This window comes from Pseudomonas sp. P110(2024) (assembly GCF_057480795.1).
Genome location: NZ_JBLIYT010000014.1, coordinates 56,094 through 113,454, shown reverse-complemented (window position 1 = coordinate 113,454; position 57,361 = coordinate 56,094). Strand labels below are relative to the sequence as shown.

Here is a 57,361-nt window from a genome sequence, read left to right as displayed (position 1 = left end):
GCGTGCAGCACGGTGACGTCAGCCCCCAGCTCACGGAACACGCTCGGCGCGACCTTGTAGGTGGCGCCATGGGCGCAGTCCACGACGATCTTCAAGCCTTCGAAGCTGGTGCTGCTGGGCACGCTGCTCTTGCAGAACTCGATGTAGCGCCCCGCCGCGTCGTTGATGCGCGAGACCTTGCCCAGCTTGCCGGACTCGACGACATTCATCGGCTGGTCGAGCAACTCCTCGATCATCAGTTCGACTTCGTCCGGCAACTTGGTGCCGGCACCGGAGAAGAACTTGATACCGTTGTCGTCATGGGGGTTGTGCGAAGCACTGATGACGATGCCGGCTTCGGCGTGAAAAGTGCGAGTCAGGTAGGCGATGGCCGGCGTCGGCATCGGGCCGAGCAGCATCACATCGGCACCGGCGGCGGACAGGCCCGCCTCGAGCGCGGATTCGAACATGTAGCCGGAGATCCGCGTGTCCTTGCCCACCAGTACCCGGCAGTTGCCCTGCTTGCGGAAGGCCATGCCGGCGGCCCAGCCGAGTTTCAGCATGAAATCAGGGGTGATGGGGAATTGGCCGACGCGACCGCGGATACCATCGGTACCAAAGTATTTTCTGCTCATAGTGACTCCAATGTTCTTATTCGGCGCTCTGGACCGCGGCGATCATGCGCACGACATCGACGGTTTCGGCGACGTCATGTACCCGCAGGATGCTCGCGCCCTTGGTCATGGCCAGGGCGGCCAGGGCCAGACTGCCATAGAGCCGCTCACCGACCGGACGGCCCAGCGCGAGACCGATCATGCTCTTGCGCGAAACGCCCACCAGCAGCGGGCGCCCCAGGCGATAGAGCGCTTCCATGTGTTTGAAAAGGCTCAGATTGTGCTCAAGGGTCTTGGCAAAGCCGAACCCTGGATCGAGGATGATGCGCTCAGCCCCGATGCCGGCCGCCGCGCAGGCGGCCATACGCTGCTCAAGATAGCGCGTTACATCAGCTGTCACATCCTCGTACTGCGGATTGTCCTGCATGTTGCCCGGCTCGCCACGCATGTGCATCAGGCACACCGGCAGTCCGGTATCGGCCGCCGCATCGAGCGCGCCGTCACGCTCCAGGGCGCGCACATCGTTGATCAGCCCTGCACCAAGGCGGGCCGTCTCGCGCATGACCGAGGGCGTCGAGGTATCGACCGAGATGATCACGTCGAGCCGACTGCTGATCGCCTCGACAATTGGCGCCACGCGCTCCAGTTCCTCGATAGGCGAGACGGCGCGAGCCCCAGGACGGGTAGACTCCCCGCCCACGTCGATCAGGGTCGCACCGGCCGCAACCATCTCCTCGGCATGGCGCAAGGCCGCATCGCGCTGGCTGAAGCGCCCACCATCGGAGAACGAGTCTGGGGTGACATTGAGGATACCCATGACATGGGCACGGGACAAATCAAGAACCCGGTTGCCGCAAGGCAACCGGGTCGGGTACTGCGTCAAGCTCATAGATACCCTTAGTGTTGAGCCGCTGGACCGCCGATCGGCGACTCCGGACGATCATCCTGGGAAGCCTGGTTGCCGGAGGTTCCGGAATCATTGTCCCAGTCACGTGGCTCGCGCGGGGTACGGCCAGCCATGATGTCGTCGATCTGGTCGGCATCGATGGTTTCGTACTTCATCAAGGCCTCGGCCATGGCGTCGAGCTTGTCGCGGTTGTCGGTAAGGATCTGCTTGGCCGTGGCGTAGCACTGATCGATGATGCTGCGCACTTCGGAGTCGATCATCTTGGCGGTTTCGCCCGAGACGCTGGCATGCTGGCTCGCCGCGCTGCGACCGAGGAATACCTCGCCCTCCTCTTCGGCGTACATCAGCGGGCCGAGTTTCTCGGACAGGCCCCACTTGGTGACCATGTTCCGGGCGATCTGGCTGGCGCGCATGATGTCGTTGGAGGCCCCGGTGGTAACACCGTCGAAGCCCAGGGTCATCTCTTCGGCGATACGGCCACCGTACAGCGAGCAGATCTGGCTGATCAGCGCACGTTTGGACAGGCTGTAGCGGTCTTCTTCCGGCAGGAACATGGTCACGCCCAGGGCGCGGCCACGGGGAATGATCGAGACCTTGTAGACCGGGTCGTGCTCGGGAACGACGCGACCGACGATGGCGTGGCCCGCCTCGTGATACGCGGTGTTCTGCTTCTCTTTCTCGGACATGACCATGGTCTTGCGCTCGGCGCCCATCATGATCTTGTCTTTGGCCAGTTCGAACTCCTTCATCTCGACCAGGCGCTTGCTGGCACGGGCGGCGAACAGCGACGCCTCGTTGACCAGGTTGGCCAGGTCGGCACCGGAGAAGCCCGGGGTACCACGGGCAATGACCGCCGCATTGACGTTCTCGCCAACCGGGACCTTGCGCATATGCACCTTGAGGATCTGCTCACGACCGCGAATGTCCGGCAGGCCAACCACCACCTGGCGGTCGAAGCGACCGGGACGCAGCAGCGCCGGGTCGAGCACGTCAGGACGGTTGGTGGCTGCAATGACGATGATGCCATCGTTCATCTCGAAGCCGTCCATCTCGACCAGCAACTGGTTCAGGGTCTGCTCGCGCTCATCGTGACCGCCACCCATGCCGGCGCCACGATGACGACCGACAGCGTCGATCTCGTCGATGAAGATGATGCACGGCGCGTGCTTCTTGGCCTGTTCGAACATATCGCGAACACGACTGGCGCCCACGCCGACGAACATCTCGACGAAGTCGGAACCGGAAATGGTGAAGAACGGCACCTTGGCTTCACCGGCAATGGCCTTGGCCAGCAGGGTTTTACCGGTACCCGGCGGGCCGACCATCAGCACGCCGCGAGGGATACGACCACCCAGGCGCTGGAACTTGCCCGGATCGCGCAGGAATTCGACCAGTTCGCCAACCTCTTCCTTGGCCTCGTCGCAGCCGGCGACGTCAGCCAGAGTGGTTTTCACCTGGTCTTCGGACAGCAGGCGCGCCTTGCTCTTGCCGAAGCTCATTGGCCCGCCCTTGCCACCGGCACCGCCCTGCATCTGGCGCATGAAGAACATGAACACGGCGATGATCACCAGGATCGGGAAGCTCGCAACCAGCAACTGGGTCCAGATGCTCTGTTGTTCAGGTTGCTTGCCCTCGACGGTGACGTGGTTGTCGACCAGGTCTCCGATCAAGCCGTTGTCGGTAATCGCCGGGCGTACGGTCTTGAAGTTGTCGCCGTCAGTGCGCTTGCCGGTAATGATATAGCCGTCGACGGTCACCCGCTCAACCTTGCCATCCTTGACCTGCTGGATGAAGTCGGAATAGTTGAGGGTCTGCGGCTCGTTAGGGCTGGAGAAGTTGTTCATCACCGTCACCAGGACGGCGGCGATGATCAACCACAGGATCAGATTCTTTGCCATGTCGTTCAATTCGCTACCCTCTGAGGCCGGCGCACGACGCAGCCGTGCCTCGCATGATATTCATCGCCCTAACTTACTACATTACCCACGCATCCGCAGGCACCGTCTGTAACCCTTTGTGAAAGCTAGACTACACGAAGTTCGGACGATCCAGTCGGGACGGCCGATTGGAAATAACTATCGGCAACCCCGCAACACGCCTTTCATGCGCCCTTGAAACCCTTGCCCAGCAGGTACTGTTCACGGGAACGGTCTCGCGAGGAGGACGGCTTGCGCATCTGCACCTTGTCGAACTTGCTGCGCACGTCCTTGAGGTACATGTCGAAGCCTTCGCCCTGGAAGATCTTGATCAGGAAATCTCCGCCGGGCTTGAGCACACGGGTCGCAAGATCCAGGGCCAGTTCACAGAGGAACATGGCGCGCGGCATGTCCACTGCAGGCGTACCACTCATATTGGGGGCCATATCGGAAATCACAAGGTCGACGTGCGAATCGCCGACCGCCTGCAGGATTTGTTGCAGCACTTCGTCTTGGGTGAAATCGCCCTGGATGAAGGTAACGTCGGGGATCGAATCCATTTCCAGTATGTCCGAGGCGATCAGGCGGCCCTGCCCGCCAATCAGACGACTGGTTACCTGCGACCAGCCACCGGGAGCCGCACCGAGGTCGATCACGCTCATGCCCGGACGGATCAGGCGGTCTTTCTCCTGGATCTCCAGCAGCTTGTAGCTCGCGCGCGAGCGGTAGCCATCCTTCTGCGCCTGCTTGACGAAAGGATCGTTGAAATGTTCACGCAGCCAGTTTGCGCTGCTTTTGGAACGTTGTACCACGGGGCACCTCGATGATATGCGTCGTGTTTGACTGGGCGGAGCCACAGGCCCTCGGGTAAAATGCCCGTCAATTTTACAGAATCAGACGAAAAGGGTCAGATTATGCCGCTCAATAACGAGCAGAAGAAGCAATACAAGTCCATTGGTCACGACCTGAAGCCGGTCCTGATCGTTGCTGGCAACGGTTTGAATGAAGGCGTGATCGCCGAACTGGAGCGCGCCCTGGTCGACCATGAGCTGATCAAGGTCGAGATTCGCTCGGAAGATCGCGAGGAACGCGCCGAGACCATCGCCGAACTGTGCAAGGCCGGCCGCGCCGAACTGGTGCAGACCATCGGCAAGAAAGCGCTGATCTACCGCAAGAACCCACAGCCGAACAAGCAGCTGTCCAACATCCACCGTTACAAGTAACGGTAGCAGGGCTGCTGCGCAGCCCTTTCGCGACACAAGGCCGCTCCCACAGGGGACTGCACCGACCTACGGCGCAGCGCAATCCCTGCGGGAGCGGCCTTGCGTCGCGAAAGGGCCGCAAAGCGGCCCCGGCGATATTGAGTCGCTTACCGCCGCGCCCTGACCGGGACCGGCTGGGCCACCAGCACGATGCCGGAGAAGCCCAGCACCAGGAAGCAGAACATCTGCCAACGCTCGCCCACGGAGATCCCGTAGCGCAGCGTGTAGTAGCTGACGCAGGCGCCGAAGCCGAGCAGCAGCATCTGGCCGCGGAACTGCCGCCACCAGGCCGCCAGGCCATCCACCCTCGCCAGCACTGCCAACTGGGTCAACAACCCGAGCATGGCCACGCCAATCAACCAGCGGTCGATCTGCGCAGCCACGTCGTGCACCAGCAAAGGCGCCAGGCCACTGACCTTGAGCGCCGGCACCAGCCCCACGTGGAACACCCACAGGCCGCCGACCCAGAACACCTGGGCCAGCTGCCAGAGGATCCCCTCGAGGGATGGCGCCCGCAGGCGCCGGTCAGATGTGCTTGACTTCGACAATCTCGTACTCGACCGTGCCACTTGGCGTCTTGACGACGACAGTATCACCTTCTTCCTTGCCGATGATGGCGCGGGCGATCGGCGCACCGCTGGAGAGCTTGCCCTGCTTCACGTCGGCTTCGTCTTCGCCGACGATCTGGTAGGTCACCTCTTCATCGGTCTCGGTGTTCGCCAGCACCACGGTGGTGCCGAAAATCACCTTGCCGGTGTGGGCGATGGTGGTGACGTCGATCACCACCGAGTTCTGCAGACGGCCTTCGATATCGCGGATACGCGCCTCGACCATGCCCTGCTCCTCACGGGCGGCGTGGTATTCGGCGTTTTCCTTGAGATCGCCCAGCTCGCGAGCCTCGCCGATCGCCTGGCTCAGGCGTGGGCGCTCGGTTTTGCTCAGGAACAGATGCTCTTCCTCCAGGGCGCGAGCGCCCTGGACGGTCATCGGGTATTTGGTAATGCTCATGCTTTGAGTCCTGCATGCAGATCCTGCAGGCGACGAACGGTCTTTTCCGGACCGAATTTCAGCGCCTCGCAGATGGCTTCACCGGCCGCAATGGTGGTGGTGCAGTAGATCTTGTGCTGCAACGCATTGCGACGAATCGAGTAGGAGTCAGCGATCGACTGGCGACCTTCGGTGGTGTTGATGATCAGCGACACTTCGTCGTTCTTGATCATGTCGACCACGTGCGGACGCCCCTCGGTCACCTTGTTCACGCGACGCACTTTCAGGCCGGCCGCTTCGATTACCTTGGCGGTGCCGGCAGTGGCGACCACTTCGAAGCCCAGGGCGATCAGGTCGCGGGCAACGCCAGCCACTTGCGGCTTGTCGTCGTCACGCACGCTGATGAACGCGGTACCACCGGTCGGCAGCACTTCGCTGGCGCCCATCTGGGCCTTGGCGAAGGCTTCGCCGAAGCTGTCGCCGACGCCCATGACTTCACCGGTCGATTTCATCTCAGGGCCGAGGATCGGGTCAACCCCCGGGAACTTGGCGAACGGGAAGACGGCTTCCTTGACGCTGTAGAAGTTCGGGATGATTTCCTGGGTGAAGCCCAGCTCTTTCAGGGTCTTGCCGGCCATGACGCGGGCCGCGATCATCGCCAGAGAAGTGCCGATGCACTTGGAGACGAATGGCACGGTACGCGAGGCGCGTGGGTTGACCTCGATCACGTAGATCTTGTCGCCCTGCAGGGCCAGCTGCACGTTCATCAGGCCGACCACGCCCAGCTCCAGGGCCATTTTCTTGACCTGGACGCGGACTTCGTCCTGTACTTCCTTGCTCAGCGAGTAAGGCGGCAGCGAGCACGCCGAGTCGCCGGAGTGAACGCCGGCCTGCTCGATGTGTTGCATGATCGCGCCGATCACCACGTCGGTGCCGTCGCAGACCGCGTCCACGTCCATCTCGATGGCGCAGTTGAGGAAGTGGTCGAGCAGCACCGGGCTGTCGTTGGAGACCTGTACCGCTTCACGCAGGTAGCGCTTGAGCTCGTCCAGTTCGTAGACGATCTCCATGGCGCGGCCGCCCAGCACATAGGACGGGCGAACCACCAGCGGGTAACCGATCTTGCCAGCGGCAGCGATGGCTTCGTCTTCGCTGCGAACGGTGGCGTTTGGCGGCTGCAGCAGGTTCAGGCGCTGAACCATCTGCTGGAAGCGCTCACGGTCTTCGGCGCGGTCGATGGCGTCCGGGCTGGTACCGATGATCGGCACGCCGGCTTCTTCCAGGGCACGCGCCAGTTTCAGCGGGGTCTGGCCGCCGTAGTGGACGATCACGCCTTTCGGCTTCTCGACGCGGCAGACTTCCAGCACATCTTCCAGGGTCAGCGGCTCGAAGTACAGGCGGTCGGAGGTGTCGTAGTCGGTGGAGACGGTTTCCGGGTTGCAGTTGACCATGATGGTCTCGTAACCGTCTTCACGCAGCGCCAGCGCGGCGTGCACACAGCAGTAGTCGAACTCGATGCCCTGGCCGATACGGTTCGGGCCGCCACCCAGGATCATGATCTTGTCACGGGTCGACGGGTTGGCCTCGCACTCTTCCTCGTAGGTCGAGTACAGGTAGGCGGTATCGGTGGCGAACTCGGCGGCGCAGGTGTCGACGCGCTTGTACACCGGGAACACTTCCAGCTTGTGGCGGTGACGGCGCAGGTTCTTGTCGGTGATGCCGAGCAGCTTGGCCAGGCGCTGGTCCGAGAAGCCCTTGCGCTTGAGGCGCAGCATGTAGTCCTTGTCGATCGACGACAGGGCCAGGGTCTTGACCTTTTCTTCTTCCTTGATCAGGTCTTCCATCTGTACCAGGAACCACAGGTCGATGCCGGTCAGGGCAAAGATTTCCTCGATGGTCATGCCCGAACGCATCGCGTCGGCGACGTACCAGATACGCTCGGCGCCCGGCACGGTCAGCTCGCGCTTGAGGATGCTGGCCGCTTCCGGGCTGGCCAGGTCGACTTTCGGGTCGAGGCCGCAGGCACCGACTTCCAGGCCGCGCAGGGCTTTCTGCAGGGATTCCTGGAAGGTGCGGCCGATGGCCATGACTTCACCCACGGATTTCATCTGGGTGGTCAGGCGGGCGTCGGCTTTCGGGAATTTTTCGAAGGCGAAGCGTGGCAGCTTGGTGACGACGTAGTCGATCGACGGCTCGAAGGACGCCGGGGTGCGGCCACCGGTGATGTCGTTCTGCAGCTCGTCGAGGGTGTAGCCGATGGCCAGCTTGGCGGCGATCTTGGCGATCGGGAAGCCGGTGGCCTTGGAAGCCAGGGCCGAGGAACGGGAAACCCGCGGGTTCATCTCGATCACGACCATGCGGCCAGTGTTCGGGCAGATACCGAACTGCACGTTGGAGCCGCCGGTCTCGACACCGATTTCACGCAGCACCGCCAGCGAGGCGTTGCGCATGATCTGGTATTCCTTGTCGGTCAGGGTCTGTGCCGGAGCAACGGTGATCGAGTCACCGGTGTGCACGCCCATCGGGTCGAAGTTCTCGATCGAGCAGACGATGATGCAGTTGTCCTTCTTGTCGCGGACCACCTCCATCTCGTATTCCTTCCAGCCGATCAGCGATTCGTCGATCAGCAGCTCCTTGGTCGGCGACAGGTCCAGACCACGGGTGCAGATTTCTTCGAACTCTTCACGGTTGTAGGCGATACCACCGCCCGTGCCGCCCATGGTGAACGATGGGCGGATGATGCATGGGAAGCCGAGCTTCTCGAGGACCGCGTTGGCCTCTTCCATGCTGTGGGCGATACCGGAGCGCGGGCACTCCAGGCCGATGTCCTTCATCGCCTTGTCGAAGCGCGAACGGTCTTCAGCCTTGTCGATGGTGTCGGCGTTGGCGCCGATCATCTCTACGCCGAACTTCTCCAGGACGCCATGGCGCTCCAGGTCCAGGGCGCAGTTCAGCGCGGTCTGGCCACCCATGGTCGGCAGGACGGCGTCAGGGCGCTCTTTCTCGATGATCTTGGCCACCGACTGCCACTTGATCGGCTCGATGTAGGTGGCGTCGGCCATGGCCGGGTCGGTCATGATGGTGGCCGGGTTGGAGTTCACCAGGATGACGCGGAAACCTTCCTCGCGCAGGGCCTTGCAGGCCTGGGCGCCGGAGTAGTCGAATTCGCAGGCCTGGCCGATCACGATCGGGCCAGCGCCGAGAATCAGGATGCTTTTGATGTCTGTACGTTTTGGCATGGTTGTCACTCAAATCCGGGGTCAGTCGGCAAGCCGCTTTGAACAATCTGGGTCAGGCACTGCCGGGCGCGGCGCGAGCCGGCCCGGGGCCTTGAAGCAGGATGCTCAGCGGCGCTTGGCCATGGCATCGGTGAAACGATCGAACAGTGGCGCGACGTCGGTCGGGCCTGGGCTCGCTTCAGGGTGACCCTGGAAGCTGAACGCGCTCTTGTCGGTGCGCTCGATACCCTGCAGGGTACCGTCGAACAGCGACTTGTGAATGGCGCGTACGTTAGCCGGCAAGGTTGCTTCATCGACGGCAAAGCCGTGGTTCTGGCTGGTGATCATGACCACGCCGGTGTCCAGATCCTGGACCGGGTGGTTGGCACCGTGGTGGCCATGACCCATCTTCACGGTCTTGGCGCCGGAGGCCAAGGCCAGCAGTTGGTGGCCGAGGCAGATGCCGAAGACCGGAATCTCGGTCTCGAGGATTTCCTTGATCGCCTGGATGGCGTAGTCGCATGGCTCCGGATCACCAGGGCCGTTGGACAGGAACACACCATCGGGGTTGAGCGCGAGCACTTCGCTGGCCGGGGTCTGGGCAGGCACCACGGTCACGCGGCAACCACGCGCGACCAGCATGCGCAGGATGTTCAACTTGACGCCGTAGTCGAAGGCAACCACGTGGTACGGCAGGTCGGCAGCGTCGATGGTCGGGTGGCTGTCGGTCTTCAGTTCCCAGACGCTGGAACGCCACTCGTAGCGCTCCTTGGTGGAAACGACCTTGGCCAGGTCCATGCCCTTCAGGCCCGGGAAGGCACGGGCAGCGGCGATGGCCTGCTCTTCGGTGATGTTGTCACCGGCGAGGATGCAACCGTTCTGGGCGCCTTTTTCACGCAGGATACGGGTCAGGCGACGGGTATCGATACCGGCGATGGCGACAACATTGTTGGCCTTGAGGTACTCAGGCAGCGACTGGGTATTGCGCCAGTTGCTGGCCAACAGCGGCAGGTCGCGGATGACCAGGCCGGCGGACCAGACGCGGTTGGATTCGGCGTCTTCCGGGGTGGTGCCGGTATTGCCGATGTGCGGGTAGGTCAGGGTGACGATTTGCTGCGAGTAGGAAGGGTCTGTAAGGATTTCCTGGTAGCCGGTCATAGCGGTGTTGAATACCACCTCGCCAACGGTCTGACCGTCGGCACCAATGGCTTCACCGCGAAAAATACTGCCGTCGGCAAGGGCGAGTATGGCTGGCTTTGTCAAGAAGACCTCCCGTAAATCAAGCATGAAAGGGCGATCGCAGGTTGCAAAAAAGCGGAGTGACGTATGGACACGTCACCCCGCTTTTAAGTGCTGAATTCAATTCGCTGCGCGCTTTTAGTGGACACACTAAAGCTGTAGCTTACAGAAAAGTGCGTTTTGGGTCTACCGTAGATGTGTCTCTAAACCACACTAATGCGACAAGGGGCTGCCAGGCAGCCCCGCGACATCAACGCAGCTCAAGCACGTCCTGCATGTCGTACAGGCCAGGCTCACGCCCTTCCAGCCACAGCGCAGCGCGTACGGCGCCCTTGGCGAACGTCATGCGGCTGGAGGCCTTGTGGGTGATCTCCAGGCGCTCGCCTTCGGCGGCGAACAGCACGGTGTGGTCACCGACCACATCACCGGCACGTACAGTAGCGAAACCGATGGTCTTGCGATCACGGGCGCCAGTCTGGCCTTCACGGCCATAAACGGCCACTTCCTGCAAGTCGCGCCCCAACGCATTGGCAACCACTTCACCCATGCGCAGAGCGGTCCCCGACGGCGCGTCGACCTTGTGCCGGTGATGGGCTTCGATGATCTCGATATCCACATCATCGCCCAGCACCCGGGCCGCCATGTCCAGCAGCTTGAGGCTGAGGTTCACGCCCACGCTGAAGTTCGCGGCGAAGACGATCGGAATCTCCTTGCCCGCCTCCGCCAGCAACCCTTTCTCTTCCGGCGTGAAACCGGTGGTGCCGATGACCATGGCCTTGCCCGCCTTGCGGCAGAACGCCAGGTTCTTCAGGGTCACCGAAGGATGCGTGAAATCGATCAGCACATCGAACTCGTCGGCGACCTTGGCCAGGTCATCGCAGATCAGCACGCCGATACGCCCCAGGGCCGCCAGCTCACCGGCATCGGCCCCGACCAGCGAGCTGTCCGGGCGATCGATCGCCGCTGTCAGCCCGGCCTGGGGCGCCTGCTGCTGCACAGCCTCGACGAGGGTCTTGCCCATCCGCCCCGCCGCGCCCATTACCGCAATACGTCGCATAGCCTGTTCCTTCTCAGAGATCGCCGAAGAAGCGCTTCACACCCTCGAACCAGCCGCTGGCCTTGGGCGAATGGGAGCTGTCGCCTTCCAGCGAATCGCGCAGCTCTTCGAGCAGCTCGCGCTGGCGACGACTGAGGTTGACCGGCGTTTCCACCGCCACCCGGCACAGCAGGTCGCCTGCCGCGCCACCGCGCACCGGCGCCACGCCCTTGCCGCGCAAGCGGAACTGCTTGCCGGTCTGGGTGCCTTCGGGGATCTTCAGCTTCACGCGACCATCGAGGGTCGGCACTTCCAGCTCGCCACCCAGGGCGGCATCGGTATAGCTGATCGGCACTTCGCAGTAGAGGTGCTTGCCGTCGCGCTGGAAGATCGGGTGCTCGCGCACATTGACGACCACATACAGGTCACCGGTAGGACCACCATGGGCGCCCGCCTCGCCTTCGCCGGACAGGCGAATGCGATCACCGGTATCGACACCGGCCGGAACCTTGACCGACAGCGTCTTGTACTCCTCTACACGACCTTCGCCGTGGCACGAACCGCAAGGGTCGGTGATGATCTTGCCCTGGCCATGGCAACGCGGACAGGTCTGCTGCACGGCGAAGAAGCCCTGCTGCATGCGCACCTGGCCGATACCGCCGCAGGTCGGGCAGGTCGACGGTGTCGAGCCCTTCTTGGCGCCGGAGCCGTCGCACGGCTTGCAGTTGACCAGCGTGGGCACACGAATGTTGACCGTGGTGCCGCGCACCGCCTCTTCGAGGTTGAGCTCGAGGGTGTAGCGCAGGTCGCTGCCGCGCTGGGCACCACCACGACCGCCTCCGCGGCCGCCGCCGAAGAAGTCGCTGAAGACATCGCCAAAGATGTCGGAGAAGTTGGCACCACCGAAACCGGCACCGCCGCCACCCATGCTCGGGTCAACACCGGCGTGGCCATACTGGTCGTATGCCGCGCGCTTGCTGGCATCGGACAGCACCTCGTAGGCCTCGTTGGCCTCCTTGAACAGGTCTTCCGACTCCTTGTCGCCCGGGTTGCGATCCGGGTGGTACTTCATCGCCAGACGGCGGTAGGCCTTCTTGAGATCACCTTCACTGGCGCCACGCTCGACACCCAGGACCTCATAAAAATCACGCTTTGCCATAGGTCATTTGCACTCTTGGGGGCGTTCGGCATACCTCGGCGCATCGTGCGCCATGCCACCAGCACCTGCCGTCATGGGCGAATGCGCCGCGACAGATGCCGTAAATAATTCTCGTGTCCCAGACACGCCAACGCGGGAGCAAGCTCCCGCGCGGCGACATCCTACCAGTTCACCAGCAAACGACGGTGAACCGGCCGACAACATGCAGGAATTACTGCTTGTTGTTGTCTTTCACTTCTTCGAACTCGGCGTCAACCACGTCGTCGTGCTTGGCTTCCGGCTCGGCCTGCTGGGCGCCGCCCTGTGGCTGCTCGGCCTGCTGCTCGGCGTACATCTTCTGGGCAACAGGCGCCGAGACCTTGGACAGCTCCTCGACCTTGGCGTCGATGGCGGCCTTGTCGTCGCCTTTGACGGCGGCTTCCAGGGCGACCACGGCGGCCTCGATGGCGGTCTTCTCTTCAGCGGTGACCTTGTCACCGGCTTCAGCGACCATCTTGCGGGTCGAGTGAACCAGCGCGTCACCCTGGTTACGGGCGGCGGCCAGTTCTTCGAACTTGCGATCTTCCTCGGCGTTGGCCTCGGCGTCACGCACCATTTTCTCGATTTCTTCGTCGGACAGGCCGGAGTTGGCCTTGATCACGATCGACTGCGCCTTGCCGGTGGCCTTGTCCTTCGCGCCGACGTGCAGGATGCCGTTGGCGTCGATGTCGAAGGTCACTTCGATCTGCGGCACGCCGCGCGGAGCTGGCGGGATGTCGGCCAGGTCGAACTTGCCCAGCGACTTGTTCTGCGAAGCTTGCTTGCGCTCACCCTGCAGCACGTGGATGGTCACGGCGCCCTGGTTGTCATCGGCGGTCGAGAACACCTGCGACTTCTTGGTCGGGATGGTGGTGTTCTTCTCGATCAGCGCGGTCATCACGCCGCCCATGGTTTCGATACCCAGGGTCAGCGGGCTGACGTCCAGCAGCAGCACGTCCTTGACGTCACCAGCCAGAACAGCGCCCTGGATGGCGGCACCCATGGCAACGGCTTCGTCCGGGTTGACGTCCTTGCGCGCTTCTTTACCGAAGAAGTCGGCAACGGCTTTCTGCACCATCGGCATACGGGTCTGGCCACCGACCAGGATCACGTCGTCGATCTTGCTGGCGTCGATGCCGGCGTCCTTCAGGGCGATGCGGCATGGCTCGATGGTACGGTTGACCAGGTCTTCGACCAGCGACTCCAGCTTGGAGCGGGAGATCTTCACATTCAAGTGTTTCGGCCCGGTCGCATCTGCGGTGATGTACGGCAGGTTGACATCGGTCTGCTGGCTCGAGGACAGCTCGATCTTGGCCTTTTCAGCGGCTTCTTTCAGGCGCTGCAGGGCCAGGGGATCGTTCTTCAGATCCATGCCGGACTCTTTCTTGAACTCGTCGACGAGGTAGTCGATCAGGCGCATGTCGAAGTCTTCGCCACCCAGGAAGGTGTCGCCGTTGGTGGCCAGTACTTCGAACTGGTGCTCACCGTCGACTTCGGCGATTTCGATGACCGAAACGTCGAAGGTACCACCACCGAGGTCGTAAACGATGACGGTGTGGTCGCCCTTGGCCTTGTCCATGCCGTACGCCAGCGCAGCGGCGGTCGGTTCGTTGATGATGCGTTTTACGTCCAGACCGGCGATGCGACCGGCATCCTTGGTGGCCTGACGCTGGCTGTCGTTGAAGTAGGCCGGCACGGTGATGACCGCTTCGGTGACCGGCTCGCCGAGGTAATCTTCGGCAGTCTTCTTCATCTTCTTCAGGACTTCGGCGCTGATCTGCGGCGGAGCCATTTCCTTGCCGGAGGCCTCGACCCAGGCGTCACCGTTGCTGGCCTTGACGATCTTGTAAGGCACCAGCTTGATGTCTTTCTGCACGACATCTTCTTCGAAACGGCGGCCGATCAGGCGCTTCACAGCGAACAGGGTGTTGTGCGGGTTGGTGACCGCCTGGCGCTTGGCCGACTGGCCGACCAGGATTTCGCCGTCGTTTGCGTAGGCGATGATCGAAGGCGTGGTACGCGCGCCTTCAGCGTTCTCGATGACCTTGGCGGTGCCGTTTTCCAGCACGGAGACGCAGGAGTTGGTGGTCCCCAGGTCGATACCGATGATTTTACCCATGTTGATTCTCCCGAAACTTGAATTTGATAGCAGCGACTGCCTTGGCCCACTGCACTAATACTTGAAGGCTTGACACCTAGATGGGGGTGCCCGGAAAGATTTCAAGCCTTTTCATTGATCGAAGGCTGCGCAGCGCTCGGCGCCTTGCTGACCACCACCATGGCGGGGCGCAGCAGGCGGCCGTTGAGCAGGTAGCCTTTCTGGAACACGTTCAGCACGCTGTTCGGCTCGACCTCGGCGCTTTCCTGCATGGCCATCGCCTGGTGGTGCTCGGCGTTGAATGGCTGGCCGTGCGGATCGATGGCCTCGAGGTTGTAGCGCTTGAGGGTGTCCTGGAACATCTTCAGGGTCAGCTCGATGCCTTCGCGCATCGGCTTGATGGTCTCGTCGTCGGCATTGGACAGTTCCAGGCCACGCTCCAGGCTGTCGATGATCGGCAGCAGGTCGCCGGCGAACTTCTCCAGGGCGAACTTGTGGGCCTTCTCGACATCCTGCTCGGCACGGCGGCGGATGTTCTGCAGGTCGGCGGCGGCGCGCAGGGACTGGTCCTTGGCGGCGGCCAGCTGCTCCTCGAGCTCCAGGACACGGGCATCGGCATTCGCGGCGCCTGCTTCTTCGGAATTCAGGTTCTTCTCATCCAGCTGTTCGTCAGCCATTGGGTTTCTCCTCCACGATTTCTGTCGTGCGAGCCAGGCTCGCCATGTCTTGCCGGCTATATGGGGTCGGAAAAACCAGGTTCAAGGGGGAAGGTGCTTTTCCACATTCGTCGACCGGCTATTGGCAGACTCGCGAAAAGCACTGTATAAATATCCAGACACGACCTTCCGGGAGCCGCCCCATGCTGGTGCACCTGTCCATTCACAACTACGCCATCGTCGAACACCTCGACCTCGAAATCGCCCGCGGCATGTCCGTGATCACCGGCGAGACCGGGGCTGGCAAGTCGATCATGCTCGACGCCCTCGGCCTGGCCCTGGGCGACCGCGCCGACAGCGGCGTGGTGCGCCCGGGCACCGACAAGGCAGACATCCTCGCCACCTTCGACCTGATCGACATCCCCGAGGCCCACGCCTGGCTCGCCGAGCGCGACCTGGAAAGCGACGGGCCGTGCATCCTGCGCCGGGTGATTACCGCCGAGGGCCGCAGCCGAGGCTACATCAACGGCACCCCCTGCCCACTGGGCGACCTCAAGGCCCTGGGCGAACTGCTGATCGACATTCACAGCCAGCATGAACACCAGTCACTGCTCAAGACCGACACCCACCGCCGACTGGTTGACGAATACGCCGGCGCCAGCGACCTGGCCCGCCAGGTCCAACTGGCCGCCAAGCGCTGGAACCAGACACGCCAGGAGCTGGAGCGCCTGAGCAATTCCGGAGACGAGCAACGGGCGCGCCATCAACTGCTCAGCTACCAACTGGAAGAACTGGACAACCTCGGCCTTGGCGAGAACGAGCTGGAACAGCTGGAACAGGAACACAAGAACCTGACCAACGCCGAGGCGCTGTTCGGCATCTGCCGCCAGGTCATCGAGCAGTGCAGCGAAAGCGACTCGGGCAACGTGCTGAGCGCCCTGACTGTCAGCCTCAACCGGCTCACCGCAGTCGTCAACGGCCCAAAGGCGCTGGACGAGGCGGTCAACCTGATCGCCAGCGCGCAGATCCAGGTAGAGGAGGCCGTTGGCGAACTCAACCGCTTCCTCGACAACTTCGACGCCGACCCGATGCGCCTTCAGGCCTTGGAAGAGCGCCTGGACACCATCTATACCCTCGCCCGCAAACACCGTGTACACCCTACCGAGCTACCGCACCTGCAACAACGCCTGATGGAGGAGCTCGAGGGACTTAACGCCAGCGACGAGTCGGTTGAGCGCCTGGGCGAGGAGCTGGCCGCCTACGCCCAGCACTATAAAGAGAAAGCCAGCGAGCTGAGCGCGCTGCGCCAGCAGGCCGCCAAGCAACTGGCCACCGCCGTCGAGCAGGAAATCCAGCGCCTGGGCATGCCCGGCGGGCGCTTCTGCATCGAACTTACGCCCTTCGACAACGGCGACCTTTCGCCCCATGGCCTGGAGCAGATCGAACTGCTGGTCAGCGCCAACCCCGGCCAGCCACTCAAGGGCCTGGCCAAGGTCGCCTCGGGCGGTGAGCTGTCGCGTATCAGCCTGGCGATCCAGGTGATCACCGCGCAGACCTCGCGCATTCCGACCCTGGTGTTCGACGAAGTGGACGTGGGGATCGGCGGCCCGACGGCAGAGATCGTCGGCCAACTGCTTCGCCGCCTCGGCGAGCGCGGCCAGGTCCTGACCGTGACCCACCTGCCCCAGGTGGCAGCGCAGGGCCATCACCACCTGTTCGTGCACAAGGTGCGCAACAGCGACACCACGCACACCGCCGTGGCCAGCCTGGGCAAGCGCGAGCGGGTCGAGGAAGTGGCGCGGATGCTGGGTGGAATCGACCTGACCAAGGAGTCGCTGGCCCATGCGCGCAAGATGGTAGTGAGCAGCAAGGCCTGAGCCTTCGCGCTCCAGAAATCGCGCAAGACTTGAGACACCACAAAGCACAAAGGCGACCCGAAGGTCGCCTTTGTCATCAATAACGATCTAAATCGTTACTTCTTTTTACGCACATACAGAACCAGATTGTGGTCCACCAGCTCGAAGCCATGCTCGGCAACGATCTCTTTCTGGCGCTTCTCGATTTCGGCATCGAAGAATTCAATGACTTCACCGCTGTCCACGTTGACCATGTGATCGTGGTGCTTGCCATCCGCCAGCTCGAACACCGCGTGGCCGCCATCAAAGTTGTGGCGCTCCACCAGGCCCGCCGCTTCGAATTGGGTCAGTACGCGGTACACGGTCGCCAGACCGACATCCTCGCCAGCTTCCATCAGCGCCTTGTAGACATCCTCGGCACTCATGTGACGCTGCTCGGCGGAGTCGAGCATCTGAAGAATCTTGACTCGAGGCAGGGTAACCTTGAGGCCCGCTTTGCGCAATTCGCTATTTTCAACCATGGTCAGCTTTCTCGCCGATGCTGCTTCGCAGCTTCTCTTAATACGGGTATGATCGGGGTTTACGTTGTCCAGCCAAGATAGTGGAAGTCGCCCACCGATGCAAAACACCAAGCTCTTGCTAACCAGCCTCACCCTAGTGGGACTGCTCGCACTCGCCGGTTGCTCGTTTCCCGGGGTTTACAAAATCGACATCCAGCAGGGCAATGTCGTCACGCAGGACATGATAGACCAATTGCGTCCGGGAATGACCCGCCGGCAAGTAAGGTTTATCATGGGCAACCCGCTGCTGCAGGACACTTTCCACACCAACCGCTGGGACTACCTGTACAGCCTGCAGCCCGGCGGCGGCCAGCGCCAGCAAGAGCGCATGAGCATCTTCTTCAACGAGAGCGACCAACTGGTCAGCCTCTCCGGCGACTTCATGCCGGGCGTCAGCCGCGACCAGGAAATCCTCGGCGGCAGCGGCGACACCACGGTCAGCCCGGTCAAGCAGCCCAGCCAATCCGAAAAGCCGGCCAAGCCAGGCTCGCTGGAAGACACACTGCAAAAAGAAATCGACAACATCGAGACCACCCCGGTCCCGACGCCAGCACCGCTGGAAACTTCGCCGCAGTAAATGCGCCGACACTAAAAAGCCCGGATCCAGTCCGGGCTTTTTATTGCGCTGTCGAAAAGCCTGCGGATCAGACCACGAGCCCTAATCAGCCATTGATCTGCTTGGCACGCTGGCAAAACGCATCGACCATGGTATTGGCCGCCTGATTGAACAATGGCCCCAGGGTCGCCCGCACCAGGGCGCCGGCATAATCGAACGACAGGTCGAGGCTGATCTTGCAGGCCTTCTCGCCCAGCGGCTTGAACACCCACAAACCGTGCAGCTGGGTGAACGGCCCATCTTCCAGGTTCATTTCGATCGACTGGCCCGGCACCAGCACATTGCGCGTGGTGAACTGCTGGCTCATACCGCCCTTGGCCACTTCCAGCCTAGCCCGCATGTGCGTGTCGCTGGCCTCGAGCACGGTGGAAGCCGAGCACCAGGGCAGGAACTCCGGGTAGCTGGCGACATCATTGACCAGGTCGTAGAGCGCCTGGGCAGGGAACGGCAGCAGGGCGGAGCGTTGAATATGGGTAGTCATCCAGGCGTCACTTCCAATCTGGGCGGCGGCGCGTAGCAGCGCCTCGAATACGGTTCTGTGTGGCAGAACGAGGCCTGTATTGTCCGGGATTCACACAACTGGCTCAAGCGCACCTAAACCCCATAGCCGAGGACGCGGACTCTCCCTATAATGCCGCCCCTATGGCTAAGCAAAAGAAACATCCGACCGGGACCATCGCGCAGAACAAGAAGGCGCGACACGATTACTTCATCGAACACAAGTTCGAGGCCGGGCTGGTCCTGTCCGGCTGGGAAGTAAAGAGCCTGCGGGCCGGCAAGGCGCACCTGACCGACAGCTACGTGCTGCTCAAGGATGGCGAAGCCTGGCTGTTCGGCAGCCACATCACCCCGCTGACAACCGCCAGCACCCACGTCATCGCCGACCCGATCCGCACCCGCAAGCTGCTGCTGAACAAGCGCGAGCTGGAGCGCCTGGAAGCGGCCGTGGCGCAGAAGGGCTACACCTGCGTGGCGATGTCGCTGTACTGGAGCAAGCACCTGATCAAGTGCGAAATCGCGCTCGGCAAGGGCAAGAAGGAGTTCGACAAGCGCGACACCGTGCGCGAACGCGACTCCAACCGCGAGCTGCAACGCACGATGCGCAACAAGGGCAAGGAAGAATAATTCCTGCCCTGCTCGGTCACTGTAGGGGCGGCCTCGTGTCGCGATAGGACTGCGAAGCAGCCCCGACGATCTTGAGTGGTGGCCGCTCCCACAAGAACCGCGTACGCCGCCTCTCAGCGCCCGCTGCGCCGCTCCGCCCGGGCCACCCGCTGGGCCTCCTGCTGCGCCTCCTGCAGCACCTCCTGCACATACAGGATGTGCCGGCTCGACACCTCCCGCGCATCGTCCGCCCGCCCCTCGACAATCGCCAGGTACAACTCGCGATGCTGACTGATCAGCATGTCGCGGGTCTCCGTGCGCTGCTGGTACATGCCGCCGATGTTGGTCACCACGTTGCGCTTGAGCAGGTCGAACAAGCCGCGGATGGTATGCAGCAGCACAGCGTTGTGACTGGCTTCGGCAATGGCCAGGTGGAAACGCGCATCGGCCGCGCCCTCCTCCACCCGGTCCACCTCGCCGACACGGCTGTAGCAATCCTGCAGCGCATCGAACGCCGTCTTCAAACGCTCGCGATCAGGCTCGGTAGCACGCTGGGCCGCGTAGTAGGCGCATGACGCCTCCAATGTATGACGGAACTCCAGCAAGTCGCGCTGAGCCTCCGGATTGCGCTCCAACAGCTGCAACAGCGGGTCGCTGAAGGTGGAACCCAGGGCTTCGGCCACATAGTTGCCGCCACCCTGACGGCTGACCAGCAGCCCCTTTGCCACCAGCTTCTGGATGGCCTCGCGCAGTGACGGACGAGACACGCCGAACTGCTCGGCCAGGACGCGCTCGGCGGGAAGGCGCTGCCCCGAAGTCAGCGTGCCCTCGAGAATCATCCCTTCCAACCGGTCGACGATGTCGTCGGACAGGCGCCGCTGACGGACCTGATCAAAAACCATTGCTTGCTCTCCACGAACCCCGGGGATGCGAATCCGGGGGCGCCTATTCTGCGCCTATCCGGCCGGCGCCGACACCCATCAGGCGGCGATTTTCCCTGCCGCTCAGATGCCCGCTCATCGGCATCCGACCAAAGTTTTCCACAGGACAAATTGACACACCCTGCGCGGCGCTCTTAACCTAGCGCCCAGCCATTGTAAATTGGTATTACCAATTATCCAATGCCAGAGCCTTGACCAACAACAATTAGGGGCCACCCCATATGCAAACCTGGCAACAACTCTATACTCCGCTTGGTAGCCTAGGCCTGTCCGCGCTGGCGGCGGTCATCCCCATCGTATTCTTCTTCCTCGCCCTTGCCGTGTTCCGCCTCAAGGGCCACGTCGCCGGCAGCATCACCCTCGCGCTGTCGATCCTGGTGGCGATCTTCGCCTTCCAGATGCCTGTCGACATGGCCCTGGCCGCCGCGGGTTATGGCTTCCTCTACGGCCTGTGGCCGATTGCCTGGATCATCGTCGCTGCGGTATTCCTCTACAAGCTCACGGTCAAGAGCGGCCAGTTCGAGGTGATTCGCAGCTCGGTGCTGTCGATCACCGACGACCAGCGTCTGCAAGTGCTGCTGATCGGCTTCTGCTTCGGTGCCTTCCTCGAAGGCGCGGCCGGCTTCGGCGCCCCGGTGGCCATCACCGCCGCGCTGCTGGTGGGCCTGGGCTTCAACCCGCTGTACGCCGCCGGCCTGTGCCTGATCGCCAACACCGCGCCAGTGGCCTTCGGCGCCCTGGGCATCCCGATCATCGTCGCCGGGCAAGTGACCGGTATCGACGCCTTCCACATCGGCGCCATGACTGGCCGCCAGCTGCCGCTGCTGTCGCTGTTCGTGCCGTTCTGGCTGGTGTTCATGATGGACGGCGTGCGCGGCGTGAAAGAGACCTGGCCCGCCGCCCTGGTGGCCGGCCTGAGCTTCGCCGTCACCCAGTACTTCACCTCCAACTTCATCGGCCCGGAGCTGCCGGACATCACCTCTGCCCTGGCCAGCCTGATCGCCCTGACCCTGTTCCTCAAGGTCTGGCAGCCCAAGCGCTCGTTCGCCGAAGCCAAGGGCAGCGTCGGCGCCGCCGTCGTGCAATCGGGTGGCAGCCAGCCTTCGCCGTACAGCTTCGGCGAGATCTTCAAGGCCTGGTCGCCGTTCCTGATCCTGACCGTGCTAGTCACGATCTGGACCCTGAAGCCGTTCAAGGCGGCCTTCGCCCCGGGCGGCGCGATGTACAACTTCGTGTTCAACTTCGCCATCCCGCACCTCGACCAGTTGGTGATCAAGACCGCGCCGATCGTCACCGCGCCGACCGCCATGCCGGCGGTGTTCAAGCTCGACCCGATCTCCGCCACCGGCACCGCGATCTTCCTCTCGGCGCTGATCTCGATGTGGGTATTGAAGATCAACTTCAAAACTGGTCTGACCACTTTCAAGGAGACCTTCTGGGAACTGCGCTGGCCAATCCTGTCGATCGGCATGGTGCTGGCCTTCGCCTTCGTCACCAACTACTCGGGCATGTCTTCGACCATGGCTCTGGTGCTGGCCGGCACGGGCGCCGCGTTCCCGTTCTTCTCGCCGTTCCTGGGCTGGCTGGGCGTGTTCCTGACCGGTTCCGACACCTCGTCCAACGCCCTGTTCAGCTCGTTGCAGGCCACCACCGCGCACCAGATCGGGGTCAACGACACCCTGTTGGTGGCGGCCAACACCAGCGGCGGCGTGACCGGCAAGATGATCTCGCCGCAGTCGATCGCCGTGGCCTGCGCCGCCACCGGCCTGGTCGGCAAGGAATCCGACCTGTTCCGCTTCACCGTCAAGCACAGCCTGTTCTTCGCCACCATCGTCGGCCTGATCACCCTGATCCAGGCCTATTGGCTGACCGGCATGCTGGTTCATCACTAAAGTGAAAGGGCCCGGGCGCCGACCAGCGCCCGGCACCTCCTTCAACCCACGCTGCGAGAATCCATGATCATTTCCGCCTCCACCGACTATCGCGCCGCGGCCCAACGCAAGCTGCCCCCCTTCCTCTTCCACTACGCCGACGGCGGCGCCTACGCCGAGCACACCCTGCGCCACAACGTCTCGGACCTGGCCAGCATCGCCCTGCGTCAGCGCGTGCTGAAGAACATGTCGGACCTGAGCCTGGAGACCCGGCTTTTCGACGAAACCCTGAGCATGCCTGTGGCCCTGGCCCCGGTCGGCCTCACCGGCATGTACGCCCGCCGTGGCGAAGTGCAGGCGGCGCGCGCGGCGGCGGCCCACGGCATCCCATTCACCATGTCCACGGTATCGGTGTGCCCGATCGAAGAGGTGGCCCCGGCCATCGACCGGCCGATGTGGTTCCAGCTGTATGTACTGAAAGACCGTGGCTTCATGCGCAACGCCCTGGAGCGCGCCAAGGCGGCCGGCGTGAAGACCCTGGTGTTCACCGTCGACATGCCCGTGCCCGGCGCCCGCTACCGAGATGCCCACTCCGGCATGAGCGGCCCGAACGCGCCGCTGCGCCGCATGTGGCAGGCCATGACTCACCCGCAGTGGGCGCTGGATGTCGGCCTGCTCGGCCGCCCCCATGACCTGGGCAACATCTCGAAATACCGGGGCAACCCCACGGGCCTGGCCGACTACATCGGCTGGCTGGGCAACAATTTCGACCCGTCCATCTCCTGGAAAGACCTGGAGTGGATCCGCGAATTCTGGGACGGCCCGATGATCATCAAAGGCATACTCGACGCCGATGACGCCCGCGACGCGGTCAAGTTCGGCGCCGACGGCATCGTCGTCTCCAACCACGGTGGCCGCCAGCTCGACGGCGTGCTGTCCAGCGCCCGCGCCCTGCCGGCGATCGCCGACGCGGTGAAGGGCGACATCAAGATCCTCGCCGACTCCGGAATCCGCAACGGCCTGGACATAGTGCGCATGGTCGCCCTGGGCGCCGATACCGTGCTGATAGGCCGCGCCTTCCTTTATGCCCTGGCCACCCATGGCGAAGCGGGCGTGAAGAACCTGCTGGCGCTGTTCGAGAAAGAAATGCGCGTGGCCATGGTGCTGACTGGCGCCAAGTCCATCGGCGAGATCACCCGCGACTCGCTGGTCCGCGAACTGGGCGCCTGAGCGCGCCCGCCAACGCCTGATTACCCGGGGCACGCCGCGCACAAGACGCCGCGGCCCCGCGAGGAGACTGCATGAGCCTGCCCGCCGCGTTCCTGCGTGATGCCGAGCGCCTGATCCCTGCCGAACGCCGCTTCGACGACCCGACCTCGACCTTGGCGTTCGGTACCGACGCCAGTTTCTATCGACTGATTCCCAAGCTGGTGGTGCGAGTGGAATCCGAGGACGAAGTGGTCGCCCTGCTCCAGTTGGCCCAGCGTGACCGGGTACCCGTGACGTTCCGCGCCGCCGGCACCAGCCTGTCGGGCCAGGCCATCAGCGACTCGGTGCTGATCGTGCTCGGCGACAACTGGAACGGCCGGGAGATTCGCGGCCAGGGCACGCAGATCCGTCTGCAGCCCGGGGTAATCGGTGCCCAGGCCAACGCCTGGCTCGCACCCTTCGGGCGCAAGATCGGCCCGGACCCGGCCTCGATCAACGCCTGTAAGATCGGCGGCATCGTCGCCAACAACGCCAGCGGCATGTGCTGCGGCACCGCGCAGAACACCTACCACACCCTTGCCGGCCTGCGCCTGGTGCTGGCCGACGGCACCCGCCTGGACAGCGAGGACCCGGCCAGTGTTGCCGCGTTCGAGCAAAGCCACGCCGGCCTGCTGGATGAACTCGCGCGCCTTGGCCGCGAGACCCGCGCCAACACCGAGCTGGCCGATCGCATCCGCCACAAGTACCGATTGAAGAACACCACGGGCCTGTCGCTCAACGCGCTGGTGGACTACGACCAGCCGCTCGACATCCTGCAGCATCTGCTGGTGGGCTCCGAAGGCACCCTCGGTTTCATCAGCGCCGTCACCTACGACACCGTGCCCGACCATCCGCACAAGGCCAGCGCGCTGCTGGTGTTTCCGAGCGTCGAAAGCTGCTGCCGAGCGGTGACCCTGCTCAAGCCGCAACCGGTGTCCGCCGTGGAGCTGCTCGACCGCCGCAGCCTGCGTTCGGTGCAAGAGATGCCTGGCATGCCGGCATGGGTGAGAGGCCTTTCCGACAACGCCTGCGCCCTGCTGATCGAGTCCCGCGCCGCCAGCCAGAGCCTGCTGCACGAGCAGCTCGACCAGGTGATGGCAGCCATCGCCGAGTTCCCGCTGGAGCAGAAGGTCGCCTTCAGCGAAGACCCGGCGGTGTACAACCAGCTGTGGAAGATTCGCAAAGACACCTTCCCCGCCGTCGGTGCCGTGCGCCAGACCGGCACCACGGTGATCATCGAGGACGTTACCTTCCCCATCGAGCAACTGGCCGAAGGCGTCAACCGCCTGATCCAGCTGTTCGACAAGCACCGGTACGACGAGGCGATCATTTTCGGTCACGCCCTGGAAGGCAACCTGCACTTCGTCTTCACCCAGGGTTTCAACAATGCCGAAGAAGTGGCGCGCTACCAGGCGTTCATGGACGATGTGGCGCAATTGGTGGCGGTGGAGTTCGGCGGCTCACTCAAGGCCGAGCACGGCACCGGGCGCAACATGGCGCCGTTCGTCGAGCTGGAATGGGGCAACGACGCCTACCAGCTGATGTGGCAGCTCAAGCGCCTGCTCGACCCGAACGGCATCCTCAACCCCGATGTGGTGCTGAGTCAGGATCCTGACATCCACCTGAAGAACCTCAAGCCGCTGCCGGCCGCCGACGAGATCGTCGACAAATGCATCGAGTGCGGGTTCTGCGAGCCGGTGTGCCCCTCGAAAGGGCTGACCTTGAGCCCACGCCAGCGCATCGTCATGTGGCGCGACATCCAGGCGAGGAAGCGCGCCGGCGTCGACACCCGCGAACTGCTGCGCACCTATCAGTACCAAGGTATCGACACCTGCGCCGCCACGGGCCTGTGCGCCCAGCGTTGCCCGGTGGGCATCAATACCGGCGAGCTGGTGAAGAAGCTGCGCGGCCAGGCCGCTGAGCACGGCAAGGCCGCCGACTGGCTGGCCGAGCATTTCCATACCACCCTGCGCGGCGCCCGCTTCACCCTGGCCGCCGCCAATGGCGCGCGCAGGCTGCTCGGCGCTCCACGCATGAGCCGCCTCAGCGCCAGCCTGAGCAGGGCCAGCAAGGGCCGCCTGCCGCAGTGGACGCCCGCCATGCCGCAGCCGCTGCGCGCCATCGACTTCCCCGCGCCGAGCCACGATGCCCGACCAAGGGTCGTCTACCTGGCCGCCTGCGTGTCGCGAGTGATGGGCCCGGCCTACGCCGACCGCGAACAGAGCTCGCTGCTGGACAAGACCCGCGCCCTGCTGGAAAAGGCCGGCTACCAGGTGGTATTCCCGGACAACGCCGACAGCCTGTGCTGCGGCCAGCCGTTCGCCTCCAAGGGCTACCCCGAGCAGGCCGAGCACAAGCGCCAGCAGTTGATCAACGCCCTGCTGCACGCCAGCCGCGGCGGCCTCGACCCGATCTACTGCGACACCAGTCCCTGCACCCTGCGCCTGGTGCAGGACCTGGGCGAGTCGCGGCTGGACCTGTACGACCCGGTGCGCTTCATCCGCACCCACCTGGTCGACAGGCTGGAGTTCACCCCCCAGGACGAGCCGGTGGCGGTGCACGTGACCTGCAGCACCCAGCACCTGGGTGAAAGCCAGGCGCTGATCGACCTGGCGCGCCGCTGCAGCCGGCAGGTGGTGATCCCCGAGGGCATCCATTGCTGCGGCTTCGCCGGCGACAAGGGCTTCACCACCCCGGAGCTCAACGCCCACTCCCTGCGCACACTTAAGGACGCCGTGCAGTATTGCAGCGAAGGGATCTCCACCAGCCGCACCTGCGAAATCGGCCTGTCGAGCCACAGCGGCATCGACTATCACGGCCTGGTGTACCTGGTCGACCGGGTTACCCGCGCGCGAAGCCTCTGAACCGCAGGGCTGCCCCGCGCTCTCCCGTGGGAGCGGGCTAGCCCGGCGATGGCACCGGTTAATTACGGCCCCACAACTGCGTCCTGCACAAAGCCCCCGCACTCAAGTAAACTGGCGGCCTTTTCGCGCAGCCTCGGGCTGCCCCTGTCGATTTACCAAAGGTGCCCGCCATGCCCTGGCTGCAAGTACGCCTGGCCATCAGCCCGGAACAAGCCGAAACCTACGAAGATGCCCTGCTCGAAGTAGGCGCCGTCTCGGTGACTTTCATGGACGCCGAAGACCAACCGATCTTCGAACCGGACCTCAACACCACCCCGCTGTGGTCGCACACGCACCTGCTGGCGCTGTTCGAGGCCGATGCCGAGCCCGAGCAGGTGTTCGCCCACCTGCGCCTGCTGACCGGCGCCGAGCTGCCCGAGCACCACGCCGAGGTGATCGAGGACCAGGACTGGGAACGCAGCTGGATGGACAACTTCCAGCCCATGCGCTTCGGCCAGCGCCTGTGGATCGTGCCGAGCTGGCACGAAGCCCCTGAAAAGGACGCCGTCAATCTGCTGCTCGACCCGGGCCTGGCGTTCGGCACCGGCACCCACCCAACCACCGCGCTGTGCCTGGAATGGCTTGACGGCCAGCAACTGGAAGGCACGCAGGTGCTGGACTTCGGCTGCGGCTCGGGCATCCTCGCCATCGCCGCGCTGCTGCTGGGCGCCCGCGAGGCAGTCGGCACCGACATCGACGTGCAGGCGCTGGAAGCCTCGCGCGACAATGCCCAGCGCAACGGTATCGCCGACGCGCGGTTCGCCCTGCACCTGCCCGAGCAGATGCCGGCCATGCAGGCCGACGTGCTGGTGGCCAATATCCTGGCCGGCCCGCTGGTCTCGCTGGCGCCGCAACTGTCCGGCCTGGTGCGTCCCGGGGGCCTGCTGGCGCTGTCGGGCATCCTTGCCGAACAAGGCGAGGAAGTGGCCGCCGCCTATACGGCCGACTTCGACCTGGACCCGATCGTCGTGCGCGACGGCTGGGTACGTATCAGTGGTCGCCGCCGCTAAGCGCGCCTAGACTCATTTCCTGCACAGCTCCCCGGACAGCCGCATGACCGACAGTTTCGTCACCCAGTGCCCGCATTGCCAGACCAGCTTTCGCGTCACCCATCACCAGTTGAGCGTGGCCCGCGGCGTGGTGCGTTGCGGCCATTGCCTGCAGGTGTTCAACGCGGCGAAACAGCTGCTGGAGCAGAACCGCGCCGCCACCGCCGAAGGCAGCGCCGAGGCACCGCCCGCCGTGGCCGAGCCGGTCGCACCGGTGGCCACGGCAGCCGAGCCGGCGGCCGAAACCCCGGCACCGGGCGACGACAACTGGAGCGTCACCGCCGAGGAACTGGACGCCCTCGACCTCGACCAGGAACTGGCGCGCCTTGAACGACGCAGCCCGGGTGACCGGCGCGGCGCGGCGCAGAGCGTGCTGCAAGCCCGTCGCGATGAGCAAGTCGGCGATGGACATGGCGATGAACTGTTCGGCACGGCCACCGATGACGACCTGACGCCCGCACAGGTGCGCGAGGAAGCGCCGGTACTGGTCGAACAGGAACCGCTGGACCTGGAAGCCGCGGCCGACGAACGCACCGAACCGACGCTCGGCAACGCCGATCTCGACCTGGACGACGAACCGCCGGTGCGCCACCAGCCACCGGCCGACGACCTCGACGAGCCACTGGAGCGGTTGTCCGTCAACGACGAGCCGGTTCCGCAAATGGGGCTGTCGGCGCTGGACGACGAGGTCCGCAGCGAGCCGCTCTCGGCCCGCGACGAGGAGCCCGATGAACAGCACGGGCAGCGCCTGGAGCCGAGCCTGGCGATCAAGCCCGAGCGCACGCGCAAGGAGCCGCTGGTCAATGTGGTCGACGATCCGTTGCAGCTGGACTGGGAAAAGCCCGCGCCGAACTGGGGCAAGCGCCTGCTGTGGAGCTTCCTGACGCTGCTGGCCGCCGCCCTGCTGGCGTTCCAGTACGTCTGGTTCCACTTCGACGAGATGGCCCGCCAGGACCAGTACCGCCCCTGGTTCCAGCAACTGTGTCCGGCGCTCGGATGCCAGGTGCCGACCCGCGTGGACATCTCGCGGATCAAGAGCAGCAATCTGGTGGTGCGCAGCCACCCGGACTTCAAGGGCGCGCTGATCGTCGACGCGATCATCTACAACCGTGCCCCCTTCGCCCAGCCCTTCCCCTTGCTGGAACTGCGCTTCGCCGACCTCAACGGCCAGTTGATCGCCAGCCGGCGCTTCAAGCCCAGCGAATACCTGTCGGGCGAACTGGCCGGCCGCGGCGAGATGCCCAGCCAAACGCCGATCCATATCGCCCTGGACATCCTCGACCCGGGGCCGAAGGCGGTGAACTACAGCCTGAGCTTCCGCTCGCCGGAATAAGCGACCGGCGGCAAGCCCGCCCCACTGGCTTGCCAGCGTTGCGAACGGGCCGCAAAGCGGCCCCAGGTTCAGCGCAACGTGCTGAATTTCCAGTACCCGCGGCATCGGTCATAACGCCGCAACTGTTCAGATTTTATCCAGATTCATCTTTATCCGGTCATCGAGAGCGGGTATCATGCCATCCCTTTTTCGAACTCCAATGATTCGGCCCCACAACAGGGAACACCTATGTCGGCGGTACGCATCGGCCCTTACACACTGCAGAACAACCTGATCCTGGCTCCCATGGCCGGCGTCACGGACCAGCCTTTTCGCACCCTGTGCAAACGCCTCGGGGCGGGCATGGTGGTCTCCGAGATGGTCTCCAGCGACATGCGCCTGTGGAACAGCCGCAAGTCGAGCCTGCGCCGCATCCACGAAGGTGATCCCGAGCCGCGCTCGGTGCAGATCGCCGGCGGCGACGCGCAGATGATGGCCGAGGCGGCCCGGGCCAACGTCGAGGCCGGCGCCCAGATCATCGACATCAACATGGGTTGCCCGGCGAAAAAAGTCTGCAACAAGGCCGCAGGCTCTGCTTTATTGAGAGATGAAGCCTTGGTCACCGAGATCCTCCACGCCGTCGTCGGCGCCGTGGACGTCCCGGTGACGCTGAAGATCCGCACCGGCTGGGACCGGGCGAGCAAGAACGGCCTGAATGTGGCGAAGATCGCCGAACAGGCCGGCATCCAGGCGCTGGCGGTGCATGGCCGCACACGCGCCGACCTGTACACCGGTGACGCCGAGTACGACACCATCGCCGCGATCAAGCAGGCGGTGTCGATCCCGGTATTTGCCAACGGCGACATCACCTCGCCGGAAAAGGCCCGGGCGGTGCTGCACGCCACCGGTGCCGACGGCCTGCTGATCGGCCGTGCCGCCCAAGGGCGGCCGTGGATTTTCCGCGAGATCGAGCATTACCTGCGCACGGGCGAGCATTTGCCCGCACCGGCGCTGGACGAAGTGGAACGCATTCTGCTGGAGCACCTGGCTGCGCTGCACGCCTTCTACGGCGATGTGATGGGCGTGCGTATCGCCCGCAAGCACGTGGGCTGGTACCTGGCGACCCGACCCGGCGGCAAGGAGTTCCGCAGCCGGTTCAACGCTTTGGAAGACACACAAGCGCAGTGCGCCAACGTTCAGGCGTTTTTCGCCGAACGTCGACAGAGCCTTGGGACAGAGGACGAACAAGGGGTGGCCGCATGACGATGATGACCGAGACATTAGTGAGTGGAACAACGCCCGTGAGCGACAACGCCAACCTCAAGCAGCACCTGAACACGCCGAGCGAGGAGGGCCAGACCCTGCGCGACAGCGTCGAGAAGGCGCTGCACAACTACTTCGCCCACCTGGAAGGCGCTACCGTCACGGACGTGTACAACCTGGTGCTCTCGGAAGTCGAGGCGCCCTTGCTCGAATGCGTGATGAACTACGTCAAGGGCAACCAGACCAAGGCCAGCGAGATGCTCGGACTCAACCGAGGCACGCTGCGCAAGAAGCTCAAGCAGTACGATCTGTTGTAAGGCCAGAACCCCAACCAGAAAAGGCGCTCATGCAAAGAGGCGCCTTTTTTGCTGACTCCACCGCGTTATGGAATCTGAAATGACCGACCAGACTACCCGCCTGCCGATCCGCCGCGCCCTGATCAGCGTCTCCGACAAGACCGGTATCCTCGAATTCGCCCGTGAGCTGCAACAGCTCGGTGTCGAGATCCTGTCCACCGGCGGCACCTACAAGCTGCTCAAGGACAATGGCGTGAGCGCGGTGGAAGTGGCCGATTACACCGGCTTCGCCGAAATGATGGACGGCCGGGTCAAGACCCTGCATCCGAAGATCCACGGCGGCATCCTCGGCCGTCGCGGCACCGACGACGCCATCATGAACGAGCACGGCATCAAGCCGATCGACCTGGTCGCGGTCAACCTGTACCCGTTCGAAGCCACCATCAGCAAGCCGGGCTGCGACCTGCCGACCGCCATCGAGAACATCGACATTGGCGGCCCGACCATGGTCCGTTCGGCAGCGAAAAACCACAAAGACGTGGCCATCGTGGTCAACACTGGTGACTACGCCGGTATCGTCGAGGGCCTCAAGGCCGGTGGCCTGACCTACGCCCAGCGCTTCGACCTGATGCTCAAGGCGTTCGAGCACACTGCCGCCTACGACGGCATGATCGCCAACTACATGGGCACCATCGACCAGGCCAAGCAGACCCTGTCGACCGAAGGCCGCAGCGAATTCCCGCGCACCTTCAACAGTCAGTTCGTCAAAGCCCAGGAAATGCGCTACGGCGAGAACCCGCACCAGAGCGCGGCGTTCTACGTCGAGGCCAAGCAGGGCGAGGCCAGCATCTCCACCGCGATCCAGCTGCAAGGCAAGGAGCTGTCGTTCAACAACGTGGCCGACACCGACGCCGCGCTGGAGTGCGTGAAGAGCTTCGTCAAGCCGGCCTGCGTCATCGTCAAGCACGCCAACCCATGCGGCGTGGCCGTGGTGCCTGAAGATGAGGGCGGCATCCGCAAGGCCTATGACCTGGCCTACGCCACCGATACCGAATCGGCCTTCGGCGGCATCATCGCCTTCAACCGCGAACTGGACGGCGAAACCGCCAAAGCTATCGTCGAACGTCAGTTCGTCGAAGTGATCATCGCCCCGACAATCTCCCAGGCCGCCCGCGAAGTCGTGGCCGCCAAGCAGAACGTACGCCTGCTGGAGTGCGGCGAGTGGCCAGCCGAACGCGCCGCCGGTTGGGACTTCAAGCGCGTCAACGGTGGCCTGCTGGTGCAGAGCCGCGATATCGGCATGATCAGCGCCGACGACCTGAAGATCGTCACCCAGCGCGCACCGACCGAGCAGGAGGTCCACGACCTGGTCTTCGCCTGGAAAGTGGCCAAGTTCGTCAAGTCCAACGCCATCGTCTACGCCAAGAACCGCCAGACCATCGGCGTCGGCGCCGGCCAGATGAGCCGCGTCAACTCCGCGCGCATTGCCGCGATCAAGGCCGAGCACGCCGGTCTGCAGGTGCAGGGCGCGGTGATGGCCTCGGACGCGTTCTTCCCGTTCCGCGACGGCATCGACAATGCGGCTAAAGTGGGTATCAGCGCCGTGATCCAGCCGGGTGGCTCGATGCGTGATGCCGAAGTCATCGCCGCTGCCGACGAAGCCGGCATTGCGATGGTGTTCACCGGCATGCGCCACTTCCGCCACTGATTTACGGCAATCGGCCGCACTGAAGCAGGCATCTGCTGCGTTGGGGCCGGTTCCGCTGATGCTCATTGCCAGAAGGCAACTCCGCTCATCGGAACCGGCCCCGCCTTGCATCTACCTGCTTCATTGCGACCTCGTACAGCGTGAGGCCTTGCCTCCCGTCCGAAAGAATTCGAGGTTTTGACATGAAAGTTTTGATCATCGGCAGCGGCGGTCGTGAACACGCCCTGGCCTGGAAAGTCGCCCAGGACCCACGCGTCGAGAAAGTCTTCGTTGCCCCGGGCAACGCCGGCACCGCCACCGAAGCCAAGTGCGAGAACGTCGCCATCGACGTCACCGCCCTGGAGCAACTGGCCGACTTCGCCGAGAACAACGTCGACCTGACCATCGTCGGCCCGGAAGCGCCGCTGGTGCTCGGCGTCGTCGACCTGTTCCGCAGCCGCAACCTGGACTGCTTCGGTCCGACCAAGGGCGCGGCCCAGCTGGAAGGCTCCAAGGCCTTCACCAAGGACTTCCTGGCCCGTCACAAGATCCCGACCGCCGACTACCAGAACTTCACCGAGATCGAGCCGGCCCTGGCCTACCTGCGTGAGAAAGGCGCGCCGATCGTGATCAAGGCCGACGGCCTGGCCGCCGGCAAGGGCGTGATCGTCGCCATGACCCTGCAGGAAGCCGAAGACGCCGTGCGCGACATGCTCGCCGGCAATGCCTTCGGCGAAGCCGGTTCGCGGGTGGTGATCGAAGAGTTCCTCGACGGCGAGGAAGCCAGCTTCATCGTCATGGTCGACGGCCACAACGTGCTGCCCATGGCCACCAGCCAGGACCACAAGCGCGTCGGCAACCAGGACACCGGCCCGAACACCGGTGGCATGGGCGCCTACTCCCCTGCCCCGGTGGTCACCGCCGACGTGCACCAGCGCGTGATGGACCAGGTAATCTGGCCGACCGTGCGCGGCATGGCCGAGGAAGGCAATGTCTACACCGGCTTCCTGTATGCCGGCCTGATGATCGACAAGGCGGGCAACCCCAAGGTCATCGAGTTCAACTGCCGCTTCGGCGACCCGGAGACCCAGCCGGTCATGCTGCGCCTGGAGTCGAGCCTGGTACTGCTGGTCGAAGCCGCCTTCGCCAAGGCCCTGGACAAGGTCGAGGCCCAGTGGGACCCGCGTCCGAGCCTGGGCGTGGTGCTGGCGGCTGGCGGCTACCCGGGCGACTACGCCAAGGGCGCCGCGATCAGCGGCCTGGATGCCGCCGCCAAGCTTGAAGGCAAGGTGTTCCACGCCGGTACCGCGTTGAAGAACGGCCAGGTGGTCACCGCTGGCGGCCGCGTGCTCTGCGCCACCGCCATGGGCGACACCGTCGAGGCCGCCCAGCAGCAGGCCTACCGCCTGGCCGAACAGGTCAAGTGGGACGCCAGCTTCTACCGCACCGACATCGGCTACCGGGCCATCGCCCGCGAGCGCGGTGAGCACCAGCAGTAAAAAGGTACCGAACGGCCGTGGCGCTCCGCGCACGCGGCCTTCGGCTCGTCGTCAAGGCCCCGCCGGGGCCTTGCCTTCGCCTTGGCGCGCCGCGCATAGTTGTTATCCGGCACATTAGCTAAGAAGGGATTTCGTCGTGCGTCGGCTTCGGATTGCCATAGCCCTGATCGTCAGCCTGCTGACCCTGCTCTGCCTGCTCCCGGCACACGCCGAACAGGCCGCAGGCTGGTCGGCGCTGCTCGATGAACAGGGCAACCTGCAATTGTCCGATGTACGCTCCGAGCGTTACCGCAACCAGTTCAGCCCCCTGGCCCTCGACGAACTGGATGCCGCCCTCCCCGACCAGGCACTCTGGCTGCACTATCGCCTGGAACCGCACGACCAGGAGCAACTGGTCCGCATCTTCGCCCCCGACCTGTCGCGCCTGGACCTCTACGCCCTCGAAGGCGGCAAGCTGCTGCGCCAGTTGCACCATGGGCGCCAGGGCGATGGCCTGAGCCCGACCCAGCGCGGCCGGGACCATGTGCTGCCGCTGCCGCACAGCAGCCAGCCACTGGACATCTACCTGCGACTGGTCTCCGAACACCAGTTGCGCCCTGCCATCAGCGTCGAGTCCACCGCCCACGCCGCCGCCGACCAGCGCCAGTCGCTGCTGTTCGGCCTGCTGTTCGGCGGGCTGGTGATGCTGATCCTGCACAACCTGATCCGCTTCGCCTATTCACGCTCCAGCACCACGCTGGTCCTGGCGCTGTACCACGGCCTGATGCTGCTCAGCGCGCTGATCCTGCTCAATCTCACTGGCCCGTGGAGTCAGCTGTGGCACAGCGCGCAAACGCCGGCGGCCTACCTGACCCTGGTGCTGGCGGGCCTGGCCGGGCTGTACTTCACCCTGCATTTCTTCTCTCCCTGCAGTTCGGCGCGGCTCAACCGCCTGCTGCACATGGAAATGGTGGTGGCAGCGGTCAGCGGCATGGTGCTGCTGTTCGTCGACACGCTGCCGCTGAACCTGATGACCTACGCCCTGCTCGCACTGGGCAGCCTGAGCATGCTGCTGGTCAGCAGCTATCACTGGTACAAGGGCTACGGCCCGGCGCGGTTGTTCACCGTGGCGATGCTGGTATTCAACCTCGGCGGCCTGGTGCTGCTGCCGGCCCTGCTGGGCCTGACCCGCACCCCCACGCCCTGGCTGCTGTGCATCCTCATGGCGCTGACGGTGGTCAGCGGCCTGCTGCTCAACCTCGCGGTCAGCGAGCGCCTGCGCCGGATCAGCGAGGAGCGTTTCCGCGCCAGCCGCGCCCTGGCCGCCAGCGATGCCGAGATCAACGCCAAGGCCGAATTCCTGGCCAAGATCAGCCACGAGATCCGCACCCCCATGAACGGTGTGCTGGGCATGACCGAGCTGCTGCTGGGCACGCCGCTGTCGGTTAAACAGCGCGACTACGTACAAACCATCCACAGCGCCGGCAACGAACTGCTCACCCTGATCAACGAAATCCTCGACATCTCCAAGCTCGAGTCGCGGCAGATCGAACTGGACGATGTGCAGTTCGACCTCAATGCCCTGATCGAGGATTGCCTGAACATCTTCCGGGCCAAGGCCGAGCAGCAGAACATCGAGTTGATCAGCTTCACCCAGCCTCAGGTGCCCAGGGTCGTCAGCGGCGACCCGACACGCCTGCGCCAGGCCCTGTCGAGTCTGCTGGACAACGCCCTGAAAAACACCACCCAGGGCGAGATCCTGCTGGTGGTGGCCCTCGACCAACGCGGCGACAGCCCGCGCTTGCGCATTGCCGTGCAGGACAGCGGCGAGCCCATGCCGCCCGCCGAGCGCGATGCCCTGCTACAGGCCGAACTGCACAGCCGCCACTTCCTCTCCAGCAACAAGCTCGGCGGCCACTTGGGCCTGGTGATCGCCAAGCAGCTGATCGGCCTGATGCAAGGCGAGTTCGGCATCAAGACCAGCACCAGCATGGGCAACACCCTGTGGCTGACCCTGCCGCTGGACCCGCTGCGCCTGGAGCAGCCGGCCACCGACCTCGACAGCCCTTTGCGCGATGCGCGGGTGCTGGTGGTCGACGACAACGATACCTGCCGCAAGGTACTGGTGCAGCAGTGCAGCGCCTGGGGCATGAACGTCAGCGCGGTGCCGTCGGGCAAGGAAGCGCTGGCGTTGCTGCGTACCAAGGCGCACCTGCGCGACTACTTCGACGCGGTGCTGCTGGACCAGAACATGCCCGGCATGACCGGCATGCAGCTGGCGGCCAAGATCAAGGAAGACCCGAGCCTGAACCACGATATCCTGGTGGTCATGCTTACCGGCATCAGCAATGCGCCGAGCAAGATCATCGCCCGCAACGCCGGGGTCAAGCGCATCCTCGCCAAGCCGGTGGCCGGCTACACGCTCAAGACCACCCTCGCCGAGGAGCTCGCCCTGCGCGGCCGCGAGCAGGCCGCGCCGCCGCTGCCGGCCGGCAGCCCGGTGCCATTGGACCTGCCCGGCGACTTCCGCATCCTGGTGGCCGAGGACAACAGCATCTCCACCAAGGTCATCCGCGGCATGCTCGGCAAGCTCAACCTCGAGCCGGACACCGCCAGCAACGGCGAGGAAGCCCTGCAGGCGATGAAGGCCAGGCACTACGACCTGGTGCTGATGGACTGCGAGATGCCGGTACTCGACGGCTTCTCAGCCACCCAGCAGCTGCGTGCCTGGGAAACCGCCAACCAGCGTCCGCGCACCCCGGTGGTGGCGCTGACCGCGCACATTCTCAACGAACACAAGGAGCGGGCGCGCCTGGCCGGCATGGATGGGCACATGGCCAAGCCGGTGGAGCTGTCGCAATTGCGCGAGCTGATCCAGTTCTGGGCGGGGCAGCGTCAGGTAGTGTCTGACCCGCTGGCCTGAGAGAAGCCCGCGCCCATCCCGCAGGTTCCGTGCTATACAGGTGCCACCTATCCCGTCGCGGACCCGCCCCCATGCTCCATGAGTTGTTCAGCGTCTACCTGAAGATGCTCGTGCTCTACAGCCCGTTCTTCGTGCTCTCATGTTTCATCGGCCTGACCCGCGGCCACTCCAGCAAGGAACGCAAGCAACTGGCCTGGCGGGTGGCCATTGCCACGCTGGTCGCCAGCGTGCTGCTGTACTTGTTCGGGCGGGTGATCTTCGGGGTATTCGGCATCACCGCCGACGCCTTCCGCATCGGCGCGGGCTCGGTGCTGTTCATCTCGGCGCTGGGCATGGCCCAGGGCAAGTCGGCTGTGCAGACTGACAACGTGCAGCAGGACGTGACCATCGTGCCGCTGACCATTCCGCTCACCGTCGGCCCGGGCACCATCGGTGCACTGCTGGTGATGGGGGTGGGCCAGCCGCACTGGGACGACAAGCTGCTGGCCATCGTCAGCATCGCCCTGGCCAGCTTCACCGTCGGCCTGGTGCTGTACCTCTCGCACCGTATCGAGCGGCTGCTCGGCGACCAGGGCCTGCAGATCGTCAGCCGCCTGATGGGACTGTTCGTCTGCGCCCTGGCGGCGCAGATCATCTTCACCGGGATCAAGGGCTACCTGCTGCCCTGACCCCGGCTTCGCTCAAGGCTTGGCGGGGTACCAGCGCGGCGTGTACACCCACTGGCCGCCATCGGCACGGGGGAAGGTGCAGGTGGTCGAGGAACCGACCAGCACCAGAGTGCGCATATCGACCATCTCCGGCAGCAGCTCGCCCAGGGTCACCACCCGCAGCGCCTGCCCCGGCCGGCCGATATCACGGCCCAGCACCACGGGGGTGCCTGCGTCGCGATGGCGACGTACCACTTCCAGCGCCACGCCCAACTGATGAGGCCGGGCCTTGGAGATCGGGTTGTAGAACGCCAGCACCAGATCCGCCTGGGCGGCCAGGTCGAGGCGTTTTTCGATGATCGACCAGGGCTTGAGGTTGTCCGACAGCGACATCACGCAGAAATCGTGCCCCAGCGGTGCCCCCGCTTGCGCGGCGGTGGCCAGCGAGGCCGAGACGCCGGGCAGGATCTGCAACTCGACGCGCTGCCAGGCCGGGTCGCTGGACTCGTGCAACGCTTCGAGCACTGCGGCGGCCATGGCGAATACGCCCGGATCACCAGACGATACCACCACCACCGAACGGCCCTGGGCCGCCAGCTCGAAGGCATGGCGGGCGCGCTGCATTTCTTCGCGGTTGTCGGTGCAGTGCAGCACTTGATCGTCGCGGAAGGGGCCGGCCATGCGCACGTAGGTTTCGTAGCCGAGCACATCCTGCGCCCGCGCCAGCTCCGCCTTGACCGCCGGCACCATCAGCTCGGCGGCACCAGGGCCCAGGCCGATCACGGCCAGGCGCCCCCGGCGACGGCCAACGCGGTCGATGTCGACCGGTGCCGCGGCAACGGCGTGGGCGAGCCCCATGGACGAACCCACACGCGCTTGCGGCAATGCATCAGCCAGCATCCGCTCCAGGCTCTCGGCGGCCGGAGCGAAGCGCAGGGCGACGTTCAGCGCGTGGGCAGCCTCGTGCAGGGTCGGCTCCGCCATCTCGGCTTCGCTCGCCAGCAGGCAGGCCAACGCGGGCTCGGCGATATTCGCTCGCAGCAGTTCCTCCCGCACCTGTTGCGCCAGGTCAGCGCTGCCGGCTGTGACCGCCACCACCACGCAACGCGCATGGATCAGCAGTTCATCACGACTGGCCGGACGCAGTGCGCTCCCCACATGGATGGTGCGCCGCGCATCGTCACCTGCAGGCAACTGCGCGTGCTCAAGCCACGGCGCGTCGCCTTCGACACGCACGGTTTCGCCCGCCAGCAGGTCGGAGACGAAACGCTTGCCCTGCTCCAGGTCCGCCAGTGCGTAGCCCTCGGGCGGGTTGAGCAGGCAAGTGCCGAAGCGCAGCTCGCCACTGGTGGTGATCGCCGCGCTGACACCCAGCGCCTCGCCGATTTCGCGGGCCATGACATTGACCCCGCCCAGGCCACCGAGCAGCGGCACCACGGCGCTGCCGTCCTCGGCCACGGCCAGCACCGGCGGCTCGACGCCTTTTTCGCTCAACAGCGGCGCCAGGGTGCGAATGACAATACCCGCCGCGCACAAGGCGATGATCGGCGTGTCTTGCTGATACAGATCGCGCAGGGTGTCGCCGAAGACTGCGTAGTATTGGTCGGCACCCTCCACGCGCCCTTGCAGGCCATGGATCACGGCCTGTGGATAACGCTGCTGGATTCGCTGCGCGGTAGCCAAGCTGCCCGGGCCGAGAATGACGATTGCCGGTGCCTTGATCATCCCTGCCATTTCTCACCCGGCACGATGATCAGCGAGAAATACGGCGAGGACTGCGGGTCGACTTCATCCAGCGCGACGATCTTCTGGTTGGCCATGGTCGCCCGCTCCACGTACAGCGCACGGCTATCCAGGCCCAGCTCGCCGAGCACCTGGCGCACTTTGGGGAAGTTGCGCCCCAGCTTCATGATCACTGCCGCGTCGGCAGCGGCCAGGCGCTGTTTGAGCTCTTCAGGGGGCAGCACACCGGAGAGCACGGTGAGGGTCTGGTTGCGATACACCAGCGGCGCACCGAGTACCGAGGCGCCACCGAGCATCGAGCAGACGCCCGGAATCACCTGGGCCTCGTAGCGCGATGCCAGGCGATCGTGCAGGTACATGTAGGAGCCGTAGAAGAACGGGTCCCCTTCGCAGATCACCGCCACATCGCGGCCGGCATCCAGGTGCGCGGCAACCTGCAGACTGGCTTCGTCGTAGAAGTCGCTGATCACCTGCTCGTAGGAGAGCGGCGCGGGCAGCGCCTCGGTGGTCACCGGGTATACCAGGGGAAGCAGGATCTGTTCAGCTTGCAGGTGCGCTTCGATGATACCGAAGGCATTGCCGCGCTTGCCCTTGGCCACGAAGTACCCCACCACGGGGGCCTCGCGCAGCAGGCGCAGAGCCTTGACCGTGATCAGTTCGGGATCGCCCGGGCCCACGCCCAGGCCCAGCAGTCGTCCGCGTGCGTGCATCATTCCACCTCCGTGGCCAGGGCGTTGACCGCGGCGGCAGCCATCGCGCTGCCGCCCAGGCGGCCCTGCATGATCACGAACGGCACGCCACGGCTGTCGGCGGCGAGCATCGCCTTGGATTCGGCGGCGCCGACAAAGCCGACCGGGAAGCCGAGGATCAGCGCCGGTTTCGGCGCGCCGGCATCGAGCATTTCCAGCAGGTAGAATAATGCGGTCGGTGCATTGCCGATCACCACCACGCTGCCTTCCAGGTGCGGGCGCCACAGTTCCAGGGCCACCGCCGAGCGGGTGTTGCCTTCGGCCTTGGCCAGGTCCGGCACGCTCGGGTCGCGCAGGGTGCAGATCACCGGGTTGTTCGCTGGCAGCCGGGCGCGGGTGATGCCTTCGGCGACCATGTGCGCGTCACAGAGGATCGGCGCGCCCTTGGCCAGGGCCTCGCGGCCGGCGGTACCGGCACCTTCGGAAAACTGCAGGCCATCGATGGCCTCGACCATGCCGCAGGCATGGATCACGCGCACGGCGAGCTTTTCGAGATCGGCGGGGATCCGCTCGAGCCGGGCTTCCTCGCGGATGATCCGGAAGGAATTGCGATAGATCTCCTGACCATCGCGGATGTAGTCAATCATCAAGGTGCTCCGTCGGCAGGTCGAGCATAGCGCCTGCTTCTTCTGGGGTGAGGTCGGCGCCGCGCAGCCTGCCGAAACCCGGCAAGCGCGCGTCGCGCAAGTAAAGGTCATAGCGGCCCGGGGCTCGGGCCAGCAGGGTGGCCGGGGCCACATGGGCCATGGCGCAGGAACGTGGACAGGCGGACAGGTGCACGCTTCCCGGGGCGCCGTGGTGCAGCAGTGCGGCCAGGGCAATGGCATCGGCCTTGGTGTCGGCCTGGGCCTTGGCGCAACCGCTGGAGCCGGTGCAGGCGACGACCCGCGCCAGGGGATGTTCGTTGTCGCAGATCATGCCGGATGCCGTCAGTTGCGCGCGTGCGTTTTCCAGCTCGGTCGGTTCGAGGGAGGTCAGCACCAGGCTCTGCCAAGGCGTCAGGCGTAAGCTGCCATCGCCCAATTGCCGGGCGATGCGCGCGGCACTGCGCAACATAGCGGGCATCAGACGACCGAGAGGCGGCGCGGCGCCCAAGGCCACGCCCTGGCGCTGGAGCAGCACGCCCAGCCAGGGGCTGGTCGTCGCCGAGCGCTGCCAAGCCATCAATGTGGTGTCGATCTGGAGGGGCAGCCCTTCAAGGAAGTGCTCCACCGGGCACACCTGCAGCAATTGACGCATGCGAGACTGCTCAGGTGTCGCCAGGTCAAGGAAGCGCTCCAGCACTGCCCGCACCAACGCCAGTCCCTGCTCCACCGGTACCGCGCCCAGCGCCAGGCCATTCGACAGGCTGCTTGCGAGGCCGAACCGCAACCAGATGCGTCCTTCACGCTGCATCGCCGACAGCCACAGATCATGGGCGTGTTCGAGCATCGCAAGCGCTTCGCCACCATCGAGCTGCACGGCGAACTTGGCCGACAGCTTGTGAAACCGGGGTGTGCTTTCCAGCAGCTCGAGGATCTGCCCGGCCAATGGTCGGGTGTCGAACAGCATGGCCGGATCGAGGCCGGCCAGTGGGCTGAGCATGAGGTTGCGTACATCATCGCCCGCCGCGTCACGCGGGCCGAGCCCGGCGGCCAGCAGATGCTCGACCAGCCCACCGTGATCCTGGCCAATGCCACGGATCTGCAAGTTGGCTCGGTTGGTCGCCTCGATCACCCCGCCGGCGAAGCGCTCGGCGGCGTCGGCCACGGCATCGGCCTGGTCGGCCAGCAGCAGGCCGCCCGGTAGCTTGATCCGGCAAATGCCACCGTCGCGCGCAGCAACGATGCGCCACAACCCCGGGCAGGCCGAGGGACGGGGCGAAACTTCGGAGGACGGGGGCTGCGTCAAGGGGGTATCCGGCAATCGTGAAAGTGCGCTTCAGTGTAGAAGGCGCGGTATTATGCCTGCTTTGTCCGGCGGCATGAAAAACCGGTGGTCGAACGCTTAGACGAATCGCGGGGCAAGCCCGCTCCCACGCCCCCTCGTGGGAGCGGGCTTGCCCCGCGATCAATGATTGGTACGAGGAACAGATGGCCCCCTGGCTGACAGTAATAGGCATCGGCGAAGACGGCTTCAGCGGCCTGGGCAAACAGGCCCGGCGCGCTCTGCTGTCAGCCACGCGAATCATCGGTGCCCCACGCCAGTTGGCGCTGCTGCCCCGCTGCGTGACCGCCGAGCAATTGCACTGGCCTACCCCCTTCTCCCTGGCCCCGGTCCTGGCCCTGCGCGGCGAGCCGGTATGCGTACTGGCCAGCGGCGACCCGATGTTCTACGGCGTCGGCGCCAGCCTGGCGCGCCAGCTGCCCGCCGACGAACTGCAGGTGCTGTCGATGCCCTCCTCCTGTGCCCTGGCCGCCGCCCGCCTGGGCTGGCCGTTGCAGGAGGTACAGGTGGTCTCGGTGGTCGCCCGCCCGCTGACCGCGCTCAATGCCCATCTGCACAGTGGCATGCGCCTGCTGGTGCTGAGCAACGACGAAAGCAGCCCGGCATCCATCGCCGCGCAACTGCGCGACCATGGCTTCGGCCCCAGCCGTCTCCAGGTGTTCGAACACCTCGGCGGCCCACAGGAGCGCAGGCTGTGCGGCACCGCCGACGACTGGCCGCACGGCGACATCGCCACGCTCAACCTGGTCGCCATCGAATGCCAGGCCTCACCCGACACCCCACGTCTGCCTAGAGTAGCCGGCCTGCCCGACGGCGCCTTCCGTCACGACGGCCAGTTGACCAAGCGCGATGTGCGCGCTATCACCCTGGCCCGCCTCGCCCCGCAACCCGGCGAACTGCTGTGGGACGTGGGCGCTGGCTGCGGTTCCATCGGCATCGAGTGGATGCGCGCCCATCCCAGCTGCCGCACACTTGCGATCGAGGCCGACGAAGGCCGCCAGGGCTACATCGAACACAACCGCGACACCCTCGGCGTGCCCGGCCTGCGACTGATCCGCGGCAAGGCCCCCGAAGCGCTGGCCGGGCTGGAACGTCCCGACGCGATCTTCATCGGCGGCGGCGTCACCCGCGAAGGCGTGCTCGACCTGTGCTGGGAGCGCTTGCTGCCGGGCGGACGCCTGGTTGCCAACGCCGTCACGCTGCAAAGCGAGGTCGCCCTGGCGCAGTTCCGCGAGCAGCACGGCGGCGAGCTGACCCGCATCCATATCGCCCATACCCAGCCACTGGGCAGTTTCGACACCTGGCGCCAGGCCCTGCCGATCTCCCTGCTCGACGTGGTGAAGCCTCTCGATGCGTGAAGAAACCCGTGAACAGCCCGCGCCACTGCGCAGCGGCCTGACCACTGGCAGTTGCGCCACCGCCACCAGCCTGGCGGCGGCGCGCCTGCTGCTGACCGGGCAACGGCACGACGCGGTGGAGATCACCCTGCCCAAGGGCAAGGTGGTGCAGATGCGCCTGGAGTTCTGCCACCTTAAGGGCGACCTGGCCGAGGCCGGCACCCTGAAGGATGCCGGCGACGACCCCGATGTCACCCACGGCGCCCTGCTCTTCAGCCAGGTGCGCTTGTGCGCCGAACCTGGCGTTCGCTTCGTCGCGGGCGCGGGCGTGGGGACCGTGACTCGCCCGGGGCTGGTGCTGGCAGTCGGTGAACCGGCCATCAACCCGGTGCCACGCAAGATGATCAGCGACCATCTGCTGCAACTGGCGGGCGATTGCGGCTACCACGGCGGTTTCGAGGTGACGGTCAACGTGCAGGGCGGCGAACAGCTGGCCCTCAAGACCATGAACCCACGCCTGGGCATCCTCGGCGGGCTGTCGATCCTGGGCACCAGCGGCATCGTCCGGCCGTTCTCCTGCTCGGCCTACATCGCCTCGATCCACCAGGGCATCGACGTCGCCCACACCAACGGCTACACCCATATCGCCGCCTGCACCGGCAACGCCAGCGAAGACACCATGCGCCGGGTCTACAACCTGCCGGAGATCGCCCTGATCGAGATGGGCGACTTCGTCGGTGCCGTGCTCAAGCACCTGCGCAAGGTACCCGTGCCGCGCCTCACGCTGTGCGGCGGCTTCGGCAAGATCAGCAAGCTGGCCGCCGGGCACATGGACCTGCACAGCCGTCATTCGAGCATCGACCTGCCGCAACTGGCGGGCTGGGCGGCGGCCATTGGCGCGGACCAGGCCCTGCAACAGGCGATCGTCGCCGCCAACACCAGCCAGCAGGCCCTCGCCCTGGCACATGCCGCCGGCATCGCCCTGGGTGACGAGGTGTGCCGCCACGCCCTGGTCTTCGCCCGCAGCGTGGTGCCGGCCCAGGTGCAGGTGGAAGTGTTCGCCATCGACCGCCAGGGTGGCATCGTCGGCAAGGCGGGTGTGGCATGAACGGGCGCATCCTGCTCCTCGGCGGCGTCACCGAAGCCCTGGCCATCGCCCGCCAGTTGGGTCCGCAACATGTCTACAGCCTCGCCGGCATCGGCCGCATTCCCCAGGACCTGGCCTGCCAGGTGCGAGTCGGCGGCTATGGCGGCGCCGAAGGCCTGGCCGAGTACATGCGCGCCGAAGGCATCGACCTGCTGATCGACGCCACCCATCCCTATGCCGCGCAGATCAGCCGCAACGCCGCCCTCGCCGCACACTGCGCCGGCATTCCCTGCTGGGCCCTGCGCCGTCCGGCATGGCAGGCGCAGCCCGGTGATGACTGGCGCGAAGTCGAGGACTGGGCCGGGCTGATCGCGGCGCTGGCCCCATTCGAACGCCCCTTGTTCACCCTGGGTCGAGAGCCCCTGCAACACCTGGACGAAATCCCGCCACACCAGTTCTGGACCCTGCGCGCCCTCGAGGCGTGCCCCGGCAATGACCGCTGCGAAGTGATCGGTGCGCGCGGGCCCTTCCTCATCGACGATGAACGTGCCCTGTTCGAACGTCGGCAGATCGACGTGCTGGTGAGCAAGAACAGCGGCAGCACGGCCACCGAGCCGAAACTGGAAGTGGCGCGGGAGCGCGGGATTCCAGTACTGGTGCTCGAGCGGCCGGTGCTGCCGGAAGTGGATCGGGCATTTCACGATGCAGGGTCGCTGCTAGAGGCACTCGGCCTGTTCAAGGCCTGATCATGCTACGTATATCCCATTGACATATCCACTCCTGGAATTAAACTCCGGACATACATTTGCGCTTTCAAGGAGGCCCATCATGGAGCAAGGTGCAGTCTTCAAAAGCAACCGCAGCCAGGCTATCCGCATGCCAAAAGCCCTCGCCCTTCCAGAAGACGTCACCCGAGTGGACATCGTCGCGGTGGGCCGTTCCCGTATCATCTCGCCTGCCGGCGAAAGCTGGGACAGCTGGTTCGAGGGTGACGATGTGAGTTCGGACTTCATGGCGAGCAGGGAACAGCCAGCCGACCAGGAGCGCGAAGGATTCTGATGCTCAGGTACATGCTCGATACCAACATCTGCATTTTCACCATCAAGAACAAGCCACAAGTGGTGCGCGAGGCATTCAATCGGCACCACGGCCAGTTGGCCATCAGCACGGTAACCCTGATGGAGTTGATCTACGGTGCGGAAAAGTCCGCCGCGCCGGAGCGTAATCTGGCCATTGTCGAGGGGTTCGCCGCACGGCTCGATGTGCTTGACTACGACATTCAGGGCGCAGCTCACACCGCGCAGCTACGTGCGGAACTGGCCAAGGCCGGCACGCCCATCGGCCCCTACGACAGAATGATTGCCGGCCACGCCCGCGCGCGCGGCCTCACGCTGGTGACCAACAACCTGCGCGAGTTCCAGCGTGTTCCGGGGCTGCGTGTGGAAGATTGGGTGACACATCCACGCTGACGGTCGCGAGATGGCCCTGTGCCTTGATCCTGCCGTAAAATCACCTCTCCCCTTCTGGAAGGCTCCACCCATATGGAAATGCAATGGTGGATCTGGCTCGTCTTCGGCGTGGCCTTGATCCTGCTGTAACTGGTACTCCCCACCTTCTTCATCCTCTGGTTCGGCATCGGCGCCGTGCTGGTGTCGCTCGTCTCGCTGCTTGCGCCCAGCCTGCAACTCGATATGCAGGGCCTGCTGTGGGTGGTGTTCTCATCGATCACCACCGTGCTCTGGTTCAAGGTGTTCCGCCGCAAGAAGCCAGACGTGCGCTGGACCGCCGACAGCGTGATCGGCGAGGTCGGCCTGCTGACCGCCAACGTGTCGCAGTTCCAGAAAGGCCGGGTGCGCTTCCAGAAACCGATCCTCGGCAACGAGGAATGGACCTGCGTCGCCGACAGCGACATCCCCGCCGGCGAGCGCGTGCGCCTGGCCGCCATCGAAGGCAACACCGCCCGGGTCACCCGGGCCTGAATCCGCACTAAAAGGAAGTTCGCACCATGACCAGCCTCATCGTCGTCGGCACCCTCGCCGCATTCGTTCTCATCACCGTGTTCAAGGGAGTGCGCATCGTGCCTCAGGGCGAGGAGTGGATCGTCGAACGCCTGGGCCGCTACCACAGCACCCTCAAGCCAGGCCTGAACATCGTCATCCCGTACATGGACGTAGTCGCCTACCGCCTGCCGACCAAGGACATCATCCTCGACGTGCAGCAGCAGGAGATCATCACCAAGGACAACGCGGTGATCGTCGCCAACGCCCTGTGCTTTGCCAAGGTGGTCGACCCGCAGAAGGCCTCGTACGGCGTACAGAACTTCTCGTTCGCCGTCACCAGCCTGACCATGACCTCGCTGCGCGCCATCGTCGGCGCCATGGACCTGGACGAAGCGCTGTCCAGCCGCGAGCAGATCAAGGCGCGCCTGCGCGAGGCGATGTCCGAGCAGACCGAAGACTGGGGCGTGACCGTGCGCTCGGTGGAGATCCAGGACATCAAGCCCTCGCCGAGCATGCAGACCGCCATGGAACGCCAGGCGGCTGCCGAGCGTGAGCGTAAAGCCGACGTGACCCGCGCCGAAGGCAACAAGCAGGCTGCCATCCTCGAAGCCGAGGCGCGCCTGCAGGCGGCCAAGCTGGATGCCGAGGCCCAGGTCAACCTGGCCGAGGCATCGGCGCGGGCGATCACCCTGGTCAAGGAAGCGGTGGGCAGCGAGACCGTGCCGGCCATGTACCTGCTGGGTGAGCGTTACATTGGCGCGATGGAGAACCTGGCGAGCAGCGACAATTCGAAAGTGGTGGTGCTGCCGGCTGACCTGCAGGAAACCGTGCGTGGACTGCTGGGGCGTGGCAAGGTCTGATAACGCCGGGGCGCTTTGCGCCCCTTTCGCGACACGAGGCCGCTCCCACAGTAATTGCGCCAGCTTTTAGCATGTGAGCAAGACAGTTGCTCCCACAGGGAAACGTATCCTCCTGTGGGAGCGGCCTTGTGTCGCGATGGGCTGCGCAGCAGCCCCTGGTGCGGCACTTCACCGCACCCCAGCTTTTTTACCTATACTCCGCCGTACAATAGCCATCACGATTCCTGACCGGATCTCTCCATGCCCCCACGTCGGCACATCGCCTGGATAGCCTGCTTCGCAGTGCTGTTCAACCTGCTGGCCATGCCGCTGTCTTCTGCCGCGCCCAAGGGCCCGGCCGAACAGCTGCTGTGGGGGGCTTTCTGTTCCAGCATGGCCAACAAGGCCAAGGTCGATGTCCAGGCCCTGGCCAAGATCGACCTCGGTCCGCAAAGCGACGACAGCGCCAGCATGATGAACTGCTGGTGCTGCCTGGGTGCCGCGCCCTTGCTGGCCCTGCCCAGCTATACGCCGCAGTTGCACAACCCGCCCGTGCTGCCAGCGGGGCACTCGCCGCAACTCGCTGACTACCAACCCACGCCGCGCCAGCTATGGCCCGCGCTCAATCCCCGTGCCTCTCCTCTGGCCTGAGTTCACTACGCTGCCTGCCTGAACCTCAACAGATCGGAGACTCCCCCATGCTCAAGCAAGCCCTCGTCCTGGCCGCCCTGCTGCTGCCCGGCGCCTATGCCAACGCCCACGAGTACAGCAAAGGCGACCTGCACATCGCCCACCCCTGGTCGCTGGAGCTGCCGCCGAACGCGCCCAACGTCGCGGCCTATTTCGTCGTGCACAACAACGGCAAGACCGACGACCGTCTGCTCTCGGCGGACACGCCGATCAGCGCCGACGCCCAGCTGCACGAGCATGCGATGAGCGCCGCCGGCGCCATGAAGATGCAACAGGTGCAAAGCGTGGTGGTGCCCGCCGGCAAGGACCTGACCTTCGCCCCCAGCGCCTACCACGTGATGATCATGCAGCCCAAGGATCGCAGCCTGCTGACCGACGGCAAGCGCTTCCCGCTGACCCTGCACTTCGAGAAGGCCGGTGACATCACCGTCGAAGTCGCCGTGCAGAAGCAGCCACCGGCCGAGCAGGCCGCGCACGAGCACGCGCACTGACCTGATCGACTGACTGGCGCTCGCCATGAGCCTGCCGCGCTACAGCTCCGTCCGCACTACCCGCCCTGATCGCAGGCGCGTCGGTGGCGGCTGGCTGAGCCTGTTCGCCATGTGGATGATCTTCATCGGCCCGCTGGTTTCCCAGTCGATGCCGATGGAGCACCACGCCGCCATGGGCATGCCCATGGACATGAGCATGCCGATGGCGCACGGTCACGACGAGCACCACGGCCACGGCAACGATGGCCAGTTGCATGTGATGTGGGAGAAGTGTGGCTACTGCAGCCTGCTGTTCAACTGCCCCGCCCTGCCCCAAAGCCTCAGCCCGCTCAGCGCGGGCAGCGTCACCCCACCCACCCACCTCACCGTCGCCACGCGCCAGGGCCATGCCCGGCAGGCTGTATTCCCCGGCGCCCGCAGCCGCGCACCGCCCCGATCGATCGTCGCCTGAACACCACACGCTAAACGCCCGAAGCCAGGAGGCTTCGCGCTGACTCATGACTGATCGACTGGAATCATTATGTCCGGCTGCACCCCTGTTTTTGCCCTTTCCCTGCGCGGCACCATCGCCGTGCTCTGCGGCTCGCTGCTCGCGCCACTGGCCCTTGCCGCCGAAACCGGCCACGAAGGCCACATCCACGACACGGCCGAACTGAGCCCGACGGTGATCACCGCCATCGCCCCGAGCTCGCCGCTGACCGTGGTCACCAACCCCAAGGACCCGCGCCAGCCCGTGCCGGCCAGCGACGGCGGTGACTACCTCAAGACCATCCCCGGGTTCTCGGTGATCCGCGCTGGCGGCACCAATGGCGACCCGGTGCTGCGCGGCATGTTCGGTTCGCGCCTGAACATCCTCACCAACGGCGGCATGATGCTCGGCGCCTGCCCGGGCCGCATGGACGCGCCAACCTCGTACATCTCGCCGGAAACCTACGACCGCCTCACCGTGATCAAGGGCCCGCAGAGCGTGATCTGGGGGCCGGGCGGCTCGGCTGGCACCATTCTCTTCGAGCGTGAGCCGGAGAAGTTCGGCGAGTTGGGTAGCCGGGTCAACGGCAGCGTACTGGCTGGCTCCAACGGCCGCTTCGACAAGGTCCTCGACGCCGCGGCCGGCAACCAGCTCGGCTACGTGCGCTTCATCGGTAACCAGTCGCACTCGGACGACTTCGAGGACGGCAACGGCGATACCGTGCCGTCGCGCTGGGACAAGTGGAACGGCGACGTCAGCCTCGGCTGGACCCCGGACGCCGACACCTTGCTGGAACTGACCGCTGGCAAGGGCGACGGCGAGGCTCGCTCCGCCGGACGCGGCATGGACGGTTCGCAGTTCAAGCGCGAGAGCCTGGGGCTGCGCTTCGAGAAGTCCAACCTGGGCGAGGTGCTCGACAAGGTCGAGGCGCAGGTCTACTACAACTACGCTGACCACGTGATGGACAACTACACCCTGCGCACTCCGTCGGGCACCGGCATGATGGGCATGCCCATGGTCAGCAACGTCGACCGCCGTACCATGGGCGCACGGATCAAGGCCACCTGGCGCTGGGCCGACGTGCAACTGATCAGCGGCATCGACGCGCAGACCAACGAACACCGCCAGCGCGGCGGCATGGGCGTCAACGCGCACAAGGGCCAGCCCTGGACCAAGGACGCCGACTTCCACAACTACGGCGCCTTCGGCGAGCTCACCTGGTATGCGACCGGTGAGGATCGCCTGGTCACCGGCGCCCGCCTGGACCGTGCCTCGGCCCGCGACTTCCGCAAGGGCAGCGCCACCGAAGGCGACACCCGCGCCGACACCCTGCCCAGCGGCTTCGTGCGCTACGAGCACGACCTGGCGGCGATTCCGGCCACCACCTACATCGGCCTCGGCCACACCCAGCGCTTCCCCGACTACTGGGAGCTGTTCTCGCCCAAGCGCGCCCCGGCCGGCTCGGTCAACGCCTTCGACGGCATCAAGCCGGAGAAGACCACCCAGCTCGACTTCGGCATCCAGTACCGCGACGAGCGCCTGGAGGCCTGGGCCTCGGGTTATGTCGGGCAGGTCCGCGACTACATCCTGTTCGACTACCAGCGCAACATGATGGGCTCGCTCACCTCCCAGGCGCAGAACGTCGACGCCCGCATCATGGGCGGCGAACTGGGCGCGGCCTACAAACTGACCGAGAACTGGAAGGCCGACGCCACCCTGGCCTACGCCTGGGGCAAGAACAGCAGCGACGGCAAGGCCCTGCCACAGATGCCACCGCTGGAAAGCCGCCTGGGGCTGACCTACAGCCGCGACACCTGGAGCGTCGGTGCCCTGTGGCGCCTGGTCGCCGAGCAGAACCGCATTGCCAAAAACCAGGGCAACGTGGTCGGCAAGGACTACGACACAAGCTCAGGCTTCGGCGTGTTCTCGCTCAACGGCGCCTACAAGGTCAACAACAACCTCAAGCTCAGCGCGGGCGTCGACAACCTGTTCGACAAGGCCTACGCCGAGCACCTGAACCTGGCCGGGAACGCCGGGTTCGGCTACCCGGCCAGCGCCACGGACCCGGTGAACGAGCCAGGCAGGACCTTCTGGACCAAGGTCGACTTCAGCTTCTGACAACAACAAACGGGCGCGGGACCTGACCGCGCCCACTTAAGGTCTACGGGAGGCTCTAATGAGCAAACCAAACGTTTCCTTCTACAACCTTGCGTGGCGCTGGCATTTCTATGCCGGGCTGTTCGTGGCGCCATTCATGGTCCTGCTGGCGCTTACCGGGATCATCTACCTGTTCAAGCCGCAACTCGATCCGTTGATGTACCGCGAGCTGATGGTGGTCGAGGCCGGCCATCACCGACAGGGCGCCGACACGCTGCTGGCCAACGTGCGCCAGGCTTATCCACAAGGCCAGGTGGGACAGTATCTGCCGCCGGTGAGCGCCGAGCGCAGCGCACAGTTCGTGGTGCATGACGGCGGGCGCGAGCTGAATGTCTTCGTCGACCCGTACAGCGGCCAGGTACTGGGCGACCAGGATGGCAAACAGAACCTGCAGGCCATCGCACGCGCCTTGCATGGCGAACTGATGGTCGGCACGGTCGGTGACCGGCTGGTGGAACTGGCGGCCGGCTGGGGCATTGTCCTGGTCGTGTCCGGCCTCTATTTGTGGTGGCCACGCGGGCGCAGCAGCGCCGGGGTGCTGTGGCCACGTTTCAGCGCGCGCGGCCGCTTGCTGTGGCGCGACCTGCATGCCGTCACCGGTTTCTGGGGCTCGGCCCTGCTGCTGTTGATGCTGCTCAGCGGCATGACCTGGACCGGGCTGTGGGGCAAACAGTATGCCGACCTGTGGAACCGCTTCCCGGCGGCCATGTGGAACGACGTGCCCAAGTCCGACAAAGAAGCCCGCGACCTCAACAGCGCCCACCGCCAGACCGTGCCGTGGGCGATGGAGAACACGCCGATGCCAGTGTCCGGCGCCCATGCCGAGCATGCCGGGCATCACATGATGGATCACGCCCCGGCGGCGCCGCAGGTGAGCCTGCAGCAGGTCGAGAACATCGCCAATCTGCGCGAGGTCGAGCCGGGCTACAGCATCACCCTGCCAAGCAGTGCTGACGGGGTCTTCACCATTGCGGTATTCGCTGACGATCCGCGCAACGACGCAACCCTGCATGTGGACCAGTACACCGGGAAGGTGCTGGCCGATGTGCGCTGGCAGGACTACAGCCCGGTGGCACGCGCCACCGAGCTTGGGGTGATGCTGCACGAAGGCAAGATGTTCGGGCCGCTGAACCAAATCGTCATCCTGCTGGTGTGCCTGATGATCCTGCTGGGCTCGGTGAGCGGGCTGGTGATGTGGTGGAAGCGCAAGCCCACGGGTGGATTGGGCGTGCCGCCGCTGCGTCATGACCTGCCGCGCTGGAAGACGGCAGTAGGGGTGATGGTGGTGCTGGGCGTCGCCTTCCCGCTGGTGGGGATTTCGATGGTGGTGATGTGGGGGGTGGATAGCCTGGTGGTGAGACGCCAGATCATGGTCAGGGCCTGATATCGCAATCGCGGGGCAAGCCCGCTCCCACGCCTGCCCTGTGAGATCAGCGTGGGAGCGGGCTTGCCCCGCGATGAGGCCGGCACCAACAACCATTGATTCCCGTCATGTCGAGCACCGCGCTGTACCGCCAAGATCGTGCCGATCTGCCACACCCGCGATTGGAACGCGACGTGATAGCCTACGCGGCTTTCGCTCACAAAAAGACTGACCCTCAATGGAATGCAGCCTATGACCCGGACCTCCCAGACACCCTCCGAAGAGCAGCACCTGCAACGCAACCTGACCAACCGTCACATCCAGCTCATCGCCATTGGCGGCGCCATCGGCACCGGCCTGTTCATGGGCTCGGGCAAGACCATCAGCCTGGCCGGCCCGTCGATCATCTTCGTCTACATGATCATCGGCTTCATGCTGTTCTTCGTCATGCGCGCCATGGGCGAGCTGCTGCTGTCGAACCTCAACTACAAGTCGTTCATCGATTTCTCCGCCGACCTGCTCGGCCCCTGGGCCGGCTACTTCACCGGCTGGACCTACTGGTTCTGCTGGGTGGTCACCGGCATCGCCGACGTGGTGGCGATCGCCGCCTACACGCAATTCTGGTTCCCGGACCTTCCGCAGTGGATACCGGCGCTGAGCTGCGTGGCCTTGTTGCTGTCGCTGAACCTGGTGACGGTGAAGATGTTCGGCGAAATGGAATTCTGGTTCGCCCTGATCAAGATCATCGCCATCATGGGCCTGGTCGCCACCGGCCTGTACATGGTTATCACCGGCTTCCAGTCGCCGAGCGGCCATACCGCCACCCTGGCCAACCTGTGGAATGACGGCGGCATGTTCCCCAACGGCCTGCTCGGTTTCTTCGCCGGCTTCCAGATCGCCGTGTTCGCCTTCGTCGGTATCGAACTGGTGGGCACCACAGCCGCCGAAGCGAAGAACCCCGAGCGCACCCTGCCGCGGGCGATCAACTCGATCCCGGTCCGCATCATCGTGTTCTACGTGCTGGCGCTGATCGCCATCATGGCCGTCACCCCATGGCGCGACGTGGTGCCGGGCAAGAGCCCGTTCGTCGAGCTGTTCGTGCTGGCCGGCCTGCCGGCGGCGGCGAGCATCATCAACTTCGTGGTGCTGACTTCTGCGGCCTCGTCGGCCAACAGCGGCGTGTTCTCCACCAGCCGCATGCTGTTCGGCCTGGCCCAGGAGGGCGATGCGCCCAAGGCGTTCGAGAAACTCTCGCGCCGCGCGGTGCCGGCCAACGGCCTGTACTTCTCCTGCACCTGCCTGCTGCTGGGCGCGGTGCTGATCTACCTGGTACCCAATGTGATCGAAGCTTTCACCCTGGTGACGACGGTGTCGGCGGTGCTGTTCATGTTCGTGTGGACGCTGATCCTGCTGTCGTACCTGAGCTACCGCAAACAGCGCGCGGCGCTGCATGAGCAGTCCACCTACAAGATGCCCGGCGGGCGTTTCATGTGCTACGTGTGCCTGGTGTTCTTTGCCGGCATTCTGGTGCTGTTGAGCCTGGAGGCGGATACGCGCTCGGCGCTGGTGGTGACGCCGATCTGGTTCGTGATTCTGGCGGTGACCTATCAGTTCGTGCGCAGCAGGCGTCAGCCGCGTACCGCCGTGCGTGGGGCGTCGAACAACTGATCCTGAACCCATCGCGGGGCAAGCCCGCTCCCACGCCTGCCGTGTGAGGTCGGCGTGGGAGCGGGCTTGCCCCGCGATGAGGCCCGCTAGCCTTGCTCCAACCCTTCAAGCACGGCTTCGGCCAACGCCAGGCCTTTCTCCAGCGAGTTCTCCGTCGCCGTCAGCAAACTGCGCAACGGCTCCCCCGCCTTCTCCAACGCGGCAGCATTGGTCTCATACGCCGCCTTCAACGCCGCCACGGCGCACACCAGCGCATCCTCGCTATCAACGCCAGCACGTACCGAGAGAATCGGATCATGGGCGTGATTGCAGGTGCCAAAGTGGGAACAAGCGGTGACGGGACGTGATTTGCGCGGGGTGAGGTTGACCAGCGATTCCTGGTTCATGGCTGCACCTCTCGATGAAAGGTGGCGATCTCGAGAAATGCGAACGGTGGATCTGGAACGATCTTCTTGAGCATGGTGCGACTCCTTGCAGCCTTCTGAAGTGTATCTCCGTGCCCATACGCCAATATGGGTGGACGGAGCCGTGCGGGTTGGCGTTGCCGGTCAGAAGGTCCGGTGAGCCCGAAGGCTCCCACACACGGCTCCGCCCATAACGGGTGCAACCATGCAGGACACGCTATCGCAGGTGCGATGTGCCCGGTTCTGACAGCGGGACGCCAATCCCGAACCGCAGAAACTACTGCGGTGCGGCACGGTACTCAAGTACCGCTTATGTGTCAAAAGTGTTCATCGCCCCCGACCCAATCCTGTGCAAGCCCAACCTGCAAGCACCATCCTGGCTCCTCCTCGCGCCCCGATTCGTCGCACAACCGCTCTACCAAGCACCTTCCATCGCTCGGCACAGCCTTTGCACTCTCCGACTAGGCCAACACCTACCATCACATCGGAGTGAGCACATGAAGCGACGCAGTCTGATCAAGGCCTTCACCCTCAGCGCATCGATCGCCGCGATGGGCCTGAGCTGGAGCATCCAGGCCGCCGAGACCATCAAGGTCGGCATCCTGCATTCGCTGTCGGGGACCATGGCGATTTCCGAGACCTCGCTCAAGGACATGGCGCTGATGACCATCGACGAGATCAACGCCAAGGGCGGGGTCAACGGCAAGCAGCTCGAGGCGGTGGTGGTGGACCCGGCGTCCAACTGGCCGCTGTTCGCCGAGAAGAGCCGCCAGCTGCTGACACAGGACAAGGTGGCGGTGGTGTTCGGCTGCTGGACCTCGGTGTCGCGCAAGTCGGTGCTGCCGGTGTTCGAGGAGCTCAACGGGCTGCTGTTCTACCCCGTGCAGTACGAGGGTGAAGAGATGTCGCCGAACGTGTTCTACACCGGCGCCGCGCCTAACCAGCAGGCAATCCCGGCCGTGGAATACCTGATGAGCGAGGACGGTGGCGGCGCCAAGCGCTTCTTCCTGCTGGGCACCGACTACGTCTACCCGCGCACCACCAACAAGATCCTGCGCGCCTTCCTGCACAGCAAGGGCGTGGCCGACAAGGACATCGAAGAGGTCTACACGCCGTTCGGCCACAGCGATTACCAGACCATCGTCGCCAACATCAAGAAGTTCTCCGCCGGCGGCAAGACGGCGGTCATCTCCACGGTCAATGGCGACTCCAACGTGCCGTTCTACAAGGAGCTGGCCAACCAGGGGCTGAAGGCCACCGATGTACCGGTGGTGGCCTTCTCGGTGGGTGAAGAGGAGCTGCGTGGCATCGACACCAAGCCGCTGGTGGGGCACCTGGCGGCGTGGAACTACTTCGAGTCCGTGGATAACCCGGTGAACCAGAAGTTCGTCGCCGACTGGAAGGCCTACGCCAAGGCCAAGGGCCTGCCGGGGGCCGACAAGGCGGTGACCAACGACCCTATGGAGGCCACCTACGTAGGTATCCACATGTGGGCGCAAGCGGTGGAAAAAGCCAAGTCCACCGATGTGGACAAAGTGCGTGAGGCACTGGCCGGGCAGAGCTTCAAGGCGCCGTCGGGCTTCACCCTGACCATGGACAAGACCAACCACCACCTGCACAAGCCGGTGATGATCGGCGAAATCCAGGATGACGGACAGTTCAGCGTGGTGTGGCAGACCGAGGAGCCGCTGCGGGCGCAGCCTTGGAGCCCGTTCATTCCGGGGAATGACAAGCGGCCGGATTATGCGGTGAAAGGTAATTGAGTGACCAGGGGCCGCTTTGCGGCCCTTTCGCGACACAAGGCCGCTCCCACAGGTAGATCGCGTTCCCATGTGGGAGCGGCCTTGTGTCGCGATCGAGGGCGAAGCCCTCGCCTTACCCTGACTACACAGGAATAACTAATGCTCAGATTCCTGCTCACCCTCTTGTTGTTACTGCCCCTGGCCAGCCACGCCAGCGAAGGCGAGTTCTTCCTCAGCGCCAAGCCCGCCGACCAGGCGCGCCTGCTCGAAACCTGGGCCGCGCAACCCGATGCCGCCCGCCTGCCGCTGCTGGACAACCTGCGCCAAGGCCGCATCGCCGAAAACGACACCCGCAAGCTGCGCCTGAGCAACCGCCTGCGCGGCCTGATCGACAACGCCCTGGCCAGCCATCGGCTATTCAGCGACCAAGCCAGCATCCGCCTGGCCGCCGCCCAACAACTGCAAAAAACCGCACAACCGGCGCAAATGGCCTTCCTCGACCGCCGCTTCGCCAGCGAACCCGACGCCGCCGTGCACGCGGCCCTCGGCCTGGCCCTGGCCAACCTGCAACTGGGCGCCAGCGAGCCCGCGGTACGCCTGGCCGCCGTGCGCCTGCTCGGCGAAACCGGCGACCCACTGGCCCGCACCCGCCTTGAAGCGCTACTACAACCCGACGCCGAAACCGACGCCGCCGTGCGCACCGCCGCCGAAACCAGCCTGGCCCAGGTACAGCGCAAGCTGCTGGTCGGTGAATTGCTCGGCCAGGCCTTCAGCGGCTTGTCGCTGGGTTCGATCCTGCTGCTGGCGGCGCTGGGTCTGGCGATCACCTTCGGCCTGCTCGGGGTGATCAACATGGCCCACGGCGAGATGCTGATGCTCGGCGCCTACAGCACCTACATGGTCCAGGTGCTGCTGCAACGCTATGCCCCCGGCGCCATCGAGTTCTATCCGTTGATCGCCTTGCCGGTGGCCTTCGCCGTCAGCGCGGGGGTCGGCATGGCGCTGGAGCGCACAGTGATCCGTCACTTGTATGGCCGGCCGTTGGAAACCCTGCTGGCCACTTGGGGCATCAGTCTGATCCTGATCCAGGCCGTGCGCTTGATCTTCGGCGCGCAGAACGTCGAGGTGAGCAACCCGGCCTGGCTGTCCGGCGGCATCCAGGTGCTGCCCAACCTGGTGCTGCCGTACAACCGCCTGGTGATCATCGGCTTCGCCCTGGCGGTGGTGCTGCTTACCTGGCTGCTGCTCAACCGCACGCGGCTGGGCCTGAACGTGCGCGCGGTCACCCAGAACCGCAACATGGCCGCCTGCTGCGGGGTGTCCACCGGCCGCGTCGACATGCTCGCCTTCGGCCTCGGCTCCGGCATCGCCGGGCTCGGCGGCGTGGCCCTGAGCCAGGTCGGCAACGTGGGGCCGGACCTGGGCCAGAGCTACATCATCGACTCGTTCCTGGTGGTGGTGCTCGGCGGTGTCGGCCAGCTGGCCGGCAGCCTGTGGGCGGCCTTCGGACTGGGCATCGCCAACAAACTGCTGGAGCCGCAGATCGGTGCGGTGCTGGGCAAGATCCTCATCCTTGCGCTGATCATTCTGTTCATCCAGAAGCGCCCGCAAGGCCTGTTCGCCCTCAAGGGACGGGTAATCGACTGATGAACCAGCCATTGATTGTCACTGCCACGCGCAAGGCCGGCACCCGGGTTTCAATGGCCGTCGGCGCCGTTGTCGTCCTGGTGCTGCTGGCCCTGCCGCTGCTGTCGCTGCTGCCCGACGGGCACGCCTTGCAGGTCTCGGCCTACACCCTGACCCTGGTCGGCAAGGTCCTCTGCTACGCCATCGTCGCCCTGGCCCTGGACCTG

51 protein-coding genes (2 of these 51 only partly in view) are annotated in these 57,361 nt (G+C 64.8%); 31 read left to right on the top strand and 20 right to left on the bottom strand.

The window, feature by feature from the left end:
• The 4 genes from glmM to rlmE all read right to left on the bottom strand — a co-directional run.
• Window positions 1-614, bottom strand: the beginning of a protein-coding gene (glmM, locus tag AC25ND_RS21590) for a phosphoglucosamine mutase (RefSeq protein WP_028691257.1). It extends 727 nt beyond the left edge of the window; only the first 614 of its 1,341 coding nucleotides appear in the window; it begins with the start codon at window positions 612-614; its stop codon lies off the left edge, out of view.
• 16 nt (window positions 615-630) lie between these two features.
• Window positions 631-1,482 carry a dihydropteroate synthase gene (gene folP, locus AC25ND_RS21585; RefSeq protein ID WP_182321802.1) on the bottom strand — a complete coding sequence of 284 codons (852 nt, stop codon included), beginning with the start codon at window positions 1,480-1,482 and terminating at the stop codon, window positions 631-633.
• 8 nt (window positions 1,483-1,490) lie between these two features.
• On the bottom strand, window positions 1,491-3,398 hold the full coding sequence (gene ftsH / locus AC25ND_RS21580) for an ATP-dependent zinc metalloprotease FtsH (protein ID WP_028691259.1): 1,908 nt from the start codon (window positions 3,396-3,398) through the stop codon (window positions 1,491-1,493).
• 203 nt (window positions 3,399-3,601) lie between these two features.
• On the bottom strand, window positions 3,602-4,228 hold the full coding sequence (gene rlmE / locus AC25ND_RS21575; protein ID WP_011532133.1) for a 23S rRNA (uridine(2552)-2'-O)-methyltransferase RlmE: 627 nt from the start codon (window positions 4,226-4,228) through the stop codon (window positions 3,602-3,604).
• A gap of 102 nt (window positions 4,229-4,330) precedes the next feature.
• On the opposite strand from rlmE, the gene yhbY reads away from it, so the two are divergent.
• On the top strand, window positions 4,331-4,639 hold the full coding sequence (gene yhbY, locus AC25ND_RS21570; RefSeq protein WP_003249945.1) for a ribosome assembly RNA-binding protein YhbY: 309 nt from the start codon (window positions 4,331-4,333) through the stop codon (window positions 4,637-4,639).
• A gap of 146 nt (window positions 4,640-4,785) precedes the next feature.
• Here yhbY and AC25ND_RS21565 read toward each other — a convergent pair whose 3' ends face one another.
• From AC25ND_RS21565 to grpE, 8 genes are all read right to left on the bottom strand, one after another.
• Window positions 4,786-5,226 (bottom strand): hypothetical protein, encoded by a 441-nt coding sequence (locus AC25ND_RS21565; RefSeq protein ID WP_011532132.1) that lies wholly within the window; start codon window positions 5,224-5,226, stop codon window positions 4,786-4,788.
• Window positions 5,204-5,686, bottom strand: a complete 483-nt coding sequence (greA, locus tag AC25ND_RS21560; RefSeq protein WP_011532131.1) for a transcription elongation factor GreA — start codon at window positions 5,684-5,686, stop codon at window positions 5,204-5,206. The genes AC25ND_RS21565 and greA overlap by 23 nt, the downstream gene beginning before the upstream one ends.
• Window positions 5,683-8,904 carry a carbamoyl-phosphate synthase large subunit gene (carB, locus tag AC25ND_RS21555; protein WP_028691262.1) on the bottom strand — a complete coding sequence of 1,074 codons (3,222 nt, stop codon included), beginning with the start codon at window positions 8,902-8,904 and terminating at the stop codon, window positions 5,683-5,685. The genes greA and carB overlap by 4 nt, the downstream gene beginning before the upstream one ends.
• Window positions 8,905-9,009: 105 nt before the next feature.
• On the bottom strand, window positions 9,010-10,146 hold the full coding sequence (gene carA, locus AC25ND_RS21550) for a glutamine-hydrolyzing carbamoyl-phosphate synthase small subunit (RefSeq protein ID WP_023629348.1): 1,137 nt from the start codon (window positions 10,144-10,146) through the stop codon (window positions 9,010-9,012).
• Between the two features lie 226 nt (window positions 10,147-10,372).
• Window positions 10,373-11,179 (bottom strand): 4-hydroxy-tetrahydrodipicolinate reductase, encoded by an 807-nt coding sequence (gene dapB / locus AC25ND_RS21545; RefSeq protein WP_028691263.1) that lies wholly within the window; start codon window positions 11,177-11,179, stop codon window positions 10,373-10,375.
• Between the two features lie 13 nt (window positions 11,180-11,192).
• On the bottom strand, window positions 11,193-12,317 hold the full coding sequence (gene dnaJ, locus AC25ND_RS21540) for a molecular chaperone DnaJ (RefSeq protein ID WP_028691264.1): 1,125 nt from the start codon (window positions 12,315-12,317) through the stop codon (window positions 11,193-11,195).
• A 211-nt stretch (window positions 12,318-12,528) separates the two neighbouring features.
• Window positions 12,529-14,454: a molecular chaperone DnaK gene (gene dnaK, locus AC25ND_RS21535; RefSeq protein WP_028691265.1), complete on the bottom strand. Its 1,926-nt coding sequence runs from the start codon at window positions 14,452-14,454 to the stop codon at window positions 12,529-12,531.
• Window positions 14,455-14,555: 101 nt separating this feature from the next.
• Window positions 14,556-15,110: a nucleotide exchange factor GrpE gene (gene grpE, locus AC25ND_RS21530; RefSeq protein WP_028691266.1), complete on the bottom strand. Its 555-nt coding sequence runs from the start codon at window positions 15,108-15,110 to the stop codon at window positions 14,556-14,558.
• A 182-nt stretch (window positions 15,111-15,292) separates the two neighbouring features.
• Between grpE and recN the strand changes: the two genes are divergently transcribed.
• On the top strand, window positions 15,293-16,966 hold the full coding sequence (gene recN, locus AC25ND_RS21525; RefSeq protein ID WP_028691267.1) for a DNA repair protein RecN: 1,674 nt from the start codon (window positions 15,293-15,295) through the stop codon (window positions 16,964-16,966).
• A gap of 95 nt (window positions 16,967-17,061) precedes the next feature.
• Here recN and fur read toward each other — a convergent pair whose 3' ends face one another.
• Window positions 17,062-17,466: a ferric iron uptake transcriptional regulator gene (gene fur / locus AC25ND_RS21520; protein WP_028691268.1), complete on the bottom strand. Its 405-nt coding sequence runs from the start codon at window positions 17,464-17,466 to the stop codon at window positions 17,062-17,064.
• A gap of 97 nt (window positions 17,467-17,563) precedes the next feature.
• On the opposite strand from fur, the gene AC25ND_RS21515 reads away from it, so the two are divergent.
• Window positions 17,564-18,082, top strand: coding sequence for an outer membrane protein assembly factor BamE (locus tag AC25ND_RS21515; RefSeq protein WP_028691269.1), 519 nt, complete (start codon window positions 17,564-17,566; stop codon window positions 18,080-18,082).
• Window positions 18,083-18,167: 85 nt separating this feature from the next.
• Here the strand turns inward: AC25ND_RS21515 and AC25ND_RS21510 are convergent, their stop codons facing one another.
• Window positions 18,168-18,602, bottom strand: a complete 435-nt coding sequence (locus AC25ND_RS21510; protein WP_028691270.1) for a type II toxin-antitoxin system RatA family toxin — start codon at window positions 18,600-18,602, stop codon at window positions 18,168-18,170.
• Window positions 18,603-18,763: 161 nt separating this feature from the next.
• On the opposite strand from AC25ND_RS21510, the gene smpB reads away from it, so the two are divergent.
• The gene (gene smpB / locus AC25ND_RS21505) at window positions 18,764-19,246 is read left to right on the top strand and encodes an SsrA-binding protein SmpB (protein ID WP_011532120.1); all 483 of its coding nucleotides are present in this window, start codon (window positions 18,764-18,766) and stop codon (window positions 19,244-19,246) included.
• 113 nt (window positions 19,247-19,359) lie between these two features.
• Here the strand turns inward: smpB and AC25ND_RS21500 are convergent, their stop codons facing one another.
• Window positions 19,360-20,127, bottom strand: a complete 768-nt coding sequence (locus AC25ND_RS21500) for an FCD domain-containing protein (RefSeq protein ID WP_028691271.1) — start codon at window positions 20,125-20,127, stop codon at window positions 19,360-19,362.
• A gap of 260 nt (window positions 20,128-20,387) precedes the next feature.
• On the opposite strand from AC25ND_RS21500, the gene AC25ND_RS21495 reads away from it, so the two are divergent.
• The 11 genes from AC25ND_RS21495 (at window position 20,388) to AC25ND_RS21445 (ending at window position 36,864) form a co-directional block, all read left to right on the top strand.
• Entirely contained in the window at window positions 20,388-22,058 is a 1,671-nt protein-coding gene (locus AC25ND_RS21495) for a lactate permease LctP family transporter (RefSeq protein WP_028691272.1), read from the top strand.
• Between the two features lie 63 nt (window positions 22,059-22,121).
• The gene (gene lldD / locus AC25ND_RS21490) at window positions 22,122-23,267 is read left to right on the top strand and encodes an FMN-dependent L-lactate dehydrogenase LldD (protein ID WP_486976580.1); all 1,146 of its coding nucleotides are present in this window, start codon (window positions 22,122-22,124) and stop codon (window positions 23,265-23,267) included.
• 71 nt (window positions 23,268-23,338) lie between these two features.
• Window positions 23,339-26,149 carry an FAD-binding and (Fe-S)-binding domain-containing protein gene (locus AC25ND_RS21485; RefSeq protein ID WP_062360898.1) on the top strand — a complete coding sequence of 937 codons (2,811 nt, stop codon included), beginning with the start codon at window positions 23,339-23,341 and terminating at the stop codon, window positions 26,147-26,149.
• 170 nt (window positions 26,150-26,319) lie between these two features.
• On the top strand, window positions 26,320-27,198 hold the full coding sequence (prmA, locus tag AC25ND_RS21480) for a 50S ribosomal protein L11 methyltransferase (RefSeq protein WP_028691275.1): 879 nt from the start codon (window positions 26,320-26,322) through the stop codon (window positions 27,196-27,198).
• 43 nt (window positions 27,199-27,241) lie between these two features.
• The gene (locus AC25ND_RS21475) at window positions 27,242-28,570 is read left to right on the top strand and encodes a DUF3426 domain-containing protein (RefSeq protein ID WP_182321806.1); all 1,329 of its coding nucleotides are present in this window, start codon (window positions 27,242-27,244) and stop codon (window positions 28,568-28,570) included.
• A gap of 228 nt (window positions 28,571-28,798) precedes the next feature.
• Window positions 28,799-29,812, top strand: coding sequence for a tRNA dihydrouridine synthase DusB (gene dusB, locus AC25ND_RS21470; protein WP_028691277.1), 1,014 nt, complete (start codon window positions 28,799-28,801; stop codon window positions 29,810-29,812).
• Complete coding sequence (gene fis, locus AC25ND_RS21465; protein ID WP_011535876.1) at window positions 29,809-30,129, top strand: DNA-binding transcriptional regulator Fis; 321 nt, start codon at window positions 29,809-29,811, stop codon at window positions 30,127-30,129. The genes dusB and fis overlap by 4 nt, the downstream gene beginning before the upstream one ends.
• 79 nt (window positions 30,130-30,208) lie before the next feature.
• A complete protein-coding gene (gene purH, locus AC25ND_RS21460; RefSeq protein ID WP_182321807.1) occupies window positions 30,209-31,816 on the top strand; it encodes a bifunctional phosphoribosylaminoimidazolecarboxamide formyltransferase/IMP cyclohydrolase in 1,608 nt (535 codons plus the stop codon).
• Between the two features lie 182 nt (window positions 31,817-31,998).
• Window positions 31,999-33,294, top strand: a complete 1,296-nt coding sequence (purD, locus tag AC25ND_RS21455) for a phosphoribosylamine--glycine ligase (RefSeq protein WP_028691279.1) — start codon at window positions 31,999-32,001, stop codon at window positions 33,292-33,294.
• 136 nt (window positions 33,295-33,430) lie between these two features.
• Window positions 33,431-36,196, top strand: a complete 2,766-nt coding sequence (locus AC25ND_RS21450; protein ID WP_069016470.1) for a hybrid sensor histidine kinase/response regulator — start codon at window positions 33,431-33,433, stop codon at window positions 36,194-36,196.
• A gap of 71 nt (window positions 36,197-36,267) precedes the next feature.
• Entirely contained in the window at window positions 36,268-36,864 is a 597-nt protein-coding gene (locus AC25ND_RS21445; RefSeq protein WP_028691281.1) for a MarC family protein, read from the top strand.
• Between the two features lie 12 nt (window positions 36,865-36,876).
• Here AC25ND_RS21445 and cobJ read toward each other — a convergent pair whose 3' ends face one another.
• Genes cobJ through cobG form a run of 4 tightly spaced genes read right to left on the bottom strand, consistent with a single transcriptional unit; the run spans window position 36,877 to window position 41,240 of the window.
• Window positions 36,877-38,577 carry a precorrin-3B C(17)-methyltransferase gene (gene cobJ / locus AC25ND_RS21440; RefSeq protein WP_486976579.1) on the bottom strand — a complete coding sequence of 567 codons (1,701 nt, stop codon included), beginning with the start codon at window positions 38,575-38,577 and terminating at the stop codon, window positions 36,877-36,879.
• Window positions 38,565-39,299: a precorrin-2 C(20)-methyltransferase gene (locus tag AC25ND_RS21435; protein ID WP_486976578.1), complete on the bottom strand. Its 735-nt coding sequence runs from the start codon at window positions 39,297-39,299 to the stop codon at window positions 38,565-38,567. The genes cobJ and AC25ND_RS21435 overlap by 13 nt, the downstream gene beginning before the upstream one ends.
• Window positions 39,296-39,922, bottom strand: a complete 627-nt coding sequence (locus AC25ND_RS21430) for a precorrin-8X methylmutase (RefSeq protein WP_011535884.1) — start codon at window positions 39,920-39,922, stop codon at window positions 39,296-39,298. The genes AC25ND_RS21435 and AC25ND_RS21430 overlap by 4 nt, the downstream gene beginning before the upstream one ends.
• Window positions 39,915-41,240 carry a precorrin-3B synthase gene (gene cobG / locus AC25ND_RS21425; RefSeq protein ID WP_028691284.1) on the bottom strand — a complete coding sequence of 442 codons (1,326 nt, stop codon included), beginning with the start codon at window positions 41,238-41,240 and terminating at the stop codon, window positions 39,915-39,917. The genes AC25ND_RS21430 and cobG overlap by 8 nt, the downstream gene beginning before the upstream one ends.
• Window positions 41,241-41,407: 167 nt before the next feature.
• Between cobG and cbiE the strand changes: the two genes are divergently transcribed.
• The 13 genes from cbiE (at window position 41,408) to cycA (ending at window position 53,362) form a co-directional block, all read left to right on the top strand.
• On the top strand, window positions 41,408-42,619 hold the full coding sequence (gene cbiE / locus AC25ND_RS21420) for a precorrin-6y C5,15-methyltransferase (decarboxylating) subunit CbiE (RefSeq protein WP_241411195.1): 1,212 nt from the start codon (window positions 41,408-41,410) through the stop codon (window positions 42,617-42,619).
• A complete protein-coding gene (locus AC25ND_RS21415) occupies window positions 42,612-43,706 on the top strand; it encodes a cobalt-precorrin-5B (C(1))-methyltransferase (protein WP_069016473.1) in 1,095 nt (364 codons plus the stop codon). The genes cbiE and AC25ND_RS21415 overlap by 8 nt, the downstream gene beginning before the upstream one ends.
• Complete coding sequence (locus AC25ND_RS21410) at window positions 43,703-44,431, top strand: cobalt-precorrin-6A reductase (protein ID WP_028691287.1); 729 nt, start codon at window positions 43,703-43,705, stop codon at window positions 44,429-44,431. Before AC25ND_RS21415 ends, AC25ND_RS21410 begins: the two co-directional genes overlap by 4 nt.
• Window positions 44,432-44,513: 82 nt before the next feature.
• Complete coding sequence (gene vapB, locus AC25ND_RS21405) at window positions 44,514-44,744, top strand: type II toxin-antitoxin system VapB family antitoxin (RefSeq protein WP_036986184.1); 231 nt, start codon at window positions 44,514-44,516, stop codon at window positions 44,742-44,744.
• The gene (gene vapC / locus AC25ND_RS21400) at window positions 44,744-45,154 is read left to right on the top strand and encodes a type II toxin-antitoxin system tRNA(fMet)-specific endonuclease VapC (protein WP_028691288.1); all 411 of its coding nucleotides are present in this window, start codon (window positions 44,744-44,746) and stop codon (window positions 45,152-45,154) included. Before vapB ends, vapC begins: the two co-directional genes overlap by 1 nt.
• A gap of 129 nt (window positions 45,155-45,283) precedes the next feature.
• Window positions 45,284-45,664 carry an NfeD family protein gene (locus AC25ND_RS21395; RefSeq protein WP_486976585.1) on the top strand — a complete coding sequence of 127 codons (381 nt, stop codon included), beginning with the start codon at window positions 45,284-45,286 and terminating at the stop codon, window positions 45,662-45,664.
• Window positions 45,665-45,690: 26 nt separating this feature from the next.
• Complete coding sequence (locus AC25ND_RS21390) at window positions 45,691-46,545, top strand: SPFH domain-containing protein (RefSeq protein WP_028691290.1); 855 nt, start codon at window positions 45,691-45,693, stop codon at window positions 46,543-46,545.
• A gap of 240 nt (window positions 46,546-46,785) precedes the next feature.
• Window positions 46,786-47,175 (top strand): DUF2946 domain-containing protein, encoded by a 390-nt coding sequence (locus AC25ND_RS21385; protein WP_486976577.1) that lies wholly within the window; start codon window positions 46,786-46,788, stop codon window positions 47,173-47,175.
• Window positions 47,176-47,222: 47 nt separating this feature from the next.
• Entirely contained in the window at window positions 47,223-47,705 is a 483-nt protein-coding gene (locus tag AC25ND_RS21380; protein WP_028691292.1) for a copper chaperone PCu(A)C, read from the top strand.
• 25 nt (window positions 47,706-47,730) lie between these two features.
• A complete protein-coding gene (locus tag AC25ND_RS21375; protein WP_088852334.1) occupies window positions 47,731-48,156 on the top strand; it encodes a DUF2946 domain-containing protein in 426 nt (141 codons plus the stop codon).
• Window positions 48,157-48,225: 69 nt separating this feature from the next.
• Window positions 48,226-50,292, top strand: coding sequence for a TonB-dependent copper receptor (locus AC25ND_RS21370; protein ID WP_028691294.1), 2,067 nt, complete (start codon window positions 48,226-48,228; stop codon window positions 50,290-50,292).
• Between the two features lie 58 nt (window positions 50,293-50,350).
• Window positions 50,351-51,715 carry a PepSY-associated TM helix domain-containing protein gene (locus AC25ND_RS21365; RefSeq protein ID WP_186596618.1) on the top strand — a complete coding sequence of 455 codons (1,365 nt, stop codon included), beginning with the start codon at window positions 50,351-50,353 and terminating at the stop codon, window positions 51,713-51,715.
• A 231-nt stretch (window positions 51,716-51,946) separates the two neighbouring features.
• Entirely contained in the window at window positions 51,947-53,362 is a 1,416-nt protein-coding gene (gene cycA, locus AC25ND_RS21360; protein WP_028691296.1) for a D-serine/D-alanine/glycine transporter, read from the top strand.
• 86 nt (window positions 53,363-53,448) lie between these two features.
• On the opposite strand, the gene AC25ND_RS21355 is transcribed toward cycA, so the two are convergent.
• Window positions 53,449-53,748, bottom strand: a complete 300-nt coding sequence (locus tag AC25ND_RS21355; protein WP_028691297.1) for a hypothetical protein — start codon at window positions 53,746-53,748, stop codon at window positions 53,449-53,451.
• 515 nt (window positions 53,749-54,263) lie between these two features.
• Here AC25ND_RS21355 and urtA point away from each other — a divergent pair.
• The 3 genes from urtA to urtC all read left to right on the top strand — a co-directional run.
• The gene (urtA, locus tag AC25ND_RS21350) at window positions 54,264-55,529 is read left to right on the top strand and encodes an urea ABC transporter substrate-binding protein (RefSeq protein WP_028691298.1); all 1,266 of its coding nucleotides are present in this window, start codon (window positions 54,264-54,266) and stop codon (window positions 55,527-55,529) included.
• A gap of 138 nt (window positions 55,530-55,667) precedes the next feature.
• Window positions 55,668-57,155 carry an urea ABC transporter permease subunit UrtB gene (urtB, locus tag AC25ND_RS21345; protein ID WP_486976576.1) on the top strand — a complete coding sequence of 496 codons (1,488 nt, stop codon included), beginning with the start codon at window positions 55,668-55,670 and terminating at the stop codon, window positions 57,153-57,155.
• Window positions 57,155-57,361, top strand: the 5' portion of a protein-coding gene (urtC, locus tag AC25ND_RS21340; RefSeq protein WP_062572703.1) for an urea ABC transporter permease subunit UrtC. 873 nt of this gene lie beyond the right edge of the window; only the first 207 of its 1,080 coding nucleotides appear in the window; it begins with the start codon at window positions 57,155-57,157; the stop codon falls past the right edge of the window. Before urtB ends, urtC begins: the two co-directional genes overlap by 1 nt.

What these genes read in the sequence shown, in the direction of transcription:
- AC25ND_RS21365 (WP_186596618.1), top strand. Translation starts at nt 50,351, where the DNA reads ATGAGCAAACCAAACGTTTCCTTCTACAACCTTGCGTGGCGCTGGCAT.
- AC25ND_RS21500 (WP_028691271.1), bottom strand. Translation starts at nt 20,127, where the DNA reads ATGGTTTTTGATCAGGTCCGTCAGCGGCGCCTGTCCGACGACATCGTC.
- AC25ND_RS21375 (WP_088852334.1), top strand. Translation starts at nt 47,731, where the DNA reads ATGAGCCTGCCGCGCTACAGCTCCGTCCGCACTACCCGCCCTGATCGC.
- AC25ND_RS21485 (WP_062360898.1), top strand. Translation starts at nt 23,339, where the DNA reads ATGAGCCTGCCCGCCGCGTTCCTGCGTGATGCCGAGCGCCTGATCCCT.
- purH (WP_182321807.1), top strand. Translation starts at nt 30,209, where the DNA reads ATGACCGACCAGACTACCCGCCTGCCGATCCGCCGCGCCCTGATCAGC.
- AC25ND_RS21475 (WP_182321806.1), top strand. Translation starts at nt 27,242, where the DNA reads ATGACCGACAGTTTCGTCACCCAGTGCCCGCATTGCCAGACCAGCTTT.
- vapB (WP_036986184.1), top strand. Translation starts at nt 44,514, where the DNA reads ATGGAGCAAGGTGCAGTCTTCAAAAGCAACCGCAGCCAGGCTATCCGC.
- folP (WP_182321802.1), bottom strand. Translation starts at nt 1,482, where the DNA reads ATGAGCTTGACGCAGTACCCGACCCGGTTGCCTTGCGGCAACCGGGTT.
- fis (WP_011535876.1), top strand. Translation starts at nt 29,809, where the DNA reads ATGACGATGATGACCGAGACATTAGTGAGTGGAACAACGCCCGTGAGC.
- recN (WP_028691267.1), top strand. Translation starts at nt 15,293, where the DNA reads ATGCTGGTGCACCTGTCCATTCACAACTACGCCATCGTCGAACACCTC.
- AC25ND_RS21515 (WP_028691269.1), top strand. Translation starts at nt 17,564, where the DNA reads ATGCAAAACACCAAGCTCTTGCTAACCAGCCTCACCCTAGTGGGACTG.
- AC25ND_RS21370 (WP_028691294.1), top strand. Translation starts at nt 48,226, where the DNA reads ATGTCCGGCTGCACCCCTGTTTTTGCCCTTTCCCTGCGCGGCACCATC.
- fur (WP_028691268.1), bottom strand. Translation starts at nt 17,466, where the DNA reads ATGGTTGAAAATAGCGAATTGCGCAAAGCGGGCCTCAAGGTTACCCTG.
- AC25ND_RS21495 (WP_028691272.1), top strand. Translation starts at nt 20,388, where the DNA reads ATGCAAACCTGGCAACAACTCTATACTCCGCTTGGTAGCCTAGGCCTG.
- yhbY (WP_003249945.1), top strand. Translation starts at nt 4,331, where the DNA reads ATGCCGCTCAATAACGAGCAGAAGAAGCAATACAAGTCCATTGGTCAC.
- dapB (WP_028691263.1), bottom strand. Translation starts at nt 11,179, where the DNA reads ATGCGACGTATTGCGGTAATGGGCGCGGCGGGGCGGATGGGCAAGACC.
- AC25ND_RS21385 (WP_486976577.1), top strand. Translation starts at nt 46,786, where the DNA reads ATGCCCCCACGTCGGCACATCGCCTGGATAGCCTGCTTCGCAGTGCTG.
- urtB (WP_486976576.1), top strand. Translation starts at nt 55,668, where the DNA reads ATGCTCAGATTCCTGCTCACCCTCTTGTTGTTACTGCCCCTGGCCAGC.
- AC25ND_RS21415 (WP_069016473.1), top strand. Translation starts at nt 42,612, where the DNA reads ATGCGTGAAGAAACCCGTGAACAGCCCGCGCCACTGCGCAGCGGCCTG.
- AC25ND_RS21510 (WP_028691270.1), bottom strand. Translation starts at nt 18,602, where the DNA reads ATGACTACCCATATTCAACGCTCCGCCCTGCTGCCGTTCCCTGCCCAG.
- dnaK (WP_028691265.1), bottom strand. Translation starts at nt 14,454, where the DNA reads ATGGGTAAAATCATCGGTATCGACCTGGGGACCACCAACTCCTGCGTC.
- AC25ND_RS21435 (WP_486976578.1), bottom strand. Translation starts at nt 39,299, where the DNA reads ATGATGCACGCACGCGGACGACTGCTGGGCCTGGGCGTGGGCCCGGGC.
- AC25ND_RS21355 (WP_028691297.1), bottom strand. Translation starts at nt 53,748, where the DNA reads ATGAACCAGGAATCGCTGGTCAACCTCACCCCGCGCAAATCACGTCCC.
- cobJ (WP_486976579.1), bottom strand. Translation starts at nt 38,577, where the DNA reads ATGGCAGGGATGATCAAGGCACCGGCAATCGTCATTCTCGGCCCGGGC.
- urtA (WP_028691298.1), top strand. Translation starts at nt 54,264, where the DNA reads ATGAAGCGACGCAGTCTGATCAAGGCCTTCACCCTCAGCGCATCGATC.
- AC25ND_RS21390 (WP_028691290.1), top strand. Translation starts at nt 45,691, where the DNA reads ATGACCAGCCTCATCGTCGTCGGCACCCTCGCCGCATTCGTTCTCATC.
- dusB (WP_028691277.1), top strand. Translation starts at nt 28,799, where the DNA reads ATGTCGGCGGTACGCATCGGCCCTTACACACTGCAGAACAACCTGATC.
- purD (WP_028691279.1), top strand. Translation starts at nt 31,999, where the DNA reads ATGAAAGTTTTGATCATCGGCAGCGGCGGTCGTGAACACGCCCTGGCC.
- cycA (WP_028691296.1), top strand. Translation starts at nt 51,947, where the DNA reads ATGACCCGGACCTCCCAGACACCCTCCGAAGAGCAGCACCTGCAACGC.
- smpB (WP_011532120.1), top strand. Translation starts at nt 18,764, where the DNA reads ATGGCTAAGCAAAAGAAACATCCGACCGGGACCATCGCGCAGAACAAG.
- greA (WP_011532131.1), bottom strand. Translation starts at nt 5,686, where the DNA reads ATGAGCATTACCAAATACCCGATGACCGTCCAGGGCGCTCGCGCCCTG.
- dnaJ (WP_028691264.1), bottom strand. Translation starts at nt 12,317, where the DNA reads ATGGCAAAGCGTGATTTTTATGAGGTCCTGGGTGTCGAGCGTGGCGCC.
- carB (WP_028691262.1), bottom strand. Translation starts at nt 8,904, where the DNA reads ATGCCAAAACGTACAGACATCAAAAGCATCCTGATTCTCGGCGCTGGC.
- AC25ND_RS21410 (WP_028691287.1), top strand. Translation starts at nt 43,703, where the DNA reads ATGAACGGGCGCATCCTGCTCCTCGGCGGCGTCACCGAAGCCCTGGCC.
- cbiE (WP_241411195.1), top strand. Translation starts at nt 41,408, where the DNA reads ATGGCCCCCTGGCTGACAGTAATAGGCATCGGCGAAGACGGCTTCAGC.
- AC25ND_RS21445 (WP_028691281.1), top strand. Translation starts at nt 36,268, where the DNA reads ATGCTCCATGAGTTGTTCAGCGTCTACCTGAAGATGCTCGTGCTCTAC.
- AC25ND_RS21430 (WP_011535884.1), bottom strand. Translation starts at nt 39,922, where the DNA reads ATGATTGACTACATCCGCGATGGTCAGGAGATCTATCGCAATTCCTTC.
- ftsH (WP_028691259.1), bottom strand. Translation starts at nt 3,398, where the DNA reads ATGGCAAAGAATCTGATCCTGTGGTTGATCATCGCCGCCGTCCTGGTG.
- grpE (WP_028691266.1), bottom strand. Translation starts at nt 15,110, where the DNA reads ATGGCTGACGAACAGCTGGATGAGAAGAACCTGAATTCCGAAGAAGCA.
- prmA (WP_028691275.1), top strand. Translation starts at nt 26,320, where the DNA reads ATGCCCTGGCTGCAAGTACGCCTGGCCATCAGCCCGGAACAAGCCGAA.
- AC25ND_RS21380 (WP_028691292.1), top strand. Translation starts at nt 47,223, where the DNA reads ATGCTCAAGCAAGCCCTCGTCCTGGCCGCCCTGCTGCTGCCCGGCGCC.
- lldD (WP_486976580.1), top strand. Translation starts at nt 22,122, where the DNA reads ATGATCATTTCCGCCTCCACCGACTATCGCGCCGCGGCCCAACGCAAG.
- vapC (WP_028691288.1), top strand. Translation starts at nt 44,744, where the DNA reads ATGCTCAGGTACATGCTCGATACCAACATCTGCATTTTCACCATCAAG.